The organism is Caballeronia ptereochthonis, assembly GCF_001545075.1.
Taxonomy (GTDB): Bacteria; Pseudomonadota; Gammaproteobacteria; order Burkholderiales; family Burkholderiaceae; genus Caballeronia; species Caballeronia ptereochthonis.
In genome coordinates this window covers 113,135-164,335 of sequence record NZ_FCOB02000019.1, presented here as the reverse complement: position 1 = coordinate 164,335, position 51,201 = coordinate 113,135, and the positions used below count along the sequence as shown (strand labels likewise).

Below are 51,201 nucleotides of genomic sequence, written 5' to 3'. Positions count from 1 at the left end.
GCGCTAGTTGGGCGTCGATTCCATTTGCGGTTCGCGCAGCGGGAAGAGGGGGCAACTATACAGACAAGCGCAATTCCACTCAGGGATTTCGCCTTGCTGTCGGTCTTTGAAATAGTTACACCGGAAAGCGACTCAGTGGATGTCTGACTGCTACGAAAATGGCGGCAAGTTATTTGCCTACTTGCCACCAGTACCCGAGAGGAAATGTCGTGGCCACGATCTAAGAGTCGGCGGTTGGCCTTCCATTCCTATTGGAATTCATGCCGCTGATAGCACGGGAAGTTATACGAACCAGCGAAACTCCGCTCATGGTTTCGTCTTGCAGTTGATTCTTGATTGAATAAATTAGGAAAACAACATTTTTTGACAACGAAGGAGGATGGGTGAAGAAACCGTATCGGCGAGGCATTGCTGACCACGCAGACCGCATTAGCCAACGCAAAGCAGCAGCGGATTCAGGCGTTTGCAGACTGGAACGATGCGCGGGTAGACCTCGCATCGAAATTGGGCGCGCTTGGACGGAACGACATCTGATGAAACAGGCTCCCACTTTCATCAATCATCACGGAGCAGAGATGATCAACTCATATCGAAGAGGGCATTTCGTATGCCTCGCCTTATTGGCTGTATTGACCGGACCGTCAGTTTCAGCAAAGACAAGTGCGCCACCGACCACGTTCAAAGACTGCGACTACTGCTCGGAAATGGTCGTACTTCCAGCCGGTCAGTACATGATGGGTGCGACGAAGGACGATTTCGAAGGCGATTTCAAAAAGTATCAGTTGGAACTCACCGTAGAAGGTCCGCCACGTTCCATGCGCGTGAAGTCATTCGCGCTCGGTCGCTTTCATGTCACCAGGAAACAGTTCGCCGTTTTTGCAAAGGAGACGGGTTTTAACGGCAAAGGCTGTATGACATTCAAGCGGACGGACTGGGATTTCGTTTCAGACGCAGACTGGCAGAACCCCGGCTTCCCTCAGACCGATGATGATCCGGTCGTGTGCGTCTCATGGAACGACGTACAGCAATATATCGAATGGCTGAATAAGAAACTCGCTGGCAAGACCGTACATCGCTACCGGTTGCCGACTCAGAAGGAATGGGAGTATGCCGCGCGTGCCGGCACGACTACGCCGACGTATTGGGGGAGCAGCAGACAGGAGCAGTGCCGCTATGAGAACGCTCGCGATGAAACAGCAAAGGCGCTAGGCCCGGATTACCCAGTTGCGCCTTGCGATGATCATTTTCTTTGGACCTCGCCAGTGGGTTCCTTTCTGCCGAATCGGTGGGGGCTGTATGACATGCTGGGCAATGCAACGCAGTGGATGGCTGACTGCTCCGAAAATAGCGGAAAGCTGTTTGCCTACTTGCCACCTGTCCCCGAGAGTAAATGTCGCGGCCACGATCTGCGGGGCGGCAGTTGGGCTTCCATTCCGATTGGAGTTCGCGCCGCCAATGGCACGGGAAGTTATACGAATCTGCGAAATTCCGCTCATGGTTTTCGTCTTGCGGTTGATCTTTGATTTTAATAACTTATGAGAACCCGTATGTCCGGTATTACCACTATTCAAACTTCATCGAATATCGCAACGGCGTTTGGCGCTTGGAGCAGCTTCACACAGACGCTTAACGACTACCGAAAAGGCAAAGCGGAGCAAGATGCCGTAGTACAGGCGGGTGCAAATCTAGCTGCCGCTGCATCGGCTCTGGGGTCATCGCAATTCGCCCAAACCTTCTCGGGGATTGCCGGATTCGCAACCAGCGCCGCTAACTTCAAAGCCGATCTTCGAACCTATAAGGAGGCGGCGCAATTCGGCGATTCCCGCGCCCGCAACGCGGCCTTCGTTTCCTTGGTTGGCGATGCGGCCGGCCTGGCCCAGGCGGTCGCTTCTGGAATGGGCGCCATCGCCGTACAGGCGGGTGAAGTGGCTCTTGTGACGGCTGCCGCTTCGATGGGTACTGCCGCTGGAGCCGTCGGCGCTGCCTCAGCCATAGTGGGCTTCGGCATGTCGACGATCTACGGAATCCAAGACTACTTCCAGGAACTCGATAACCAACTGATGCGAGCGAAGGAATGGAACGACTTCACGCTGGATCTCGGAGCCTCGAATATAAACGGGCAATCGGTTATCGTCATGGCTGGACGAGCAACTGATTACTTCACGTCGAGCCGGCTCAATGGAAGCGCGTTCGTGTACGACGAGTTTAATACTGCCGGAGCCTGGAACAGCGGCGTGGTGCTGGCAATGAACGGCGGCACGGGTTACGAGGAACTGTATGGACGGGATGTCATCTCCGATGTATCGGCATTCAAGATCAATCTGGCCGCTGGAGCCAGCGCGACGATTCGGGGGAACGACAACTCGATCTATGGCGGCTCCAGTTCCTATACCAGGCTTTATGGCTACGGAAACGTCGTGAGCCTGGCTTCCAATTCGGGTGCGGGACTCGATCTCTTCAGCCCGCACGCGAATACCACCGTCTACGGCGTCGGCAACACGATCGGTCTCTATGCATCGAACAATGTCGTCCAGACCTATGGCAACACTGTCTGGTCCGCGAATGCCGGATATAGCAGCGGCATCCACGGCAACGACAATTCGATCCATACGGGCGCACATTCCTATACCGAACTTTACGGCTATGGAAACCGCGTAGGCATGGTTGACTATTCGGGTTCGAGACTCAACCTCTATAGCGAATGGGCCTATACCGAAATCTACGGCCTCGGCAACACGATCGGCATTGGCGCGTCGAAAAATGGTGTCAAGTCGAACGGAAATACCTTCACTTTCTCAGCTACCGGCCTTAACACCGACATCTACGGTGATTGGAATGTCATCAATGCGGCAGGCTGGTCAAAGACAACCCTTTTCGGCTGGAACAATACCTTCAATGCCGCCAGTAATTCCGGTGCCCAGTGCGATTTTGCGAGCCACTCTAGCGGAACGGTAAACGGCTATGGCAACACGGTAGGTATCTGTGGCTCGGACATCTACGTCAATTCAAGCCGGAATTACATCAATGCTATGGCGGGCACTTCATTCGCTCTCACTGGCTACGGCAACGTTGTGTACTCGGCGTCCTGGTCGAGTTCCATGGTCGCCCTCGTCAACGAGTACGCCAGCGCAACGGTCCACGGAGAGGGCAACAAGATTTACGTCACCGCGTCACATACCGATGTAACGACGGACGGCAACACGATCAATTTCTCGGCAGGCGGATTCACTTCGGACATCCACGGCAACTGGAATGTGATCAATGCCGGAGGCTGGTCCGCAACGACCGTCAGCGGCAGGAACAACACCATCAACACCCCCGACAACTGCGGCGTCACCGTCAATTTCACGAGCAACTCGGAGGCGACGGTAACCGGTCACGGCAACACCATAGGTATCTGCGGAACGGGCATTTCGGTCAATTCGAGCGGAAATAACCTCAGTACTGTGAACGGCGCGTCCGTCTCGGTGGGCGGAGACGGCAACAACGTGTATTTTGGTGCGGGCTCTTCGATCAGCAACGTTGGAAATTCGAACACGCTCGTGGGTTCGAATGGCCATATCGAAATTGCGGTGACTGGAAGGCCGCAAGTCGTCTCAATCTACGGGGACGACAACTATATAACCTTCAATTCAGCAGATTCCAGCAACGTGACTGTTTATGTTTATGGCTCACGCAACGTAGCCGATGTCATGTCGAGACCGCGTGTTACGTTCAATGGTGGGGACAATACATGGCTGAATGCGGGCGGCAGGGACGGCGGCGGTGCGGGTGCGGACAGAGGGGGCAGCGACAGAACGGGGAACGTCCATGTCGGAGATATCGGAGACGTTGGTCCGCTTCGCGGCACGCGAGATCCCGCTTATGCAACGGACTCCACCGATTCGCAGAGCCGGAATCTCATCGCCGCGATGGCTTCCTACGGGGCTGACACTTCGGCATCCTCTGTGTTCGTCTCGCCTGCACAAAATGATCCGCAAATGCTGCTCGCGGCAAGTGCTGACTGATTGATCTGCCAGCCAACATCGCTGGACTCAGCTGATGAATGGAGCCCCGCTCTTTGCGAGCCTTACTTCAGGACTGCTCCGCGACCGCCGCATCATAAGCAGTCGAAGCCTGCGATCAACCCGACGCATTCGCACTCGTGACAGGCGCCGCGCCACAACTCTCCCGCAGCTCGAACCATGTCGGCAGGCTGACGGTTTCCGGCTCGCCCGGCGCTTCGATATGCGCCAAAAGCAGTTGCGCCGCCCGCGCGCCCAGCAGCGAGGCATCACGCATCACGGTCGCAATGGCGGGCTGGTGGAAACGGCATAGCGGAACGTCGTCGCAACTGACGAGCGACAGATCCACCCCGAGCTTCAATCCCCGGCGATGCACCGCGCTCAGCGCACCCTCCAGCAATTGATTGCCGCCCAGCACGATAGCGCTCGGCGGCCGCTTTTGGGCAAGCATCTCTTCGAGCGCGGCCTTCCCGTGCTCCGGCGAAAGCGTTCCGCGATGCACGATCAGATCCCGCTTCAACCCGAGCGAATCGAATGCGTCCTGCATTGCGCGGATGCGCTCGCGCGTCGGCCGCACATCGCGCCCGACCACCAGACCGAGGCGTCGATGCCCGCTCTCCAGCAGATGCCGCGCAGCCGCGCCGATGCCCTGGTAATGATCGGAGAGCACGTAATGCGCGGGAATATCGTCCGGAAAGCTGCGGTCGATGACCACGATCGGCGACTTCACATTGCGTAGCGCCGCGAGCGTGGCCGCATCGTCCTCGAGCGCGGGCAGAAGAATGAGCCCGTCCACCTGCCGCTGCATGAGCACTTCGATGCGCTCGGCATCGATGCTCGGCACCCCGCCGGAATTGGTCAGCAGCACCGAAAACCCCGCGACCGACAGCACGCTCTCCGCGCCGCCGACGATCGATGCGATGAGCGGATTCGTGATGTCCGACACGACGAAGCCGATCGAACGCGTCGCGCGTCTCCTCAAGCCCTGCGCGAGCGCATTGGGCGTATAGCCGAGCGCGCGCGCGGCGTCGAGCACGCGCTGTGTGAGCTGCGGGCTCGAACCGGGCTGACCCGACAGCACGCGCGACACCGACGCGATTCCCACCCCGGCCAACGCCGCCACCGCCTTGATTCCGGGCCTTCCCTTCGGATCGCCCGGCGCATTCTCACTCATCGATCCAATCTCCGCTTGACGCGCTAGTCTACAACGATTATCTTCTGGAAACGTTTCCGGGAAACGTTTCCAAGCTGCAGAATCAAGGCGCCGCCGTTTTCGGGCGGCGATCGTCATGGAGCGAGACGAGCGCACCGCCGCGAGCCGTGCGCATAACAAAGAGGGTGATACGTGGAGAGCGCAGCACGTATGACGCCGGAAATCCGGCGAGCGGTACGCAACGCGATATTGAGCGCGATCGTGGGAACGGCGATGGAGTGGTACGACTACTACCTCTACGCCACTGCCGCCGCGACGCTGTTCAATCATCTGTTCTTCCCGTCCTACGACCATCTGACCGGCACGCTGCTCGCGTATGCGAGCTTCGCGATCGGTTTCATCGTGCGTCCGGCGGGCAGCGTGATATTCGGAAGACTAGGCGACAGGATCGGGCGCAAGGCGGTGCTCATCATCACGCTCTTGCTGATGGGCGGTTCCACCACACTGATGGGTTTCTTGCCGACCTATGCATCGATCGGCGTATGGGCGCCGTTGCTGTTGTGCGTGCTGCGTGCGGCGCAAGGTCTCGGCTCGGGCGCGGAATACGCGGGCGCGGTGCTGATGGTGATCGAATATGCGCCCGCGAAGCGTCGTGGCCTGTACGGTTCGCTGCCCTATACGGGTGTCGCGCTCGGCCTTCTGATGTCGCTCGCGACGTTCCATCTGTCCTCGTCGATGTCGAAGGAAGGCTTCGAGGCGTGGGGCTGGCGCATTCCGTTCCTGCTGAGCGCGGTGGTCGTCGCATTGGGCGTACTGTTGCGCAGCCGGCTGAAGGAGACGCCGGTCTTCGAGGAACTCCGCCGCAAGAAAGGCGTGGTGCGCGAGCCGATCACCGAAGTGTTCCAGACCTCGCTGCGCCCGATGCTCTGCGCGTGGGGTGCGCGTCTCGGCGACAACTCGCTCGCGTACATCTACGAATCGTTCGTGATCGTCTACGTGACGCAGCAACTGCACATGTCGCGCGACATCATCGTGACCGCATTGATGTGGAGCACGGCGCTGCAGTTCATCACCGTGCCGTTCTTCGGCTTCGTGTCGGACGTGATCGGCCGCAAGCCTGTTTATATGGCTGGCGCGCTGCTGTCCGGCCTCGCCATCTTCCCGTTCTTTTCGATGCTGCAAAGCGGTCAGCTCGTTTGGATCTACACGGGGCTGTTCCTCGTGTCGTCGATCGCCAAGACGATGATGACCTCCGCACAGAGCCCCTGGCTCGCGGAGATGTTCCCCTCGCGCATTCGCTACACCGGCTTCTCGCTCGCACGCGAAGTGACCTCGCCGATCTCGGGCGGCATCGCGCCGATGATCGCCGTCGCATTGCTGGCGGCGGGGCAGGGCTCGCCGCATCTGGTCGCGTGGTACGTGGTGGCGCTCGGCGTCATCACGGCGGTCTCGGTGCTGCTCGGGCCGGAAACACGCGGCCGCGCACTCGACGATCCCGCGCGCGGGGAAGACGCCACGCTGCGTCACGCCGTCGCCATGCCGAACGACGCGCATTGAATTCACGCAGCAAATGGAAATCACTGAAGGAGCAAAGATGAAGATCACGAAGGTCGAGCCGCTGCATATCGGTCAGTTCATGTTCGTTCGCATCGATACCGACGAAGGCATCACCGGCTACGGCGAAGCGGGCATCTGGGGGCACATCGAAGCGGCGGGCACCGCGATCAGACGCTTCGCGGAATATCTCGTCGGCAAGCGCGCATTCGATATCGAGCATCACTGGAACGTGATGCATCGCTTCAGCTATTTCCAGGGCCTCGCGATCAACGCGGCGATTTCGGCCATCGACATCGCGTTGTGGGACATCAAGGGCCGCGCACTCAATGTGCCGATCCATGAACTGCTCGGCGGACCGGCGCGCAAGAAGGCGCGCATCTACGGTCACATCTATGAAAGCAGCATCGAGAAAGTGCTGGAGGAATGCCAGCGCAAGATGGAGGCGGGCTTCAACGCGTTCGGCCATATCAACCCGTTCCTCGACGAAGGCAACGACAAGGTCTACTTCAAGACGCATATCCGCAAGATGCGCGATGCGATCGACAACGTGCACAGGATGCGCGAAGTCGTCGGTGATCGCGTGGATCTGCTGATCGAGCTGCATCGGCGTCTGACGCCCGCGGAGGCGGTGACGTTCACGAACGGCATCGAGCAGGACATGCCGATGTTCGTCGAAGACCCGATCCGCCCGGAGAACGCCGATGCGATGGCGCGCGTGGCCGATCGCATTCGCGTGCCGATCGCGACCGGCGAGCGCTTCTGCACGATCTACGAGTTCCAGGCGCTACTCGCGCGCAACGCGGTGGAGTATGCGCGCGTGGACGTGGCGGTGTGCGGCGGCATCACGGGCGCGAAGAAAGTCGCGGCGATGGCCGAGGCGCATCACGTGCAAGTGGTGCCGCACAATCCGTTGTCGCCGATCGGGCTCGCCGCGTGTCTGCAAGTGGCCGCCGCGATTCCCAACTTCGCGGTGCAGGAGTACGCGACGGGCTTCGAAGCGGGCGTGTTCGAATCGACCGGCACGCATCTGGGCAGCGATATCGTCGACAAGGTGCCGTTGCCGCGCGAGGGCTTCGTCGATATTCCCGATGGCCCGGGGCTCGGCATGTCGCTGTTGCCCGACGCACAGAAGATTCGCCCGCCGCTCGTCAAGCCCATTTCGATGCGGCCGCACTTCGATGGCTTCGTCATCGATCAGTGATGGCGGCGATGCGTGCAGGTCGCAAGCGATGCGGCCTGCACGCCCGGCGGATCACTCAATCGACAACGGCAGGCCCGACATAATGCGCCCTTGGCCGCAACAGACTTCCCTCCGTGATCTGTTCGATCGAATGAGCCATCCAGCCGACGCTGCGTGCGATGGAAAACAAGGCAAACGCCGAACCCTCCGGAAGACGACAATGCTCGACGAGCGCGGCGAGCGCGATATCGATCGCGGGCAACTTGCCTGTCAATCGTTCGACACAGGCGATCAGCTCGCGCGCGGCGTCCGGCACCTCGAAGGCGGACAGAAGCTGGGCCGCGCGCGGATCGCCCTGCGGATACAATTCGTGCCCGAATCCGGGCAACGAATCGCTATCCGACATCCGGCGCCGAACCACGGTCTCGGTTCCCGAGCGTTTTGCATCGTCCATGAACTCACGAACGCGCACGATGGCATTGCCGTGCATCGGCCCGGAGAACGCGGCGAGTCCCGCGATCATGCTCGCTCCGAGCGACGCTCCCGTCGATGCGGCGACGCGCGCTGCGAATGACGAGCTCGTCAGTTCCTGATCGGCAAGCAGTACCAGCACGCGGCGAAGTAAATCTGCATGATGCGGGACGCCCCATGCATCAGCGATCCGCAGATGCAACGGGCTGTCATCCGATCGCAGCTCCACGAAATTGCTGGCGAGGCAGCCGACCAGTCCGGCGGCTTGATCCACCATGCCCGCGAAGTCGCCTGACCACACTGCTCGATCATTCGCCGCGGCGATAGCCATGGCAGCGTAGACCCGCGCCCCGATCGGACCATCGAACGAGTCTGGCTCGAACGACGGAAAGTGCGGCAGTTCGGCCATCCCCCAAAGCAGCCGCGCGGCTTCCTCCAGCGTGGCCGATGCGGCCAGTTGCACGGCATCCCTGCCGCGATAGTAGAGCCTGCCGTGAACAATCGTGGAGATACTGGTATCGATGATCGGCTCGCCCCAGGCCATCGTGCTTGCCGCAATGTTCTTCCGGGCCCGCCCGAGGCTGCGCTTCTTCAGAAGTGTCGAGATATCCGCTGCGCGATAGAGATTGCGGTTCGCATGCTGCGGGTCGCCCCGGACCTCGATCTGACCGCGGCTGACATAGGCGTATAGCGTCTGCCTGCGCACGCCCAGGGCTTCGCAGGCCTCTTCCTGTGTCATCCAGTTCTTCACGTTGATCGATTCAATCAAGATTGACGGTCATCCATCGCATCGGTTTAATGCAAGACATAAACCACCCTGAGAAAAGCGCGACCGACAGGTCGAAAGGCCATCGCGCCATGCGTTGCGAGCCGTTCAGGGACATGAAAGAGGAGATATCAGTGGCTATAGAGCGAACGACTCAGTATATAGCGGGCACGGCGGCTCGCACGACCCGCACCCGTTACTCGATCCTCGCGATGATCCTGCTCCTGGCGACGGTGGCCTATGCGGACCGCGCCATTCTGTCGATTGCGGGCCCCGGCATATCGAAGGAATTCGGCCTGGATCACGTGCAATTGGGCTACGTGCTGTCCGCCTTCAGCTGGGCTTATGTGGTCGGCCAGATACCCGGCGGTCTGCTGCTCGATCGCTTCGGCACCAAGACGATGTACGGCGCAACGCTGATCCTGTGGTCCATCGCGACCATGATGGTCGGCTTCATCGGCAACTTCACCTCGGATCTGTCGATTGCGCTGGGACTGCTGTTCTCGCTGCGCTTCGCGCTCGGACTGATCGAAGCACCGAGCTTTCCAGCCAACGGCCGTGTCGCGGTCATGTGGTTTCCGAAGGAGGAACGCGGCCTTGCCACGTCGCTCTTCGCATCGGCATCATATTTCGCCGTGGCCATTTTCTCGCCGTTCGCGGGATGGCTCACGTCGCGATTCGGCTGGCCCGCTCCATTCATCGCGCTGGGTTTGATCGGCATCGCGGCGGCGGGCGTGTGGGCCGTCGTCATGTACGAGCCGCGCAAACATCCGCGTGTGTCCGGCAGCGAGCTCGATCACATCATCGCAGGCGGGGCGATGATCGACATCGATTCGAAGCACGCGCTCGAATCACGCCCCGCGCTTTCGGCCGGCGTGCTGCGCGTGCTGCTCGGCAATCGCATGCTGTGGTGCTCGTATATCGGCCAGTATTGCACCATCGCGCTGAGCTACTTTTTCATCACCTGGTTTCCGATCTACCTCGTTCAGGCGCGCGGCATGAACGTGATGCAGGCAGGCTTCGCGACCATGGTTCCGGCCGTTGCGGGCTTTGTGGGCGGCATTGCGGGCGGAACCATTTCCGACTGGCTCATTCGTCGCGGCTGGAGCGTGTCATGGGCCCGCAAAACGCCGTATATCATCGGCATGGCGATGGGTTGCAGCATCGTTTTGTCGGCCGTCACCGAAAGCAATATCGTGATCGTTCTGCTCATGACGCTGGCCTTCTTCGGCAAGGGCGCGGCTGCAGGCGCGGGAACCTGGGCCATCGTCAGCGATACGGCTCCGCGCGAGGCGGTCGGACTCGCCGGCGCGATCTTCAATTGCGTAGGCAATATCGGCGGTATCGTGACGCCGATCGTCTTCGGCTATCTCGTGCAGGCGACCGGCGGCTATACGGTCGGACTGTACTTCGTCGCCGCGCACTGCCTGGTCGCGGCCGTCGTCTACCTGTTTTTCATGGGCAAGATCGAACGCGTCAAGATGAGTTGAATCGCCGCTTCAGACTTCGCCCTGCGTCACTTGCACACAAGCCCGGAGCGAAAAATACGCGCCGGGCGTTCATCATCAAATCCGAACCATGACCAAGCCCGTTATCCTCAATGCGGCAGAATTGCCCGAGTGGACCCACGCGGAACTGAGCGCGCTTTTCGCCGTGCTCGATCTGCCGAAAGATCCCGCAGCCGCAAGTGCGTTTCTGAAAGAGCACGGCAGCGAGGTTCGCGGCATTGCGCTGCGTAAAGCGAGGATCGATGCGGCATTCCTCGATGCGCTTCCTGCTCTGGAAATCATCTCGAGCTATAGCGCGGGACTGGACAACGTGGATATCGAGGCGACACGCTCGCGCGGCATCCGCATCGAGAATACCTCGCATATTCTTGCCGAAGACGTGGCGAATGCGGCGGTTGGCCTTGCACTGGCGCTCACGCGCGACTTCGTGAATGCGGATGCCTACGTTCGCTCGGGCCAATGGCCGGTGCGGGGTCATTATCGGCTGGGCCGATCGATCTCGCGCATGAAGGTCGGCGTCGTCGGACTGGGGAGCATCGGTTCGGCCATCGCGAAACGGTTACAGGCTTTTGGTTCGAAGATCGCCTATTTCGGTCCCAGCCGCAAGGCCGTCGATATTCCTTACTACGACGACGTGTCCCGCCTCGCACGCGACAGCGACATGATCATTCTCACGTGTCCGCTTTCGCCCGCGACGCATCATCTGATCGATGCAGCCGTCATCGAGGCGCTCGGTCCGAACGGATTTCTCGTGAACATTGCTCGCGGTCCGGTGGTCGATGAAAGCGCCCTCATCGAGGCGCTTGCCGCAGACAAGCTCGCGGGCGCCGCGCTCGATGTGTTCGAGCATGAACCGGCCGTTCCCGAGGCGCTCCTGCGCGATCATCGGCTGGTGCTGACGCCTCATATCGGGTCAGGAACCGAAGAAACGCGGCGCGCCATGGCGGAAAATGTCGTCGATACACTGGCGAAGCATTTCGGCATCGAGGGGCCGCGTGATCGGGCGGCAAGCATGAAGGAACTCGAGACCATCGACTGAGCCAGCCTGCGCGACGCGCCATCGTCAGGATCTAATCGACGCCCTCCAGCGTCTCCCCACGCCCCGCGATGATTCTCCCCAGTTCGCGCGTGGACGGCACCCGTCGCCGCGGATTCGTCGAACCCGCCTCGTCCTCGGCGAGGTTCTCGATGATCGCGAGCAGCACCTTGCGCGCAGTCTTGATGTCGCGCTCGCTCAGACCGGTCACGCTTATTTCGTTGACTTCCTCCGCGAGCGGCACGAGCTTGTCCTTCAGCGCACGGCCATGCGGCGTCAGATACACGTGCGTGTTCTTCTTGTTCTCGGGCCGCTGCTGACGCTCGACCAGCCCGAGCTTTTCCATTGCAGTGACGGCCGCGAACGTGGTGGGCGCCATCACGCCCGCCTGCTCGCTCAGCTCGCGCTGCGTCAGACCGTCCGTTTCCCACAGGATGCGCAGGAAGGTCCAGTGTCCGAACGACACGGAATGCTCCGCGAGCCGCATCTGCAGCGCGCGCACCATCGAGCGCGTGGCGTCCTTCACCAGGTGGGCGAGGCGGTCGTTCGGCACGAATTCGTGCCAGTGGCGCAGCATCTCCGCGGTTTCGCGCGGCGCGCCTTCCACAGTTTTCTTTCGTGTCATGGCGGTGTCTTTTTCCAGTGCGGTTCTTTCCCGATTCACATGATAGCCGCTGGAAGCGCCGCCATGCGCGTCCGGCATGCGCCCGACGGCCCTCGGTGCAAACCCGAACTTGTTCGCGCGCGCCCGTCTCCTTACCATAATGATTAGATATCGAATAAAAGTGTCCGATGTCCGGAGCGGTGCGCTCCGGCGCATCATCCTCATGAGCAAGCGCAACGGAGACGTCTGGTGGCCAAATCCACTGTCACGCAATTCATGTCGGAATCAGACGCGACGGCAGCGCGCGTCGAAGCCACCTATCACAAGGTCACCTGGCGGCTGATGTCGTTCATCTTCGTGTGCTGGGTGCTGAACTATCTGGACCGCGTGAACGTGAGCTTCGCGCAACTGCATTTGAAGCAGGACCTCGGGTTGTCCGATGCCGCCTACGGCCTCGGCGTGAGCCTGTTCTTCATCGGCTATATCTCACTGGAAGTGCCGAGCACGCTGTGGCTCAAGAAGATCGGCGCGCGCCTCACGATCTCGCGCATCATGATTCTGTGGGGCGGGATATCGACAGCGATGGCCTTCATGACCACGCCGACGCAGTTCTATGTCGCGCGCATCCTGCTCGGCGCGGCGGAGGCGGGGTTCTGGCCGGGGATCATTCTGTACCTGACCTACTGGTATCCGGGCGCGCGCCGCGCGCGCATCACCTCGCGCTTTCTGCTGGCGATCGCGGCGGCGGGGATCATCGGCGGGCCGCTGTCGGGATGGATCCTGCACAACTTCGTCGATGTGCTCGGCTACAAGAACTGGCAATGGCTGTTCTTTCTCGAAGGCCTGCCCGCCTTGCTGATGGGCGTCGTCGCGTTCTTCTATCTCGTCGACCGGCCGCAGGACGCGCGCTGGCTCGACGACGACCAGAAGCGGATCATCCTCGATGCGCTCGCCGCCGATCGCGCCGAGAAGAAGCCGGCGAAGCACACGCGTCATCAACTGCTGGTCGCGCTGAAAGACCCGCGCGTCTATATCCTCGCGGCCGGCTGGGGCACGGTGCCGCTGTGCGGGACCATCCTCAATTACTGGACGCCGACCATCATCCGTCAGGCGGGCGTCTCGGATGTGCTCAACGTCGGCCTGCTGTCCGCGCTACCGTACATCATCGGCGCGCTCGGGATGTTCGCGGTCGCGCGCAGCTCCGACGTGACGCTCGAACGGCGCTGGCACTTCTTTGCGTGCACGGCGGTGGGCGCGCTGGGCGGCTTTCTGCTGCCGGTGCTGTCCGGCAACACCGCGGCGGCCATCGTCTGTCTCGGCATGATCTCCATTTCGTACTTCGGCGCGGCCGCGATCATCTGGTCGATTCCGCCCGCGTATCTCTCCGACGAAGCGGCGGCGGCCGGCATCGGCGCGATCAGCAGCCTGGGGCAGGTGGGCGCGTTCTGCGGGCCGATCGCGCTCGGCTGGATCAAGACGATGACGGGCAGTCTCGCGATCGGCCTTTCCGCGATCGCCGCGATCGTGATACTCGGCGGACTCGCCGTGCTGATCGGCGTGCCGGCGAACACCTTGCGCGAGCACGCGGAAAAGCGCGCCTGAAAAAGACTTCTCGCAGCACCGGCGGCGCCTTCGGGCGCCGTTTTTACTTGCTGCCGCGACGACGCGTTTCAGGGAAAACCCGCTTGCTTCCAAATGATTAGATATCTAATATAAACACATGGAGTGATGTTGCAGCGGGGACGTCATGGGTGATGAACGACGCAGGAGAGCAGGCGAAATGAGCGAAACGGCGAGCAACGAACTGTCATTCAGGACGCTCGTGGTGACGAAGAAGGAGCAGGTGGCGGAGGGCATCGTGAGCTTCGAGTTGCGCGATCCGGAAGGCGGCGCCCTCGAGCCCTTCACCGCGGGCTCGCACGTGACGGTGCGCGTGCCGAGCGGCGCGAATCGCAACTACTCGCTGTGCAACGATCCGGACGAAACCGCCCGCTACGTGATCGCCGTGAAGCGCGATGCGGCGGGGCGCGGCGGCTCGATCAGCATGACGGACGACGTGCACGCGGGCGATCGCATCGAGGTATCGGCGCCGCGCAACGAGTTCGAACTGAGCGAGCGCGCGCGGAGCTTCGTATTCGTCGCGGGCGGCATCGGCATCACGCCGATTCTCTCGATGATGCGCCATCTCAAGGCCACGGGCGGCCCGCGCTTCAAGCTGTACTACCTCACGCGCAGCCCCGAGATGACGGCGTTCATCGACGAGTTGTCGGGCGCCGAATGGAAGCCGCATGTCGTCGTTCATCACGACCGGGGCGATGCCGCGAACGCGTTCGACTTCTGGCCCGTCTTCGAGAAGCCCGGCAGCGGCACGCACGTGTACTGCTGCGGCCCGCGCGCGCTGATGGACGGCGTACGCGACATGACCGGCCACTGGCCGCAAGGCAGCGTGCACTTCGAGAGCTTCGGCGTGGATCAGTCGCGCGCGGCGGAGAATACGCCGTTCAGCGTGAAGCTGGAGCGCACGGGCCGCTGCTTCGAGATTCCGAAGGACCGCTCGATCCTCGAAATCCTGCGTGACAACGGCATCCGCGCGCCGAGCTCGTGCGAGAGCGGCACGTGCGGATCGTGCCGCACGACGCTGTGCGCAGGCGTTGCGGACCATCGCGACATGGTGCTCGGCGACGACGAGAAGCACGATCACATCATGATCTGCGTCTCGCGCGCGAAGAGCGAGGAACTGGTGCTGGATCTCTAACGAATTGTCCCCATTGAATCCGTTGGTCAGGAGAAGCGTAAATGCTCACGCATGAAGAGAACATGTTGCTGTGCCGTGTCGAAGGCGATGCCCCGATGGGTCAGCTGATGCGGCGTCACTGGACGCCTGTGTGCCTCATCGAGGAAGTCAGCGAGCCGGACGGCGCGCCCGTGAAGGCGCGTGTATTCGGCGAGGATCTCGTCGTGTTCCGCGACACCGACGGCAACGTCGGCGTGATGGACGAATACTGCCCGCATCGTCGTGTGTCGCTCGTTTATGGACGCAACGAGGATTGCGGCCTGCGTTGTCTGTATCACGGCTGGAAGATGGACGTGAAGGGCAACGTGATTGAAATGGTCTCCGAGCCTTCGTGCAGCGACATGACGAAGAAGGTCAAGCACAAGGCCTATGAAACGAAGGAATGGGGCGGCTTCGTGTGGGCATACATGGGCCCGCAGGACGCGATTCCCGAATTCGTGCCGCCCGCCTGGGCGCCGACGGAAGACACGCGCGTGAGCATCGCGAAGGCGATTCTGCCGTGCAACTGGGCGCAGATTCTCGAAGGCGCGATCGATTCCGCGCACAGCTCCAGCCTGCACTCGTCGGACTTCGTGCCGGCGCGTGTCGGCGGCGCGGAAGCGACCTCGAAGAACTGGCTGCGGCCGTCGACCGACAAGGCGCCGCGCATGCAGGTGCATCGCACGAGCTACGGCTTCCGCTATGCGGCGCTGCGCCGTCCGATCCAGAACGCCGCCACGCACGACTATGTGCGCTCGACGGTGTTCGTCGCGCCGGCCACGGCGCTGATTCCGCCGAACAACCTCTACAACGTCGCCAACATCAACGTGCCGTGCGACGACGGCAGCACCGCGTTCTATTTCATGGCGTGGGGCCATCCCGACAAGACGCCGGAAACGGAGACGTGGCGCAAGTTCCTCGGCCAGCGCGTGGGCATCGATCTCGACGAATACTACCGGCCGCTGCGCAACACCGACAACCGCTTCTGGCAAGACCGCGAAGCGATGAAGGCGGGCAACTTCACGGGCATCAAGGGCTTTCCGAATCAGGACATCGCGATGTGGGTGACGATGGGCCCGATCGCCGACCGCACGGAGGAGCGCCTCGGCGCGAGCGATGTCGCCGTGGTCGAGTTCCGCCGCCGCATGCTCGATGCGTTGAAGGAGTTCCAGGCTGGGGAAGCGGCCATCGGCACCGGCGACAAGGCGATTCCGCGCAGCGTGTGCTCGTTCCAGGCGATGGTGCCGAAGGACACCGACTGGAAGCAGTACGCCGCGCAGCCCGTCTGGGTCGAGATCGAGGAGCAGGGCGAAGTCGAGCCGAACTATCAGGTTCAGGCGTGATGCAGACGCTCAAGCTCGGCATCGCTGGACTGGGGCGCGCGTTCTCGCTGATGCTGCCGACGTTTCTCGCGGATACGCGCGTGAAGCTCGTCGGCGCATGCGATCCGCGCGAAACGGCGCGTGCGCAATTCGAAGCCGACTTCGATGCGCCGACCTTCGACGACATCGAAGCGCTCGCGCGCATGCCCGACATCGACGCAATCTACATCGCGAGCCCGCATCAGTTTCACGCGGCGCACACGCGCATCGCGGCGCGGCACGGCAGGCATGTGCTCGTCGAGAAGCCGATGGCGCTGTCTCTCGCCGAATGTGACGACATGATCGCCGCGTGCCGTGAGGCCGGCGTGCATCTGATCGTCGGGCACTGTCACAGCTTCGATACGCCGTATCTGCGCACGCGCGAGCTGATCGCGTCGGGCGCGTTCGGCGGCGTGAAGATGATTCAGGCGCTCAACTACACCGACTATCTGTTCCGGCCGCGCAGGCCGGAGGAACTGAAGACGGAAGAGGGCGGCGGCGCGGTGTTCAGCCAGGCGGCACACCAGGTCGACGTCGTGCGCCTGCTCGCGGGCAGCCGCGCGACGCGCATCCGCGCGGCGGTCGGCAACTGGGATGCGTCGCGCCCGACCGAAGGCGCGTACGCCGCGACGCTCTGGTTCGACAACGGCGCGTTCGCGACGCTCTCGTACAGCGGCTACGCGCATTTCGATTCGGACGAGTGGACCGGCTGGATCGGCGAAATGGGCCAGGCGAAGCATGCCGACGGTTACGGCGCCGCGCGGCGCAAGCTCGCGCTTGTGCAATCGCGCGACGAGGAAGCGCGTCTGAAGGCGGCGGGCACATACGGCGGCGCGGCTTACACGTCACCGTCGCGCTCGCAGCCGGAGCCGCGTCTGCATCAGCACTTCGGGCCGCTCATCGTGTCGTGCGAGCGGGGCGATCTGCGGCCGCTGCCGGATGGGGTCATCGTCTATGGCGACGAGCGTTGCGAACGCATCGCGCTCGATGCGCCGCGCGTGCCGCGCAGCGAAGTCATCGATGAGCTGATCGCCGCCGTGCATGGCGATATCGCGCCGCTTCACGACGGCGTGTGGGCGCGCGGGACGCTCGAAATCTGCCTCGCGATGCTGCGCTCCAGCGCGGAACAGCGCGACGTGCTCATCGGTGCGTGAAGAACTTCAGATACGAACAAGGGAACAGAACCATGGGCAAGCTCAACCTCTCGGTTGCGGTGGGTAACTACGACCGCATGCGTCCTCTCGTGGACGGCGAAGTGCAGATCGATGGCGTCGATCCTGTCTTCATGCTGCAGGACCCCGAGGAGATTTTTTTCCGCGCGTTTCGTCACGCGGACTACGACGTCTGCGAACTGTCGCTGTCGAGCTATAGCGTGAAGACGGCGGCGGGCACGAGCCCTTATATCGGCGTGCCGGTGTTTCCGTCGCGGGCGTTCCGGCACACGTCGATCTACGTGCGCAACGATCGCGGCATCGATTCGCCCGCGGATCTGAAGGGCAAGCGCATCGGCGTGCCCGAATACCAGCTGACGGCCAATGTCTGGGCGCGGCTCTTTCTGGAAGAGGATCACGGCGTCAAGGCCTCCGACGTCACCTGGGTGCGCGGCGGCTACGAGGAAACCGGCCGCGAGGAGAAGATCAAACTGAACCTGCCCGCCGATGTGCGCCTCGAGAACGCGCCGTCCAACGCGACCATCACGGGCCTGCTCGCCTCGGGCGAGATCGACGCGGTGATCGGGCCGCGCGCGCCGTCGTGCTTCACGAACGGCCATCCGAACGTGAAGTATCTGTACGACGATCCGCAGAAGGCCGCTGCCGACTGGTACACGCGCACGAAGCTGTTCCCGATCATGCATCTGCTCGGCGTGAGGCGCACTCTCGCGGAGCAGCATCCGTGGCTGCCGGGCGCGCTCGCGAAGGCGTTCGAGAAGAGCAAGGCGGTCGCGCTCGCGAAGCTGAGCGACACGTCCGCGACGAAGGTGACGCTGCCGTTCGTGGAAGAGCAGTTGCGCGCCGCGCGCCAGCTGCTCGGCCATGACTTCTGGTCGTACGGTTTCGAGCCGAACCGGCATGTGCTGTCGCGCTTTCTGAAGCGTCATCACGAAGAAGGGCTGTCGAGCCGTTTGCTGCAGCCCGAGGAGCTGTTCCACCCCGCCACGCTGGAGAGCTTCAAGATCTGACGAGCGGCGGCGTGCGAATCTTTGGTTGGGCTGCCGAACTGCCGGGTCGATTCCACTCGCTGTCAGGCGGCTCGATTCAATCGTCGTACCATCAGTTGTTCGACGGCGCCGTGCGCGCAGCATCATAGTATTAACCACTAGGGCATTCCGAGCATATCGCAATTACTCATGTCGTGATGTATGTCGGAACCGCTTATTGGACTAAATTGTCCATATAAGCGCTTGCCCTTATTGGGGAATCGAAATGGCTGCCACTCAACGAGGGGCCATGCCCCTTTCCGACGAAGACTATCGGCGCCAGTTACGCCGTGCCGTCATTGCCAGCACGATCGGTACGACGATCGAATGGTACGACTTCTTTCTCTACAGCACCGTCACCGGCCTCGTCTTCGCCAAGCTGTATTTCCCGGAATCGGACCCGCTCGTCGGCACATTGCAGGCCTTTCTGATCTACGCCGTCGGTTTTGTCGCGAGGCCGATCGGCGCGGCCATCTTCGGCCACTTCGGGGACCGCATCGGACGCAAGGCCACGCTGATCGTCACGCTGTTGCTGATGGGGCTCGCCACCTTCGCCGTCGCATTCGTGCCGACTTACGCGACGATCGGCATCTGGGGCGCCGTCGTGCTGACCGTGTTGCGCTTCATCCAGGGCGTGGGCGTAGGCGGCGAATGGGGCGGCTCCGTATTGATGTCGATGGAGTGGGCACGCACGAACTCGCATCGCGGCTTCGTCGCTTCATGGCCGCAATTCGGCGTGCCTGCGGGACTGTTCATCGCCAATCTTGCCGTGCTGGCAATGAGTCAGATTTCCGGCAATGCCTTTCTCACGTGGGGCTGGCGCGTGCCGTTCGTCCTCAGTATCGTGCTGGTCGCGATCGGCCTCTATATCCGCCTGAATATTCTCGAGACGCCGATCTTCTCCAGGCTCCTGGCCGAGCAGAAGATCGAAAAGACGCCGATGCTCGAAGTCATACGCCGGCAGCCAAGGGACATTCTTCTCTCCGCCCTTGTACGAATGGCCGAACAGGCGCCTTTCTATATCTTCACGGCCTTCGTCTTCACTTATGGCGTGCGGACCCTCGGCGCGTCACGCGATCTGTTGCTCGCGGCTGTCCTGGCCGCGTCCGTGCTGGAGTTTTTCACGATTCCACTGTTCGGTCACGTATCGGACCTCATCGGGCGCCGGCGGATGTATATGATCGGCGCGGCCCTCGCGGGCATATTCGGCTTTATCTATTTCGCCATGGTCGACAGCAGGGACCCAGCCTGGATCTTCGCGGCCATCGTGCTGTCACTGGTTCCGCATTCGATGATGTACGGTCCGCAGGCGGCTTTGATCGCGGAGTCCTTCACGGGGCGGCTGCGGTACAGCGGCGCGTCACTGGGCTATCAACTGGCCTCGGTGATTGCAGGCGGACCCGCGCCGTTGATCGCGACCGCGCTTTTCGCGTATTACCACTCGGGCTATGCGATCGCAGGCTATATCTTCGTGTGCGCGTTGTTCAGTCTCGCCGCCGCATGGCGGATGGGCGACTACACGAACAAGGACATCTCGCGCGAATATGACGAGAGTCATCCGCTGGGCGAGCACGCCCACGCGAAACCGGCTCATTGATCGACGTCATGCGACGGTTGGCCGCTTTTCAATCACAGCCGCGGCATCCCGATCGTGCACGATCCAGTCGCTGAAGAGCCTGACCTTCGGCTGATTCGCAACGCAGTCCGGATAGACGAAGTAGTAGCGTGAGCCCGTCTCGAGCACGGTGTCGAACGGCATGACGAGTCGCCGGGCCGCCACGTCTTCGCTGACCAGCGTGCGGTCGCTGATTGCGACACCGAACCCCTGCATGGCGGCGTTCGTCGCCAGATCGAGCGTTTCGAATGTCGGCCCGAGGGTGGCGTCGATCTCGCTCGCACCCGCACGGTCCAGCCACAGCTTCCAATCGCGGTGATCCCGCGTCGGATGCAGCAGGGCATGATGCGCGAGATCCGCCGCGGCGGCCAGGGGCCTTTCATCGAGCAGATCCGGCGAGCAAACCGGCGTGAGCTGCTCGTCGAAGAGCGCTACGGCGTGCACGTCCGCGCCGGGCGACGATCCATAGATGATCGCGGCGTCGAACGATTCCACCTGAAAATCGACGTCGTGCTGCCAGGTCGTCGTGATTTGCAGCTGCAATTCGGGATGCTCGCTCTGGAAACGCATGATCCTCGGCAGCATCCATCGCATCACGCAGGTCGGCACTTTCAGCGCGAGATCGGTGCGCTGACGCGTAAGGCGCAGCGATACCTCCTCGATGCGCGCGAAGCCTTCCCGGACGACGGGCAGCAGCACGTCGCCTTCCGCCGTCAACGTCAGTCCCCTTGCGCCCCGTTTGAAAAGGGGAAACCCGAAGTACTCCTCCAGCGCGAGAATCTGCCTGCTGATCGCCCCTTGTGTGAGGCACAGATGTTCCGCCGCGCGCGTGAAACTGCGGTGACGCGCGACCGTCTCGAAGATCTGGAGTGCATTGAGCGGAGGAAGTCGTCGCATGGGGCGTGTCTCCGATCATGGGAACGATGTCGGCCGGGCATATGCCCGGCCGGGCAGCAACGTGACATGACGGTCATGCATATAGTAGCAAGTCGGACGCACGGTGCTAGTGGAGTATCTTGCCCAGGAATTCCCTTGCGCGGTCCGACCGTGGATGCGCAAAGAACGCGTCCTTGCTGTCGTCCTCGACGATGCGCCCATGATCCATGAAGATCACCCGGTGCGCGACCTTTCTGGCAAACCCCATTTCGTGGGTGACGCACATCATCGTCATGCCTTCCTGGGCCAGCTCGACCATCACATCCAGCACTTCGTTGATCATCTCCGGATCGAGCGCGGAAGTCGGTTCGTCGAACAGCATCGCGACCGGATCCATCGACAGCGCTCTCGCGATCGCCACGCGTTGCTGCTGGCCGCCGGAAAGCTGCCCGGGATATTTGTCCGCGTGCGCGCGCAGGCCGACCCGCCGAAGCAGGCGCAGCGCCTTGTCGGCGGCTTCGTCTTTCGAGCGCCCCAGGACTTTCGTCTGTGCGAGCGTGAGATTTTCCGTGATCGACATGTGCGGAAACAGCTCGAAGTGCTGAAACACCATCCCGACCTTCGCGCGCAGTTTCGACAGACTGGTGCGCTTGTCGCGGACGGACTCGCCGTTGATCGTGATGGTCCCGCTCTGGAACGGCTCGAGCCCATTGACTGTCTTGATGAGCGTCGACTTGCCGGATCCGGAAGGCCCGCAGACCACGACCACTTCGCCTTTGCTGACTTCGGTGGTGCAGTCGGTCAGTACCTGAAACTGCCCATACCACTTCGATACATTACCGATGGAAATCATGCGCAAACCCGTTTTGACATGGTTGAACGAGGACGCCTGCCACGGCGGCGAGCTTCACCGATGCCGGCCGACCTGATACCGGCGCTCAAGCGCGCGCGCATACCAGGTCAACGGAAAGCACATGGCGAAGTACAGCAACGCAACGAGGGCGTAGATCGGGAAGGGACGAAACGCTGCGTTCGTGATCATGGTCCCGGTCTTGGTCAGCTCCGTGAGCCCGATGATCGACGTGAGCGCGGTGCTCTTCACGACCTGCACGAGAAATCCCACGGTAGGCGGCACGGCGATCTTCCATGCCTGCGGCCAGACGACATAACGCAGCTGCTGCGTCCACGTCATGCCGAGGCTCGCCGCCGCGCTCCATTGGCCGCGCGGCACCGCCTCCACACAGCCTCGCCAGATGTCGGCGAGATAGGCGCCCGTGTAAAGCGTGAGCGTGACCGTCGCGGCGGCCCAGGGCGACACCTCGACGCCCAGCAGCGGCAAGCCGAAGAACCCGAGGAAGAGCTGCATCAGAAGCGGCGTGCCCTGGAACAGCTCGACGTACAGCACCACCATCCGGCGCAGCCACGGCAGCGGCGACACCCGCATGGCGAGCAGCACGAGCCCCGTCAGGCCGCCCCCGAGGAACGCGATCAACGACAGCAACACGGTCCAGCGCGCGGCGAGCAGCAGGTTGCGCGCGATATCCCATAGCGTGAATTCGATCATCGTGAACGCTCCTTGGGAAGGCCGGGCTCCGCGCCGCCGAGACGCACGGAGAACAGGCTACGCAAGCCGCGACGAGGCGCGATCATCACGCCACGGGCGGCCCGTCCCGCGAACAGCCGCTTGCCGAGCCGGTTGATCAGCATGCGCAACACGATCGACAGCGCCAGATAGATCGCGGTGACGATCACATAGCATTCGAACGAACGGAAATTGCGCGACTGAATGAAGCTGGCGGCATGGGTCAGGTCCGGCACCGAAATCTGCGATACGACCGCGGAACCGAGCATCACGATCAGCACCTGCCCGAGCAACGCCGGAAACACGTTTGCGAGCGCCTGCGGCAACACGACGTGGCGGAAGACCTGCGGGCCCCGCAAGCCGAGCGCCATCGCAGCCTGAGTCTGCCCGCGCGGAATCGAGTCGATCCCCGCCCGGACGATTTCGATGGCATAGGCGCCAAGGTTTACCGTCATCGCCAGCACGGCGGCCTCGATTTCGTCGACGTGCACGCCGAGACTGGGCAGTCCGAAGAACACGAAGAAGAGCTGCACGAGAAACGGCGTATTGCGGATGAGCTCGACATACGCGGCCACGAGGGCGCGAGCCCACTTCGAGCCCGCCACGGCGATGCACGCTCCCACGATGCCTACCATGCCGCCCAGCACGGTCGACGCGGCGGTCAGGCCGAGCGTGACCGCGACGCCATGCGCGAGTACGTCTGCGTAGAGGCCGAAGTCGCTGAAATCGAACGTGTAGGTCATCGCGGCGCCCTCCTGCGTGCGAGCGAGTGGAAAGCGAAGCGCATCACAGATCGGCCGGCAGCGGTGCCCGCAGCCACTTCTGGGAGATGGCGTTCATCGTGCCGTCCTTCTTCGCCGCCGCGATGGCCTCGTCCACCTTCTGCTTGAGGCGCGGCTCGTTCTTGTTCAGGCCCACGTGATCGGGCGAACTGAAGAGCGAAAACTTCTGCTCGGGATCGTTCGCGGGATGACGCGCGATGATCGTCGCGCCCACGTCGTTGCCCACCACGAGCAATTGCGCCTGACCGGACAGGAACGCGGAGATTGCGCCGTTCGGGTCGTCGAAACGCTTGATGACCGCGGACGGCGGCGCGACCTTGCTCACGCTCAGGTCTTCGAGGGTGCCGCGCGCGACGGCAACGGACTTGCCGGCCAGGTCGCCTGCGTTCTTCACCGCAAGCGATTTCGAACCGAACACGGCCAGGTTGTACGGCGCATACGGTTGCGAGAAGTCGATCACCTTTTCGCGCTCCGGCGTCTTGCCGACCGAGAGCAGCATGTCGGCTTTATGGTCGGCAAGGTACGCCATGCGGTTGTCACCCGTGACCTGAACCAGTTCGACCTTCACGTTGAGCGTCTTGCCGATCAGGCTCGACACGTCGATGTCATAGCCTTGCGGCTTCATGTCCGGCCCGATGGAGCCGAACGGCGGATAGTCCTCGAAGACGCCGATCCGCACGACACCGGACTTGTTGATCGTGTCGAGCGCATCGGCCTGCGCCAGCGGCGCAAATGCGCCAAGGCCGACGATGCACGAGAAGGAGAGGAGGGCGGACGTGCGCACGAGGAAGCGCTTCGCGGGATTCGTGGTGTTCATGAGGATGTCTCCTGTGATTAGGCTTGGGACGGCGTGAATTCAGTGCGCGGTGCGTGCCGCGATGAGCTTGCAGGCGTGCGGCGGTAATTCCGCGAAGATGGGCATGCCCACCTGGAGGTCCGGCGTCTCGCGTGGTGTCGTGGCCGCGGTCAGCGTGAAGCCGGCGCAATCGATGGTGGCTTCGAGCGACGCGCCGACATCCCGGATGAACGTCACCTTTCCGGCCAGCACATTGGGTCCGGGACTGGCTACGGCAGCCCGCATGGACACGTCTTCGGGGCGAATCAGCAGGCGGACCTCGCCTGCCGCGCCATTTGCGCGCGGCGCGGCATCGACGATGATCTGCTGGCCGCCCGGAAGCCCGATCCGGTCGCCGCCGTCGTGCGTGACGGGCAGGATGTTGCCGAGGCCGATGAAATCGGCGACGAATTCGCTGACGGGATTGCGATAGATGTCGAGTGGCTTGCCAACCTGGGCGATGCGTCCTTTTTCCATCACGACGATCTCGTCGGCCATCGTCATGGCTTCGCGCTGGTCATGCGTCACCATGATCGTCGTGATGCCCAGGCGCTGCTGCAGCAGACGGATTTCGACCTGCATCGCTTCGCGCAGCTTCGCGTCGAGCGCGGAGAGCGGTTCGTCGAGCAGCAACAGCTTCGGTGACGACGCGATGGCGCGCGCAATCGCCACGCGCTGACGCTGGCCGCCCGAAAGCTGGGAGACCGGCCGGTCCGCCATGTGCGGCAACTGGATCAGTTCGAGCAGCTCGGCGACCCGCCTGGCTTGCGCGCTTCTCTCGACCCGGCGCAGCCGCAGCGGATAGGCGACGTTCTGCGCGACCGTCATATGCGGGAAGAGGGCGAGCGACTGGAACACCATGCCGAAATCGCGCTGGTTTGCCGGCACGTGCGTAAGGTCGCGACCTGCAAATGCGACGGCACCGGACGATGGCGTTTCGAGCCCCGCGATGATCCGCAGCAGTGTCGTCTTCCCGCAGCCGGACGGTCCGAGAAAGCACACCAGCTTGCCGTCGGGCACGGCGAGGTCGACGTGATCGACGGCGAACGCGGTGTGAAAGCGCTTCGTCACCGCCTGAAGTGTCAAATGAGTCATGAGAGTTCCCTGTGCACGCGAAGGCCAAAGCGGCGACGGTTAAAGCACAACGCCTTCATCGCCGACCAGCTTCTCGAGCAGCCAGATCAATGCAAAGTCGACGAGCACGATGAAGACCGCAAACGAAAACACGGTTGGATCGAGCGACGACACGGTGCGGCTGTACAGCCAGATGGGCAGCGTCATCGTATCGATGCCGTACAGAAAGAACGTCACCGTGAATTCGTTGAACGAGATGATGAAGGCGAACAGCATGCCGGCGAGAATGCCCGGCCGCATCAGCGGCAACACCACGTCGACGATCGCGCGGCGCGGGCTCGCGCCCATCAGGCACGCGGCTTCCTCGAACTCGGGGCCGATCGACGCGACGGATGCGGCGCAGTTCTTCACCGTGAACGGCAAGGCGAGAATCACGTGCGCGATGATGAGCCGCAACAGGCCGAGCTCGACGGGCAGCACGTTGAACACGAGCAGCAGCGAGAGGCCGAGCATCACGAGCGGATAGACGAGCGGCAGCGCGACGAGCTGTTCGATCAGGGCCTTGCCGCGGAAGCGGTAGCGCGAGAGCGCGTAGGCCGCGGGCACTGAAACCGCGGTGGCGATGATCATCGTCGAGATCGCGACGATGAGGCTCGTCGTCAGGGCGGTTCCCATCGAGAGCACATCGCCGGCATCGGGCGACAGGAACGTGTGCCACGCGGCCTGATACCAGCGCAGCCCGAAGCTCTGCGGCGGAAACTCGAGCGTGTCCGAATTGCCGAATGACATCGTGATCATGGTCAGGATCGGCAATGCCGCGAGAAAGAGCACGATGGTCGCGAGCAGGCTGGCTGCACGGCTCAGACGTCCGGGCATGATCGCGGGAAGGCGCAAGGTGTTCATGAACGGGATTCCTCCATGCGTTGCATGCTGCGTACAAGCCGTTGCGAGACCGCCATGACCACGAGCGTCGCCACCATCAGCACCACGCCGGATGCCGACGCGGCCGGCCAGTTCAGGAGCGGCGCCACCTGGTCATGCACGAGCACGGCGAGCATGGGCACGCGACGCCCGCCAAGCAGCAGGGGGACGGCAAACGCGCTTGCGTTGTAGGCGAATACGAGCAATGCACCGGAGACGAGGCCTGGCATCGCGAGCGGCAGGATGATGTGGCGCAGCGTCTGCCAGCGGGTCGCGCCCAGCGTTGCGGCTGCTTCCTCGTAAGAGCGCGATACGGCGCGCATCGCGCTCGCGAGCGGCAGCACGGCGAGCGGGAAGGCGGTCTGGATCAGGCCGAGCAGCACGCCATTCTCGCGATAGAGCCACTGCAGCGGACGCCGGATGACGCCTGCGGCGAGCAGCGCATGATTCAGCAGGCCGGCCGGCCCCAGCATCACGAGCCATCCGTAGCCTTGCAACAGCAGGTTGACGAGCAGCGGCAGCAGCACGCCCGCGAGGAGAAGCCGGCGGGCGATCCGCGACTCGGTGCGCGCCATGGCAAGCGCCACGGGAATCGCGAGGAGCACCGCGCAGATCATGCTTTGAAATGCGAGCCGCAGTGTGAGCCAGAGCGAACGCAGGAAGTACGAATCGACGAGGTCGGTGTAATTGCGCAGCGTGAACGCATGCCACTCGTTCCCCGACACGCCGAAGCTCATGCGCAGCACCGCGAGCGCGGCCGCGACGAGCACGGCGAGAAATGCCAGGATGGGCGCGAGCAGCACCCATGGGGGCACCCTGGGCAGCGCCGGCGGCGCCGACCGCTCAAGGGCAACGCCCGCCATCGCTGCCGTCCTGCGGCGGAATGAAAGTGCGGACATGGATGTCAGGCCGAGAAGATTTCCGTATAGCGCTTGATCCAGGCCGGCTGTACCGCCGCCAGCGCCTTGTCGTCGTGCAGCACGGCGTTCTCCGCGATCTGCTGAGGGGACGGCACGAACGCGCGGCTTTCGGCCGGGATCACCGCCTTCGAGTTCACCGGACCGTTCAGCACGTCGGCGGCCATGCGGCCTTGCACGCCGGCGTCGAGCGAATGGTTGATGAACGCGTGGATCAGGTCGATGTCGCCCGGATGCGCCTTCGGAATGACCGTGAACATCAGCTGGGTCGCGAAGCCTTCCTTCATTCCGTACGTGACGGCCATCTTGTACTCGGGCTTGCGCAACTGATTGGGGAAGAATGCCGGCGAATAGATGCCGCCGATATCCAGCGACCCGGTGCGAAACAGGTCGGCGACCTGATTCGGATTCTCTCCGAGCGTGAGCACCCGGTCCTTCAGTTGAGCGAGCTTCACGAAGCCGGGCTCGATGTTCTGCTGCGAACCGCCGGCCATCTTGGCGGCAATGATCGCGAGATCGACCGCTTCGGCCCATTCCGGCGGCGGCAGGAAGAGACGGCCCGCATACTTCGGATCCCACAGCGCCTCGTAGGTCGAGGGCGGCGTCTTCACGGACGACGTGCTGTAGACGAGGCCGTCCGACCACAGCAGGTAGCCGATGCCGAAGCCGTTGGCGCCGGTCCGGTACTGCGGGGCGACATCCTTCAGATTGGGCAGCCGGTTCAGATCAGGCTTCATCAGGAGGCCGGCATCCGCGAGCCCCGAGGCCCCCACTCCCGCAAGCGTGATCACGTCGTAGGTCGGCCGGTCTCCCGCCGCCTTGACTTTCGCCACCATGCCGGACGTGCCGTCAGCCCGGTCGGCGATGACCTGTGCGCCGGTCTTCTGGCTGAAGGTCATGGCGATGTTGCGCAGTGCCGCGGCGCCAGTGTCGTCGGACCAGGTGAGCAGGCGCAGCGTCTTGCCAGCAAAGCGCTTCTCCTGTGCCTTCGCCGTGCTGATGAACGGCATCGGCAGGCTCGATGCAGCCAGCGCCATGCCGATGGTCTTGATGGCCTGCCTTCTGCCTCGTTTGATGTCTTGCATGGTTATCTCCTCGCTGAGCGATGCAGCAGTAGGTCAATGCGGTAGGTGATCGACAACGGCGCTGGTGAGAACACTCTAGGGATGCAAAATTTCGGAAACAAACGAAATCTCGGCATGGTTGCCATGAGCCGGGCGCATGGCTCGGGATTCGAAAAAGCCGTTCAGCCGGGGCCGGTCGCGGTCAATACCTGTTTGATTTCCTGGAAAGCCGCGAGTCCGAACGGCCCGAGCTCGCGGCCGAGGCTGCTTTTCTTGTAGCCGCCCCAGGAGGTCTGCGGAAAGATCAGTTGTGGTGCATTGATCCACACGACGCCCGCCTGCAGTGCACCGGCCACACGCTGGCCGCGCGCCGGGTCGCTCGTGACGACGGTTGCGACCAGCCCGAACTCGGTGTCGTTGGCCGTGGCGATCGCTTCGTCTTCCGTATCGAAGCTGCGCACGCACAACACCGGCCCGAAGATTTCTTCGCGCCACACCGCGCTGCCGGTGGGCACATCGACGAACATCGTGGGCTGCACGAAATATCCGCGGCCTTCCGGCGCGCCGCCCTGGACCACCAGGCTCGCGCCGTCCGCCTTGCCGCGCGCGATGTAACGCTGCACGCGTTCGTACTGCGCGCGGGTCGTGAGCGGCCCCATCTGCACGCCGGACGCAAACGGATCAGCGACGACGGTGCGCGCCACCCGGTCGGCGAGGCGAGCGATCAGCGCTTGCGCGAGCGGTCGCTCGACGAGCACGCGCGAAGTGGCCGAGCACATCTGCCCGGCATTGAAGAGCGCGCCGCCCGCCACGAGATCGACAGCGAGATCGAGGTCGGCGTCCGCGAAAACGATGATGGACGACTTGCCGCCCAGTTCGAGGCTCACGCCCTTGATGGTTTGAGCGGCCGCTTTCATGACCTGCTCGCCGACCGCCGTGCTGCCGGTGAACGAGACCTTTGACACCAGCGGATGTGTCGTGAGCGCTGCGCCGACTTCCGTTCCGGTGCCCGTCACGACGTTGGACACGCCCGGCGGCAGACCGGCCTGCTCGACGATCGCGGCCAGCTCCAGTTCCGGCAGCGGGGTGAATTCGGAGGGCTTCAGCACGACGGTGCATCCCGCGGCGAGCGCAGGGGCGAGCTTCCACGCCGTCGTGACCATCGGGAAGTTCCACGGCACGATCAATCCGACGACGCCCGCCGGCTCACGACGGATCACCGCGCGATGATCGCCGTTGGGGATGGCGACTTCTTCTTCGGCGGCATCCAGCCCTTCGGCCAGCTCCGCGTAATAGTCGAAGGTGGCGACCACGTCGCCGACGTCGATCCGGGATTCGGCGATCGGCTTGCCGTTGTTGAGCGACTGAAGGGCGGCGAGATGCTCGCGGCGCGCCTCCACGCCGCGGGCAATCGCTCGCAGAAGGGCCGCGCGCTCCGCGCCCGAAGTCTGCTTCCAGGCGCGAAAGGCATGTGCCGCCGCGCGCACCGCGCGATCTACATCGGCGGGGCCGCCGGCCTCCACTTCGACGATCGTCTCTTCAGTCGATGGATTGACGACGGGCAGCCGCTGTCTCGTCTCGGGCGCGCACCAGCGGCCGTCGATGAAGAGCTGAGTACGCAGCGGGAATTCGAAAAGGGGGCGTGCCTGCGCGCTCATGACGGCACCCGTGCGAACCAGTCGGCTTCGCGAACCTCGATCACGGTCGGGACCTCGCGCGATACCGCTCGCCGCAATTCGAGGTCGAGGGCCTGCGGGCCGTCGACGCTTGCCGCCTCGCATCCGAAAGCTCTTGCCAGCGCCGCGAAGTCAGGCGTGTAGATATCGACACCAACGGGCGAGATATCGCGCTCGGCCATATATTTCCGGATTTCGCCGTAACCGAAGTTGTTCCACAGCAGCACGATCACGGGCACGCGCGCTTCGACCGCGCTCGCCAGCTCCGGCAGCGTGAACTGAAGGCCGCCGTCTCCGATCAGGCATACGACCGGCCGTCCGCATGCGGCGAGCTTCGCGCCGATCGCGGCGGGCAGGCCATAGCCCAGGGTGCCGTAGCCGGTCGACGAGTTGAACCAGGAGCGCGGTGTCGGCGCATCGTAGAGGAAGTTGCCTGCGTAGACCGGGCTCGTCGAATCGCCTGCAATGATGACGTCGGGCAACGCACCGACGATCGTGTCGATCAGGCGCTTCTGCGATCGCATCGCGGCGTCGCAGCTGGCCATGATGGCGTCGCGCACTGCCGTCACGCGCGCGGCGCCCCAGTCGGACGAGGGAGGCCGAACAGGTCGCTCGTGCAGTCTTGTCGACAGGGCGCTCAACGCCTCCCGCGAGTCGCCGACGATGGCCACGTCCGGATGAACGTTGCGCATCAGCTGCTGCGCGTCGATATCGATGCGGATGAGCTGCCCGGCGATCGCGAACCCGCCGTCGAATACGACGTCATAGTCGGTCTCACCCAGTTCGGTTCCGACCGCGAGCACCACGTCGGCTTCGCGAATCATCGCGCGGGTTTGCGGAAGCGACTGCGTGGAGCCGATGAGAAGCGGCTGCCCGCACGGCAGGAGACCTTTCGCGTTGGTCGTGAGCGCGACGGGCGCCTGCAGCCGTTCGGCGATTTCGCGCAGTTCGACTGCGGCGCGTGCCGCACCGCCGCCTGCGAGGATCAGCGGGCGCCGCGCCTCGGCAAGCAGCTCCGCCGCGGAGGCGAGCGCGGCGGGGTGTGCGGTGGGCCTCGCGGGGCGCACTACGGGTGCCGCCTTGATGACGTTCGCCGGGGCAACGATCACGTCGAGCGGGATTTCGATATGCACAGGCCGGGGCCGGGCGCTCTCGAATACCGCGAACGCGCGCGCCAGCACCTGGGGCAATTCGGCGGCGTCCAGCAGTGTGTGGGAGAAGGCGGCGAGTCCGTTGAATACTTCGCGCTGCGAAGGCAATTCGTGCAGGCGCCCGTCTCCACTTCCCAGATCGCGCCGCGCATTGACACTCGATATCACGAGCATCGGTATGGAGTCGGCATAGGCCTGTGCCATCGCGGTCGCGATGTTGGTCATGCCCGGCCCGGTGATGATGAAGCACACGCCAGGCTTGCCTGTGACTCGCGCGTAGCCGTCGGCCATGAAGCCCGCGCCCTGTTCGTGGCGGGGCGTCACGTGCCGGATCGGCGAGCTCGCAAGACCGCGATAGAGTTCCACGGTGTGCACGCCCGGGATGCCGAACACGTACTGAACGCCATATTCCTCGAGCAATGTGACGAGCGCTTCGCCACAGGTTCGATGGCATGGAGCCACCTGCCGGTTTGCCGCTCTGACATTGCGTTCATCGAAGTGCTTGATGGATTCGCGAAGGTTCATCGGTCGTCGCATTCCTGGTTGGGTTGTCCGTGGACGCGGCAGGAAAGACGAGTCGGCATCGCGTGCTGAACGGCGGCACGAACTTGCAGTGATCTCGATTCGACTTGTCTTGTGCCTGGGCGCTGGCGGCTGTGTTGCAATCATTCTCGACGCGGTGCCGCGGCGGCAACAATCGAAAAGATTTCATGAGGCGCATGACTTTCCCGCATGAGCCAAGGAAAACCCGCATGCATTCACGGCGAACGCTGTCGGTGCAGCGCAGCCGAATGATGGACGTTGGTCAGGTGAGGCGAGGGCGGTTAACTCGGCGATTCGACGGGAGGCTTCGGGGGCATGAAGGAATTGCGATGCGACTCGCGTTTCATCGGCTGCGGCGCGCGTTCGGCCGCCCACCGCGCGATACGGGCATCGGGCAGCACCTCACGGCGCGAACTCTCGCGAACGCTTGGGGTTCGCTTCTTCACGCCGCGCGCTTTCCTCATACGAGTCGTGCAGCAGGCGCAACTGCCCGAGCGTGGCGCGGTCCTGTTACCGTCGCGAGCGCGCGGTCCGCATTCATTCCTTCGTGGTTTTCGGCCGTTGGGGCTGCTGTGACTGATCCGGGCGGCCGCGTTGCGTCGGCGCTCTCGTACATGCGTCCGGGGGCGTGACAAAAGGCACGTCGTCGCAGCAGCACGCATACACCGGAAATCCGTACGCATTCGTGCGGATGATGGTCGTTGGCCCGTGCAGCGGGCACACCGCTTTCATGGCGCCTCCCGAAACTCGTTGGTCGACTCTTTCCATCGTACACGCGATCGGGCAGTTCAACTGTCGCGCGCGAGCATGCACATGACGAGCGGTATGAGCGCGAGCGCGGCGCCGGCAAAGAACGTCGTCGAAGCGCCGCTGCGATCCCATAGCCAGCCCGCGATCGAACTTGCCAGCACCATGCACAGGCCACTCGCGAGATTGAACACGCCGAACGCGGTGCCGCGCAGCGAAGCGGGCGCCGCCTCGGCGATCATCGCCGCAAGAATGCCTTGCGTGAAGCCCATGTGCAGCCCCCACAAGGCGACGCCCGTGAACAGCGTCATCATCGACGCACCGGCGCCAAGCAGCACGTCGGCCGCGATCAGCAGCACGAGGCCGCAGGCGAGCAGCGCACGCGGGTTCCAGCGATCGGACAAGGCGCCGGCCGGATACGCGGAGAGCGAATACGCGAGGCTCATCACCACCATCACGCCGGGAATCCATGCGATGTCGAGCCCGGTCTGCTGCGCGCGCAGCACGAGAAACGCCTCGCTGAAACGCGCCAGCGTGAACGTGGCGCCGATGCCGACGACATACCAGTAACGGCCGGAAAATTCACGTAACGACTGCCAGTGCAGCGGCGACCGGAATCGACCTTGCACCGGCGGATGTTCAGGTTCGCGAACACCAAGGACGATGACGGCGACCGCCACGAATGCCGGCACCGTCGCGAACCAGAGCACCGCGCGGATGTGATCGGACAGCGCGAGCATCAGCGCGATGGCGAGCAGGGGGCCGGCAAACGCGCCGATCGTGTCCATCGACTGCCGCAAGCCGAAGCAGGCGCCGCGGATCTCGGGCGGCGCGATGTCCGCGACGAGCGCGTCGCGGGGCGCTCCGCGGATGCCCTTGCCGAAGCGGTCGAGCAGGCGCGCGGTCGCGACCAGCGCCGGCGTGTCCGCAAGCGGAAACAGCGGCTTCGTCAACGCGGCGAGGCCATAGCCGAGCAACAGCAGACCCTTGCGACGGCCGAGCCAGTCGCTCAAGGACCCGGAAAAGACTTTCACGATCATCGAAGTCGCTTCGGCGGCGCCTTCGAGCGCGCCGAGCGCGGTGACGCTCATGCCCATCGTCGTGACGAGATAGATGGGCAGCAGCGCGTGCACCAGCTCGGACGACAGGTCCATGAACAGACTGACGATGCCGAGTGCCCATACGGTGCGGGGAATCGAGGCTCGCCGGGTTGCATCGAGGTTGGAGGTCATCGGTTTGACGCGTTCGGACGGGTTCGGTCAGTGCGAAAGATGCGCGGTTTCTGCGGCACACATCGTGATCGTAGAACGGTTCTACGATTCGAGCGGCACCGCGCTCACGCACTTGAGTTCGTCGAGACACACGCTCGACTTGACACCGCTTACGCCCGGAATGCGCATCAGCGTATCGAGCAGGAATTCCGACAAGCCTTTAAGATCCCGCGCGATGACCTTCAGCATGTAATCGATATCGCCGGTGACGGCGAAGCACTCCTGGATCTCCGCGAGCCTGCCGACGACGCCCTTGAACTTCGCCAGGTCGCGCACGTGGCCGCGCTCCATCGTCACCTGGATGAACGCGACCACACCGAAGCCGAGCACTTGCGCATCGAGCCGGGTTTCATAGCCCTTGATCACGCCCAGTTCCTCCAGCCGCCGATGACGCCGCAACGTCTGTGCCGGCGACAGATTGATGGCCTCCGCGAGTTCGAGATTGGAGATGCGTCCGCGGGATTGCAGAATCCCGAGCAAACGCAGGTCGATACGATCGATCTCGATGGTCTGCAATTTTATTTCTCCGATGGGCGACTTGAGGAAATCCAGATTCGCAAACTAGGGTTTGTATGCGGCTCTTAGGAAATCATATTGTGCCGCAAGAAACTTACACTGATTCCCCTAATCGAGCGGGGCACGCTTGAAGTCGGAAGCGTCCGGAATCAACCGCAGCACAAAAGGAGAGAGACACGTGGCACATGAGGGACACGGCACGCTCAAGCGCGGCCTGAAGAACCGTCACATTCAGCTGATCGCGCTCGGCGGCGCGATCGGGACAGGGCTGTTTCTCGGTATCGCCCAGACGATCAAATCAGCGGGGCCGTCGGTCCTGCTCGGCTACGCGATCGCCGGCATCGTCGCGTTTTTCATCATGCGGCAACTCGGCGAGATGGTCGTCGACGAGCCCGTCGCGGGTTCCTTCAGCCATTTCGCGGACAAGTACTGCGGGCAATACGCGGGCTTTCTGTCGGGCTGGAACTACTGGGTGCTCTACATTCTCGTGTCGATGGCCGAGCTTTCGGCGGTCGGCATCTACGTGCAGTACTGGTGGCCGGGCGTCCCGACATGGGTCTCCGCGCTCGTATGCTTCTGCGTCATCAACGCGATCAACCTCACGAGCGTCAAATCGTACGGCGAGCTGGAGTTCTGGTTCGCGATCGTCAAGGTCGTGGCGATCGTCGGCATGATCGGCTTCGGCGGCTATCTGCTCTTCTCGGGCAGCGCCGGGCCGGAAGCGAGCGTGACGAACCTCTGGCGTCATGGCGGCTTCTTTCCGAACGGCATCTCGGGTCTCGTGATGGCCATGGCCGTCATCATGTTCTCGTTCGGCGGGCTCGAGCTCGTCGGCATCACCGCGGCCGAGGCGGATGATCCTTCGCGCACGATCCCGCGCGCGACCAATCAGGTGATCTACCGCATCCTGATCTTCTATGTGGGCGCGCTTGGCGTGCTGCTTTCGCTGTATCCGTGGGAGAAGGTAGTCTCCGGCGGCAGCCCGTTCGTGCTGATCTTCCACGCGATGAACAGCAACTTCGTGGCCCACGTGCTGAATGCGGTGGTGCTCACGGCGGCGCTCTCGGTCTACAACAGCGGCGTGTACTGCAACAGCCGCATGCTGTACGGCCTCGCGCAGCAGGGCAACGCGCCGCGCGCGCTGCTCAAGGTCAACGCGCGCGGCATTCCGCTCGTCGCGCTCGGCGTCTCCGCGCTCGCGACTGCCGCGTGCGTGCTGATCAACTACCTGATGCCGGGCAAGGCGTTCGAGCTGCTGATGGGGCTCGTCGTGTCGGCGCTCATCATCAACTGGGCGATGATCAGTCTCATTCACCTGCAATTCCGCCGCGCGAAGGCCCGTGCCGGTGAAACGACCACGTTCCGCAGCCTCGGCTATCCGCTCACCAACTACCTGTGCCTCGCCTTCCTCGGCGGCATTCTGGTGGTGATGTGCCTGATTCCCGATCTGCGCATCTCGGTCTATCTCATCCCGGTCTGGCTCGCCGTGCTGGGCGTGGGCTATGTCGTTCGCAACCGGCGCGCGGGCGCGTCGATGCCGTCGCGCGTGCCGCTGCGCTGAGCGTGTGGCCCGGTCGCGGGACGGCGCGCAGGGCCGTCCCGTTCGATCTCATCCGTTTGCCTTGCACTGGAGCTGTCATGTTCGAACACATCGATGCCTATCCCGGCGATCCGATCCTCACGCTGAACGAGAACTTCGCAAGGGATCCGCGCGAGCACAAGGTCAACCTGAGCATCGGCATCTACTACGACGACGAAGGCCGCCTGCCTGTCATGGGCGCCGTGCGCGAGGCCGAGGCGCAGTTGCTGGCGGAACCCGCCGCGAAGCCATATCTGCCGATGGCGGGCATGGCGGACTATCGCGATGCCGTTCAGTCGCTCGTGTTCGGCGACGATTCGCCGGCGCGCGCGGAACGCCGCATCGCGACCGTGCAGACGCTCGGCGGCTCGGGTGCGCTCAAGGTCGGCGCTGACTTCATCAGGCGTTATTTCCCCGATGCGCAGGTCTGGGTGAGCGATCCGACGTGGGACAACCATCGCTTCATCTTCGAGCGCGCGGGATTCACGGTCGGCACGTATCCGTACTACGACGAAGCGACGGGCGGCCTCAAGTTCGAGGCGATGCTCTCGGCCATCCGTGATCTGCCCGCGAAGAGCGTCGTGCTGCTGCACGCGTGCTGTCACAATCCGACCGGCGTGGACCTGAGCGATGCGCAATGGGTGAAGCTGATCGGAGCGATCAAACAGCGCGAACTGCTGCCGTTCATCGACATGGCTTACCAGGGTTTCGGCGCCGGGATCGATGCCGACGCATTTGCGATTCGCGAGATGGTTCGCCAGAACGTGCCGGCGTTCGTCGCCAATTCGTTCTCGAAGAACTTCTCGCTATACGGCGAGCGCTGCGGCGCGCTGTCGGTGATCTGCGAGTCGCCGGACTCGGCGGCACGCGTGCTGGGCCAGCTGACGAGCGCCGTGCGCGCGAACTACAGCAACCCGCCGACGCACGGCGCGAAGATCGTCGCGCGCGTACTCGCGACGCCGTCGCTGCGGCAATCCTGGGAAGACGAGCTGGCATCGATGTGCCGGCGCATCGCGCGCATGCGTGGCGAGATCCACGCGCGCCTGCGCGGCAATGTGCCGGAACCCATGCTCGCGCGTTATCTGGATCAGCGCGGAATGTTCACCTACACGGGGCTTTCCGCCGGGCAGGTCGACGTGCTGCGCGAGCGGCACGGCGTGTATCTGATTCGGTCCGGACGCATGTGCGTTGCGGCTTTGAATGATCGCAATGTTGGAGCGGCCGCTGCGGCTATCGGGGAAGTGCTCTCGAACGGCGATCTGATCGGCGCCGAGCCGCGTTCACTCGCGGCGTCGTTCGACGTCAGCAGCAAACCCGGAAGAAGGGTCGGAAGCTGACCGGGGCTGAAGGCGCTATCCGTTGCTCGCGCGCGAATGACATGTCGGCACTGAAGCGGCGGGAACGTTTGCTTGCGCGATCGCATGACAGGAAAAGCATCTTCCAGGTGAAGTCATGCATCGGGCGACCCAGGAGGGCCGCGTCTCGCTGATCGCGGCCGCTCTCCTGCTCGGCGTGCTTTACGCGGGCAGCACGCTCGTCACGCCGCTCTATCCTCTTTATCAGCGCGAATTCGGCCTCTCCGACCTCACGGTCACCCTCGTCTACGCCACCTACGTGATCGGCAATCTTGCGGCGCTGCTCGCGTTCGGCCGCATTTCCGATCAGGCGGGCCGCCGTTTCGTCAGTCTGGTCGTGCTCGCCGTCGCGGTGGCGAGCACGCTGCTCTTTCTCTTCGCCGTGCATCCCGCGCTGCTGTTCGTCGCGCGGGGCGCGAGCGGCCTTGCGATCGGCGTCGGCGCCGCGACCGCGTGGATCGCGGAGCTGCATCGCGCCGCCGACAAGGCGCCCGCGAGCCGCCTGGCCGCGGCGGTCAATCTCGCGGGCCTCGCCGCGGGCGTGCTGATCGCCGGCCTGCTCGCGCAGTTCGCGCCGTGGCCGCTGCGTACGGTGTTCGTCGCGTATCTGGCGGTGCTCGTCGTCACGGCGGCGCTCGCGGGGCGCACCCGCGAAACCGTCGATGCGCCCGTGCGCTCGCGCGCGGCATTGTCGTTCGCGCCGCGCATCGGCATTCCTGCGGATCTGCGCGTCGCGTTCGTCGCGCCCGCCGTCACCGCGTTCGCCACGTTCGCGCTTCTCGGCTTCTATGCGGCGCTGCTGCCCAATCTGCTCGCCAACAGCATGAACATCCGCAGCCCGGCGTTGAGCGGCGCGATCGTCGCGGAGCTGTTCGTCGCGAGCACGATCACCGTCATCGCGACGCCGATGCTCGCCGCGCGCACCGCCATGTTCGCCGGTTTGTCGCTGCTGCCGCCGAGCCTCGCGTTGCTCCTGTGGGCGCAGGCGGACGGTTCGATCGCGCTGCTGATATCGACGACGGCACTGTGCGGCCTTGCATCGGCGCTGGGGTTTCGCGGCAGCCTGCAGGAGATCGATCGCATCGCGCCCGATGATCAGCGCGCCGAACTGTTGTCCGCGTATCTGCTTTGCTGCTACAGCGGCAATTCGCTGCCCGCGGTGGGCATTGCGGTGCTCTCGCGTCGCATCCATCGGACACCTCTGGGCCGATGTGGCTTTCGGGGCCGTTTCCGTGACGCTTGCGTTCATCGCGCTGGCATGTGCGCCGGATGAGCTGACGGACCGGACACCGCGTTACGGCACGTGTGGAACGGAGCGTGATTTTCGGAGACGTGTCACGCCCCGGTTGTTCTCTTTGTGTGCTGGAGCGCACTGGCGCGTGCGGCGCAGTCTTTCTGAAACCGTCTCTTGGCGAAAACCCTCACGAGAATTTGTCAGAAAACAGTCAACCAAATGGTCTCCTGAGCCGTTAGCGCGCCATGCCATACGGCCGCATGGCCGGGCCGCGGTAATCGACCTTTGAGCGAAGGTCGCCGGCACGCGTCGAGTCCTGCCCGCAGCGCACTTTCATAATGCTTGCAAGCCAGGTCTCCATCCCTTGAGCCTCGTTCGAGGCCAAAAGATTTCCTTAATGTTTTATTACGATTCGCATACGACAGAAAGCTAAACTAAATATTACCAAATATTTCCGGCAGCTTCGCTGCCGGTTTTTGGAGACCAGGGGTTTGAAGATATTACATAGCGAGTCATCGAAAGGTTGGGGCGGTCAGGAAATCCGTACATTGAAGGAGATGGTGGCGATGCGCGAATGCGGGCACACCGTCGAACTGATCTGCCCGCGGGACGCGCGTATCGGGGAACGTTGCGCCGATCACGGATTCACGGTCCACCACGCGCGCATGCGAGGCGGCGGCGACGTGCGCTCGATGCTCCGCATCGAGGCGCTTCTGCGCCATCGCGCATTCGACGTGCTCAATACGCATAGTGGCCACGACAGCCTCGTCGCCGGCACGGCGGCGAGGCTCGCGCGCACGCCGCTCATCGTGCGCACGCGGCATCTCGCGCTGCCCATCAGCTCGCTCGCGACGTACACGTGGATTCCGCACCGCGTGATCGCGGTGAGTCATTTCGTGCGCCGTTCCCTCATCTCCGCGGGCGTCGCGGAGAAGCGCGTGCAGACGATCTACGACGGCATCGCCAGGCCCGAGGCAGTCGCGCATTCGACCCTGCGCGCGGAGCTCGGTCTCGAACCGGATGCGCTCATCGCCTGCATGGTCGCGATCATGCGCGACGAGAAAGGCCACGAAGATCTCATTGCGGCTGTGCGTCCGCTTCTCGAGACGCATCCGAACCTCCACGTCGTGATGGCGGGCGACGGCCCTGCGTTCGAGCGCATCAAGGGCATCGTGGCAGGCTTCGGCATCGCGCATCGCATTCACATGCTGGGCTTTCGCACCGACGTGCCGAATATCTTTCGTGGCTGCGATTTGTTCGTGTTGCCCACGCATCAGGAAGCGCTGGGGCAGGCCTTCATCGAAGCGATGGCGGCCGGCTTGCCCGTGATCGGCACGCACGTCGACGGCGTGCCCGAGCTCATCGAGCACGACGTCAACGGCTTGCTCGTGCCGCCTCGCGATCCGGCGGCGCTGCGCGCGGCGATCGTGCGCATGATCGACGAGCCGGAATTGCGGCAGCGTTTGCGCCGCGAGAGTCTGCGCATCATGGAGCGAGGCTTTACGGTCGGCGACATGGCTTATGAAACCTCGCTCTTTTACCGGCGCGCATTGCACGAGCGAGGTCATCGTCGATGAGCCGGCCTAATGCGCGCGCCGTACCGGTGCTGATGTATCACCACGTCAGCACGTCGCCCGGCATGATTACCGTGAAGCCCGAGCACTTCGCGGCGCAGATGGACTATCTCGCAGAAGCCGGATATCGCACCATCGGTTCGGCGCAACTCGCCGCCTTCCTGCGCGGCGACGACGTGCCGGCCAAGTCGATCGTCATCACTTTCGACGATGGCTATCTCGACAACTGGGTGCATGCGCATCCGATACTGGAACGGCACGGCTTCACTGCGTTGTGCTTTCTCGTGAGCAATTGGCCCGGCGAGGGCAGCGTGCGTCCGAATGCTTCGCGCGCGAGTGCCGAGCTTCCGCGCCTCCTGGATCATCGCGCGGGCGAACTCGCGATCGAAAACGGGCGCGCCGACGACGTCATTCTGCGCTGGTCCGAAATCGACGCGATGCGCGAGGCGGGCACGTTCGAGTTTCATAGTCACACGCATACGCATGTGCGCTGGGACCAGGTCGCGGGATCGGCTGCCGAAAAGCGCACGCGCCTGCAAGACGATCTGAGCACGGCGCGCAAGGTCTTGCGAACGCGCCTGGGCGAAGCGTCGGATCATCTGTGCTGGCCGCAAGGCTATTACGACGATGACTATCGCGAGGTCGCGCTGGCCGCGGGCTTTCGTCACTTCTACACGTGTCATGCGGGCACGAATGTCGGAGCGAAACCGCTTGATCGAGAGTCGTCCGCCGATGCGGAGCGCACCATCAAGCGGCTCGAAGTGCGGGATCGTCCGGCGTCGTGGCTCGCGTCGCGTCTCTGGGTGCATACCCGGCCCGCAATCAGCCGGGCTTATCTGAGCATCAAGCGTTAGTCGCGATACGTCGCGACGAATGCGCGCGCGGCCTCGTTTTCACCGCATGCGTCGGCTTCCCGAGCGTCGACGGTCATGGCGGTCCAGGCGCCGGCGATCGGTCTCTCACGTTGCATTCGGCCCACTCGCGAACTGCAGTCGCGAAGAGTCGCAGTGCCGTCGGCGGATGGCGATTGGCAGGGTAATAAAGGCAGAGCCCGGGAGACGATGGACTCCAGTCGGCAAGCAAATGGGTAGATCCAGCGATCGTCAAGTGGATGAGCGAGAGGACGTTGGACTTGTAGCGCCTGCGCCCGATGCGGGCTCGTCGAGGTCCGCGCCCTCATGAAAGCAGCCGTTGTCCGGATGACAGCCGTTGCCACCATCGCGCATTTCGCGAAGGAAGGGCTCTTCGATTTTTCGCTTGCGCCGGTCGGACTGACCCCGGATGAGTACAACGATCCTGCTCTATGGTGAGTGATTCAGCTTCGTCAAGCTACCCGTAAACTCGCGCTGTTAGGATGGCGCCTCCATCATTTTCAAGTCAACGAACTCATGAAAAAGGCTCTTCTCGCCATCCTGGCCGCGGGCACGACATTGTTTGCGGTCGCTCCGGTTTTCGCAGCAACGCATCACCATCCTGTTTGCCACAAGGTGCACGTGCATCATCATTGGGAACGTCACTGCAAATAAGGCGTTGCTGCTGCAAGCCGAAAGCCCCGTCCGGACCATGGTCCGGACGGGGCTTTTTTTCTTCCGATGGCGATGTCGGAGTGTCATTTGGTGCCCAGGGCGGGACTCGAACCCGCACGCCTCTCGGCGCTACCCCCTCAAGATAGTGCGTCTACCAATTCCGCCACCTGGGCAAGAGGGGTGCCATTCTAGCGGGCGAGCGCCCGTTTGTGAACTGGCTTTGCTCGCGCATTCCGCTCACGGTCACCAATTCGACGCGCGAGCGTTCGTCCGACCCCTGAATCCCTAAAGTTTTCTTTTAGCTGACCGATACAGCAGCGGGGACCATGCGCCGCGCAACGATGCGGCGAGGCCCGCCGGAGCTGGGGTCGAGACGGAAGAGAAAGCAGTCGCAACAGACTGACACGAACGAGAGAGGCCCGATGACTGGTGTTTATAACCCGCTGCTGGTCTGCCTGTCGCTGGTGGTCGCATTCCTGGCGTCCTACACGGCGATGGAGCTGTCCGGCGGCCTGAACGCGCTCGCGAGCGCGAAAAGGCGGCCGGCATGGCTCGCCGGCGGCGCCGTTTCGATGGGCGTCGGCATCTGGTCGATGCACTTCATCGGCATGCTCGCGTTCTCCCTGCCGATCGCGGTCGGCTACGATTTCGTCATCACTGGGGCGTCGCTATTCCTCGCGATCAGCGTATCGTTCATCGCGCTCGCCACCGCGAGCCAGGGCGCGCTGTCGCGCAGGCGGCTCATGGTCGCCGGGACGATCATGGGCGTCGGCGTGGCCGCGATGCACTTCACCGGCATGCACGCGATGCAGATGTCGCCGGGCATCGAATACACGCTCTGGAAGCTCGTGCTCTCGGTGGCCGTGGCGATCGTCGCGTCGATGGCGGCGCTCTGGCTCGCCTTCACGCTGCGCGCCGCGGATGTGGAGAACCTCGTCGTCAAGCGGCTCGGCGCGGCCTTCATCATGGCGCTCGCGATCACCGGCATGCACTATCTCGGGATGAGCGCGGCCAACTTCGCCGCCGGCAGCCTGTGCCTCGCCGAAGCAAAGCTCGACGCCGACTGGCTCGCGCTCGCCGTCACGGCGATGTCGTTCATCGTCCTGGTCGGCACGCTGGCGCTGGTCGGCTTCCATACGAGCAGCCTCTCGATCTCGCTCAAGCGCGCGAACCGGCAACTGCATTATCTCGGCACGCACGACGCGTTGACGAAGCTGCCGAACCGCCAGCAGCTTTCGTTGCGCATCGCGCAGGCGGTCGCCGAATGCGAGCGCGATGAATCGGCGTTCGCCGTGCTGTTCATCGACCTCGACGGCTTCAAGTCGATCAACGATTCGCTCGGTCACGGCGTCGGCGACGAACTGCTGCAGGTGTGCGCCGAACGTCTGCGCCAGGACCTGCGTCATACCGACATGGTCGCGCGCCTGGGCGGCGATGAGTTCGTGATCGTGGTCGAGAACGTGGCGGATGCGTCGTCCGCCGTGGCGGTCGCCAATGGCGTGCTGCGGCGGCTTTCCCAGGAGATCGTTGTCAACGGATTGCCGTTGCGGGTCAGCGCGAGCATCGGCATCGCGTTTCATCCGCGCGACGGCCGCAACGCCGACGAACTGCTCCATAGCGCCGACGCCGCGATGTACGCCGCCAAGCAAAGCGGGCGCAACACGTCCCGCGTGTTCGAGCCGCAGATGAATCACACCGCGCACAAGGCGCTGATCCTGCAGCGCGATCTGCATCGCGCGTTGAGCGACGCGCAGTTCAGCGTGTCGTTCCAGCCGAAATTCAGCGTGGCCTCGCAATCGGTGACGGGCGTCGAGGCGCTGATCCGCTGGCGTCACCCGGAGCTCGGGGAGGTTCCGCCGCTCGAATTCATCCCGATCGCGGAACGCTCGGGCCTCATCGTCGAGATCGGCGACTGGGTGCTGCGCGAGGTCTGCCGCAACATCGCGCTATGGGACGCGCGGGGGCTGCCCGTGCCTTGTGTGTCGGTGAATCTGTCGCCGATCCAGTTCAACGTGCCGGATCTGGTGGAGCGCATCGATTCGCTGATCGCTGCGGCCGGCGTCGATCCATGCCGGCTCATGTTCGAGATCACGGAAACGGCAGCGATGCAGAACGTCGAGAAGACGAGCCTCACGATCGAAGCGTTGCAGTCGCGCGGCTATGCGGTCGCCGTCGACGATTTCGGCACGGGCTATTCGAGCCTCGGCTACCTGCAGCGCTTCAGATTCGATCAGATCAAGATCGACGGCTCGTTCGTGCGCGATCTCGATTCCGACGGACAGCGCGGCGGCGCGTTGCTCTCCGCCGTCGTGACGCTCGCGCGGGCCTTGCAGATCGAGGTCGTCGCGGAAGGCGTCGAGACGGAATCGCAGATGCGCACGCTCGGCGCGCTCGCCTGCGATCAGATGCAGGGCTATCTGTTGAGTGAGCCGATGCCGGCCGCCGAATTCGTGGCGTTTCTGCGCGGCGCGGCGGACCGGATCGTCGTGGCCGGCAGCGTGTGCGCCGCGCCCGCGGGGTGAGGGCGGCGTTCCCGGCAAAGAGCGGGCATCAGACCGCGCTCGCCCGTCGCGCCAGCGCGAGGTACGCGCCCAGTCCCAGCATGACCAAGCCCGAGGTGCGCGTGAGCAGCCGGGCGCGCGCCGCGCGTGCGGCGCCGGATCTGAGCAGGCGCGCAGCCGCGAACACCGCGATCACGTCGACGAGCGTGTTCAAGCCCACGCAGATGCCTCCGAGCAGCGCCAGCTGAGGCACCAGCGGCTCGCCGGGCGAGGCGAACTGCGGCAGAAAGGCCAGGAAAAAGAGCGCGGTCTTGACGTTGAGCGCCTCGACGACGATGCCCTCTCGCCAGGCCCGGCGCGCACCTTGCGATGCGACGGGCGCCATGTCGAGCGTCTCCTGCCTGCGCAACAGCATGCGCACGCCCAGATAGACGAGGTAAGCCGCGCCGACGTACTTCACCAGGCCGAAGAGCATTGCGGATTCCGCAATCAGCAGGGACAGGCCGAGCGCTGCCGCGAGCACGTGAATCAGGCCGCCCATTGCCGTGCCGAAACACGAGGCCAGCCCCTCGCAACGGCCGCCCGCGACCGTGCGCGCGACGACGTACGCGATGCCCGGACCGGGCGTGATGGCGAGGACGATGGCGGCGATCAGAAAGGAAACGAGCGACATGTCGTGAAGATCCCGTGGGTCGTTGAAGAGAAGGGCGCGCTTACGCCTGGCCGGCCCGGTGCATCGACTGCGCGAGCTCATCGTGATGGCGCTTCGCCAGCTCGTCGGCGGCATTGTTCCGATCGCGCGCGTCCTTGTTCTGACTGAGCTTCGACTTGCCGACCAGCGACGTCACCGCGATCTCGATGCCCACGATGCTGCGCAACATGCCGTCGATGAAGTCGGGCGGCGCGTCGCCCATTTTCCAGGGCCTGGGCTCGAACTCCTCGTGCCGCCGCGTCAGGCGGGCGACGAGGCCGCGCACGAAGCGTTCGTCGTCGCGAATCGTGAGCGTGCCGTGCGCATGGACCACCTCGTAGTTCCACGTCGGCACCTGCCGATGCGTCTCGTGCTTGCTCGGATACCAGTTCGGCGAAATGTAGGCTTGCGCGCCGCGGAAGATGACCATGACGGGCGTGCCGGTCGGGCAGCGCTGCCACACGTCGTTCGCTCGGGCGACGTGGGCCGTGAGCAGGCCGTGCTCTCCCACATCCGGATCGAACTCGAACGGAATGTGATTCGCGTCCAGCCCGGCGTCTCCGTGCGTGACGAGTATGCCCAGCGGATGCGCGCCGATGATGCGATGCAGTTCCTCGGGGCGCGTTTCGGCGAAGTGCGGCGGAATGTACATCGTGAATCCCCAAATTGGCGGTGTGACGCGAAAGCTCACACTGTCGCGCGAAACAGGCACAATGAGAAGATCCAGTTTTCTCGATTCTTCATGGACCAGTTTCGCAAGCCGCCTGCGGGCGCGAGCGCCGGGACCGGACGCCGCATCTATGACATGCTGCGCGCGCAGATCGCCGACGGCACGCTCCCCACGGGCGCCCGATTGCCGTCGACACGGGCGCTCGCGGCCGATCTGGGCGTGTCGCGCACGACCGTCACCGCCGCCTACGAGCAGCTCGCGGCCGAGGGCTTCCTCGTCACCGCCGCGGGGCGAGCCGCGCGGGTCGCGAGCCCGCCGGTCGCGCCCGCGGCGTCGAGCGCGCGTCCTGCGGCAGGGCGTGCGCCGTCGCTTTCCGGGTTCGGTCGCCGCGTGGCGGAAATCACGGCGCCGCCGCTGCCTTCCGTCGCCCGGGGCCGCATCGACTTTCTCTATGGCGCGGTGGCCGCGCGCGACTTTCCCGCGCTGATCTGGCGGCGCGCGTATCAGGCGGAACTGCTGCGTCAGCAGGACAGCCTCTACTACGTCGCGCCCGAAGGCGACGCGTTCCTGCGCCGCGTGCTCCAGGCTTACCTGCGGCGCGCGCGCGGGCTCGTCTGCGATGCGGAACGGATTCTCGTCGTGAGCGGCACACAGCAGGCCATCGACCTGTGCGCACGCCTGCTGCTCGATCCCGGCGATGCGTTCGTCTTCGAGGATCCCGGTTATCTGATCGCGCGCCACAGCTTCGAAGCCGCGGGAGGCCGCCTCGTATCCGTTCCCGTCGACGAGCACGGTCTCGATACGCGCAGCCTGCCCGTCGATAGCGCCGCTCGTCTGGTCTACGTGACGCCCTCGCACCAGTTTCCGCTGGGCGGCGTATTGCCCATCGGCCGGCGTCTCGAACTGCTCGAGTGGGCGCAGCGGCACGATGCATGGGTCATCGAGGACGATTACGACGGGGAGTTCCGCTATGGCCAGCGCCCGATCGATGCGCTTCAGTCGATCGATGCCAATGGCCGCGTGATCTATGTCGGCACGTTTTCCAAGGCGCTGTCGCCGCATCTTCGGCTTGGCTATCTGGTTCTGCCCGACGAGCTCGTGCCGGTGTTTCGGCAGGCAAAGCGATTGAGCGATCGTCACGCGCCGGTGCTCGAGCAGCGCGTGCTGGCATCCATGATCGAGAGCGGCGCTTACGAACGCCATGTGCGGCGCGTGCGGCGCGAGTACGAGCGCCGCCGTGCGGCGTTGCTCGATGCGATCGCGCAGTTCCTGCCCGCGGGCGCGCGGGCCGCGGGGACGGCGGCAGGGCTGCATGTTCTGCTGTGGCTGCCGTCGCTGAGTTCGAAGGACGAGCCTGCGCTCGTGGCGGCGGCCAACCGCGAAGGTGTGGGCGCGTATCCTGTCTCGCCGCTCTTCGCCGCGCGGGGACGCACCGCGCAGCCTCGCGCCGCCGGGTTGATCCTGGGCTATGCCAGTCTGACCGTCGACGAGATCCGGCGAGGGATAAGCATTCTGGCCACGGTGATTTCAGCGTTCGCGCCGCAGCCGCTCACTGCGCCTCGCCGCCCGCCATCGTCTCGATGATGCTTTCGAGTTGAGCGCTCATCGGCATGTCGAGGCTGGTGCCGGACGGCAGGCGACGCAGGAACCAGCGCTTGTATTGACGCTCGATCTCGCCATCCGCGGCGAGTTCCTGGAACGTATCCCTCACCACTTGCGCGAGCTGCGGATCGTTCTTGCGGAACATGATGCCGTATGGGTCATACGACAGATAATCGCCGACCACCTGATAGGCGCCGCCTTTCGCAGCGTTTTCGGCGATGAGGCCATATAGCAGCACGTCGTCGGTGGCGAACGCGTCGGCGCGGCCGTCGGCCACGCGCGCGAAGCCTTCCGCATGGTCCGGCACCACTTGCAGCTGAAGCCCGAGATCGAACTTCTTGTCGAGATCGCGCAAGGCCTTTTCATTCGTCGTGCCTGCCGTCACCGCGACCTGCTTGCCTGCCAGATCGCGAAACGAGCTGATCGGCGAGCCTTTCCTGACCATCACCTTGGTGCCGGCCACGAAGATGATCGGCGAAAAGGCCACGCGTTTCTGGCGCTCCAGATTGCTGGTGGTCGAACCGCATTCGAGGTCCACGCGGCCACTCGTCACGGCATCGATGCGGTTCTCCGGCGTGACGGGCACCCACTGAATGTTGAGGCTCTTGTGGACCGCATTCCCGATTGCGGAGACCAGCGACTTGCACAGTTCGATGGAATAGCCGCTCGGTTCCTTGCGCGCGTTGAGATAGGAGAACGGCACCGAAGCCTCGCGATAGCCGAGCGCGATCGTGCCCGTGTCGCGCACCTTGGCCAATGTGCCGGTCAGTGTCGCCGGTGCGAACGTGTCGATGGCGGGGACCGGCGTCTGCACGTCCTCGGCTGCCCGCGCCGGCGAGACGGCCACGACGCTGGCCAGCGCCAGCGCCGCCCAGAAGCGCTGCGTCTTCATGGCTCGGTCTCCGTCAGACTTGCGCCGGGTGCGCGAGCGAGGCGTCCTGTTCGGCCTCGATGCGCGCTTCGTTCGCCGCGGCGTCCGATTCCGACAGCAGCTCGCCTTCCCACTTGGCGACCACCGCGCTCGCGATCGAATTGCCCACCGCGTTCGTGGCGGAACGTCCCATGTCGAGGAAAGTGTCCACGCCGAGAATCAGCAGCAAGCCGGCCTCGGGAATGTTGAACTGGTTGAGCGTGGCCGCGATGACGACCAGCGACGCGCGCGGCACCCCGGCCATGCCCTTGGAGGTCAGCATCAGGATCAGCAGCATGGTGATCTGCGTGCCGAGCGACAGGTGAATGTTGTACGCCTGCGCGATGAAGAGCGACGCGAACGTGCAGTACATCATGGAGCCGTCGAGGTTGAACGAGTAGCCCATCGGCATCACGAAGCTCGAGATCTTGCGCTTCACGCCGAACCGGTCGAGCGCGTCGAGGATCTTCGGATACGCGGCTTCGGAACTGGCGGTCGCGAAGGAGAGCATGAACGCTTCCTTGATGAGCGACAGCAGCTTGAGGACGCGTCGCCCGAGGAACACGAAGCCGGCGAGCGTGAGCAATCCCCACAGGAGAAACAGGCTGATATAGAAGTCGGCCATGAAGACGGCGAACTTCAGCAGGATCGTCAGCCCGTTGACCGCGACCGTGGCGGCCATCGCGGCGAGCACGGCCAGCGGCGCGAGCTTCATGACGTAGCCGGTGATCTTGAGCATCACGTGCGAGAGCTGGTCGATCGCGGCCAGCAGGACCTTGCCCTTGTCGCCGAGCGCGGCGAGCGCGACGCCGAAAAACATGGAGAACACGACGATCTGCAGAATCTCGTTGTTGGCCATCGACTCGGCGAAGGATCTCGGCACCATGTGGCTGACGAAGTCCTTCAGCGTGAACTTCGACGTTGCGAGATTCGCCGACGCGCCGATGTCGGGCAGCGGCAGCCCGAGGTTATCGCCGGGCCTGAGCAGATTCGACATCAGGAGACCCAGCAGCAGCGAGACGAGAGAAGCGGTGACGAACCAGGCGAGAGCCTTGGCGAACACGCGTCCGACCGAGGCCGCGTCGCCCATGTGCGCGATGCCGACCACCAGCGTGGAAAAAACGAGCGGGCCGATCAGCATCTTGATGAGGCGCAGGAAGATGTCCGATATGAGCGAGATGTAACCCGCGACCTCCGTGGCGACCTTCTTGTCGGGAAAGCTGGTGAAGATCATGTATCCGATCACGATGCCCAGGATCATCGCGCCCAGAATCCAGACGGCTGCGGAACTCTTCTTCATCTCCAGGCCTCCATTTTCTGCATGTCGAATGATTACATGTCAAATTTCGGATGGAACGGGCGATGCAGGTCGGGTCGGCTTGGTCTTCAGGTTTCGTTTCGGCCGTCCCGGTGGACTTCTGAGCAGCGTATGTCGGCAATTATTCAGATGGTAGCGTGGTTCCCTGAAGAAATGTTGCAGGATCGATTTTACGAATTTCGGCGCTTCCGGAACTGTACGCCGCTCCGCCCCAACGGCAAACGGCATTTACGATCAGACCTCGGGCATTGGAACCTCGCCCGCTGACGAAGCAAACTTGCCTTTCATGTATGAACTCGCCGACTAGAATTGTTCGAGACGTACCTTCGCGCAATGGCGCATCCATCGAAGCCTCAACACGGGAGCACGCAATGAACATGATCAATTCGCTCAAGCTGGCAGGTGTTGCATTAGTGGCCGCTGCATCGCTCAACGCGTGGTCGCAAACCAGCGACGCGACCGCGACGACTGACCAGTCCGCCACGCCATCGGCGAGTACGGGAAGTTCCAAGGCGGCGGCACGCAAGGCCAATCGGGCGCTCAGCAAGAAGGTGGCTCAGGCGTTGCAGAAGGGCGGCATCGATGTGGTCGGAATCAACGTGATCGCCAAGAACGGCGCCATCACGCTTGCAGGGCACGCCGCGGATGGGACCCAGATCGACAAGGCCGCCGCGATCGCCAACGGCGTGAGTGGCGTCACTTCGGTCAAGAATGTTCTGACGATTCAGGAAGGCGGCCAGTGATGGCGTGAGTCTTCGCGCAGGGGGATGCACGACATGAGGTTTTTCGTCGCTGCCTTCGATCCGGAGCGGCAGGTGCTGCCGTTCCGCGAATCGCTGCTTGCGATGCTCGGCATCGCATTCGTCACGATGCTGGTCGCGCTCGACCAGACGATCGTTGGCACCGCTTTGCCGCGCATCGTCGCCGATCTGAAGGGCTTCGATCTCTACGCGTGGGTCGCGACTTCGTACATGCTCGCATCCGTCATCACGATTCCGATCTTCGGGCGCCTGGGCGATCTCTTCGGCCGCAAGCCGTTCATTCTCGCGGCGATCGTCCTCTTCACGCTGGCCTCCGTGCTTTGCGGGCTCGCCGGCAGCATGCTGTTTCTCGTGATCGCGCGCGGCCTGCAAGGCATCGGCGGCGGCATATTGCTCGGGACGGTGTTCGCGACGGTCGCCGACCTCTTTCCAGATCCGAAGCTGCGTCTGCGCTGGCTCGTGCTGGTCACGTCGACGTTCGGCGTCGCCAACGTCATTGGCCCGACCCTCGGCGGCATGCTTACGCAGATGCGTGGCTGGCGGCTCGTCTTCTTCGTCAATGTGCCCGTCGGCATCGTCGCGTTGATGCTGGTTCAGATGTTCGTGCCGAACCTTCGCCATGTCAAAACGCGCGAGCGCATTCAACTGGACTGGCTCGGCGCGTGCGTCGTTGCGGTGACGTTCGGCGCGCTGCAACTGCTGATCGAAGTGCTGCCCAGAGAAGGCATGAGCGGCACGGCGATCCTGCTCTTGCTGATCACGCTGGTTTTCGGCGCGACGCTGTACTTCTGGGAGAAGCGCATGGGCTATCCCGTCGTGCCCGTCGATGTATTGCTCGACCGCAAGCTCGTCGCGCTGTTCGCGATTTCGGTGCTCGGCGGTTTCGCGCTCTTCTCGATGGCGTTCTATATACCGCTGCTGTTCCAGGGCGGTTACGGCATGTCGCCGCACGATTCGGGCATGCTGATCACGCCGCTTCTGCTCGGCACGACCGTAGGCAGCATGCTCAACAATCGCATCGTCACGCGCATCCGTCGCGCGAACGACCTCATGTATGTCGGTTTCGCATTATGCGTGGCCGGGTGCCTTGCGCTCGTGTCGCTCAGCGGCAAGGAGCCGCATTTCGTGTGGATGGCGTGCATGGGCGCGAGCGGGCTTGGACTCGGCCTCGTCGCAACGAACCTGACGATCTGCTCGCAGCAGATCGTCGCGCGCGATCAGATCGGTGCGGTAACGGCGCTGCTTCAATCGCTGCGCATTTTCGGCGGCATGCTGGGCACGGCGATAACGGGCGCGTTGC

General features: G+C 63.6%; 40 protein-coding genes, 1 tRNA gene and 2 pseudogenes (1 of these 43 running past the window's edge). 21 read left to right on the top strand and 22 right to left on the bottom strand.

Annotated features, from left to right (window positions below):
• The first annotated feature begins 533 nt into the window (after positions 1–533).
• Together AWB83_RS20945 and AWB83_RS20940 are read left to right on the top strand one after the other, a co-directional pair.
• Positions 534–1,523 carry a formylglycine-generating enzyme family protein gene (locus AWB83_RS20945; RefSeq protein WP_087047522.1) on the top strand — a complete coding sequence of 330 codons (990 nt, stop codon included), beginning with the start codon at positions 534–536 and terminating at the stop codon, positions 1,521–1,523.
• Between the two features lie 24 nt (positions 1,524–1,547).
• Positions 1,548–4,007: a hypothetical protein gene (locus AWB83_RS20940; RefSeq protein ID WP_087047521.1), complete on the top strand. Its 2,460-nt coding sequence runs from the start codon at positions 1,548–1,550 to the stop codon at positions 4,005–4,007.
• 115 nt (positions 4,008–4,122) lie between these two features.
• Here AWB83_RS20940 and AWB83_RS36160 read toward each other — a convergent pair whose 3' ends face one another.
• Complete coding sequence (locus tag AWB83_RS36160) at positions 4,123–5,178, bottom strand: LacI family DNA-binding transcriptional regulator (RefSeq protein ID WP_159463068.1); 1,056 nt, start codon at positions 5,176–5,178, stop codon at positions 4,123–4,125.
• A 240-nt stretch (positions 5,179–5,418) separates the two neighbouring features.
• On the opposite strand from AWB83_RS36160, the gene AWB83_RS20920 reads away from it, so the two are divergent.
• Together AWB83_RS20920 and AWB83_RS20915 are read left to right on the top strand one after the other, a co-directional pair.
• Positions 5,419–6,714 (top strand): MFS transporter, encoded by a 1,296-nt coding sequence (locus tag AWB83_RS20920; RefSeq protein ID WP_159463067.1) that lies wholly within the window; start codon positions 5,419–5,421, stop codon positions 6,712–6,714.
• 37 nt (positions 6,715–6,751) lie between these two features.
• A complete protein-coding gene (locus tag AWB83_RS20915) occupies positions 6,752–7,915 on the top strand; it encodes a mandelate racemase/muconate lactonizing enzyme family protein (protein WP_087047517.1) in 1,164 nt (387 codons plus the stop codon).
• 55 nt (positions 7,916–7,970) lie between these two features.
• On the opposite strand, the gene AWB83_RS20910 is transcribed toward AWB83_RS20915, so the two are convergent.
• Complete coding sequence (locus AWB83_RS20910) at positions 7,971–9,134, bottom strand: citrate synthase family protein (protein WP_244197822.1); 1,164 nt, start codon at positions 9,132–9,134, stop codon at positions 7,971–7,973.
• Positions 9,135–9,265: 131 nt separating this feature from the next.
• Between AWB83_RS20910 and AWB83_RS20905 the strand changes: the two genes are divergently transcribed.
• On the top strand, positions 9,266–10,621 hold the full coding sequence (locus AWB83_RS20905) for an MFS transporter (protein ID WP_087047540.1): 1,356 nt from the start codon (positions 9,266–9,268) through the stop codon (positions 10,619–10,621).
• Positions 10,622–10,709: 88 nt separating this feature from the next.
• On the top strand, positions 10,710–11,678 hold the full coding sequence (locus AWB83_RS20900; RefSeq protein ID WP_087047516.1) for a 2-hydroxyacid dehydrogenase: 969 nt from the start codon (positions 10,710–10,712) through the stop codon (positions 11,676–11,678).
• A 31-nt stretch (positions 11,679–11,709) separates the two neighbouring features.
• Here the strand turns inward: AWB83_RS20900 and AWB83_RS20895 are convergent, their stop codons facing one another.
• On the bottom strand, positions 11,710–12,300 hold the full coding sequence (locus AWB83_RS20895) for a MarR family winged helix-turn-helix transcriptional regulator (protein WP_087047539.1): 591 nt from the start codon (positions 12,298–12,300) through the stop codon (positions 11,710–11,712).
• Positions 12,301–12,555: 255 nt separating this feature from the next.
• Between AWB83_RS20895 and AWB83_RS20890 the strand changes: the two genes are divergently transcribed.
• The 6 genes from AWB83_RS20890 to AWB83_RS20865 all read left to right on the top strand — a co-directional run bounded on the left by AWB83_RS20890 (position 12,556) and on the right by AWB83_RS20865 (position 20,207).
• Positions 12,556–13,881 (top strand): MFS transporter, encoded by a 1,326-nt coding sequence (locus tag AWB83_RS20890; protein ID WP_087047515.1) that lies wholly within the window; start codon positions 12,556–12,558, stop codon positions 13,879–13,881.
• 178 nt (positions 13,882–14,059) lie between these two features.
• Positions 14,060–15,034 (top strand): PDR/VanB family oxidoreductase, encoded by a 975-nt coding sequence (locus tag AWB83_RS20885; RefSeq protein WP_087047514.1) that lies wholly within the window; start codon positions 14,060–14,062, stop codon positions 15,032–15,034.
• Positions 15,035–15,075: 41 nt separating this feature from the next.
• On the top strand, positions 15,076–16,395 hold the full coding sequence (locus tag AWB83_RS20880) for a Rieske 2Fe-2S domain-containing protein (protein WP_087047513.1): 1,320 nt from the start codon (positions 15,076–15,078) through the stop codon (positions 16,393–16,395).
• On the top strand, positions 16,395–17,567 hold the full coding sequence (locus AWB83_RS20875; RefSeq protein WP_087047512.1) for a Gfo/Idh/MocA family protein: 1,173 nt from the start codon (positions 16,395–16,397) through the stop codon (positions 17,565–17,567). Before AWB83_RS20880 ends, AWB83_RS20875 begins: the two co-directional genes overlap by 1 nt.
• A 32-nt stretch (positions 17,568–17,599) precedes the next feature.
• Positions 17,600–18,592: an ABC transporter substrate-binding protein gene (locus AWB83_RS20870; RefSeq protein ID WP_087047511.1), complete on the top strand. Its 993-nt coding sequence runs from the start codon at positions 17,600–17,602 to the stop codon at positions 18,590–18,592.
• 244 nt (positions 18,593–18,836) lie between these two features.
• Positions 18,837–20,207, top strand: coding sequence for an MFS transporter (locus AWB83_RS20865; RefSeq protein WP_087047510.1), 1,371 nt, complete (start codon positions 18,837–18,839; stop codon positions 20,205–20,207).
• A 6-nt stretch (positions 20,208–20,213) separates the two neighbouring features.
• On the opposite strand, the gene AWB83_RS20860 is transcribed toward AWB83_RS20865, so the two are convergent.
• The 13 genes from AWB83_RS20860 to AWB83_RS20795 form a co-directional block, all read right to left on the bottom strand.
• Positions 20,214–21,122 (bottom strand): LysR substrate-binding domain-containing protein, encoded by a 909-nt coding sequence (locus AWB83_RS20860; protein WP_087047509.1) that lies wholly within the window; start codon positions 21,120–21,122, stop codon positions 20,214–20,216.
• Positions 21,123–21,228: 106 nt separating this feature from the next.
• Positions 21,229–21,954 (bottom strand): amino acid ABC transporter ATP-binding protein, encoded by a 726-nt coding sequence (locus AWB83_RS20855; RefSeq protein WP_087047508.1) that lies wholly within the window; start codon positions 21,952–21,954, stop codon positions 21,229–21,231.
• A gap of 54 nt (positions 21,955–22,008) precedes the next feature.
• Positions 22,009–22,665: an amino acid ABC transporter permease gene (locus AWB83_RS20850; RefSeq protein WP_087047507.1), complete on the bottom strand. Its 657-nt coding sequence runs from the start codon at positions 22,663–22,665 to the stop codon at positions 22,009–22,011.
• A complete protein-coding gene (locus AWB83_RS20845; RefSeq protein WP_087047506.1) occupies positions 22,662–23,426 on the bottom strand; it encodes an amino acid ABC transporter permease in 765 nt (254 codons plus the stop codon). Before AWB83_RS20845 ends, AWB83_RS20850 begins: the two co-directional genes overlap by 4 nt.
• 43 nt (positions 23,427–23,469) lie before the next feature.
• On the bottom strand, positions 23,470–24,282 hold the full coding sequence (locus tag AWB83_RS20840; protein WP_087047505.1) for a transporter substrate-binding domain-containing protein: 813 nt from the start codon (positions 24,280–24,282) through the stop codon (positions 23,470–23,472).
• A gap of 39 nt (positions 24,283–24,321) precedes the next feature.
• A complete protein-coding gene (locus AWB83_RS20835) occupies positions 24,322–25,395 on the bottom strand; it encodes an ABC transporter ATP-binding protein (protein ID WP_087047504.1) in 1,074 nt (357 codons plus the stop codon).
• Positions 25,396–25,434: 39 nt separating this feature from the next.
• Positions 25,435–26,277, bottom strand: a complete 843-nt coding sequence (locus AWB83_RS20830) for an ABC transporter permease (protein ID WP_087047503.1) — start codon at positions 26,275–26,277, stop codon at positions 25,435–25,437.
• Positions 26,274–27,158 carry an ABC transporter permease gene (locus AWB83_RS20825; RefSeq protein ID WP_244197821.1) on the bottom strand — a complete coding sequence of 295 codons (885 nt, stop codon included), beginning with the start codon at positions 27,156–27,158 and terminating at the stop codon, positions 26,274–26,276. The genes AWB83_RS20830 and AWB83_RS20825 overlap by 4 nt, the downstream gene beginning before the upstream one ends.
• Positions 27,159–27,199: 41 nt before the next feature.
• Positions 27,200–28,297: an ABC transporter substrate-binding protein gene (locus AWB83_RS20820; protein ID WP_087047502.1), complete on the bottom strand. Its 1,098-nt coding sequence runs from the start codon at positions 28,295–28,297 to the stop codon at positions 27,200–27,202.
• A gap of 161 nt (positions 28,298–28,458) precedes the next feature.
• The gene (locus AWB83_RS20815; RefSeq protein ID WP_087047501.1) at positions 28,459–29,934 is read right to left on the bottom strand and encodes an aldehyde dehydrogenase family protein; all 1,476 of its coding nucleotides are present in this window, start codon (positions 29,932–29,934) and stop codon (positions 28,459–28,461) included.
• Entirely contained in the window at positions 29,931–31,628 is a 1,698-nt protein-coding gene (locus tag AWB83_RS20810) for a 5-guanidino-2-oxopentanoate decarboxylase (RefSeq protein WP_087047500.1), read from the bottom strand. Before AWB83_RS20810 ends, AWB83_RS20815 begins: the two co-directional genes overlap by 4 nt.
• An 806-nt stretch (positions 31,629–32,434) precedes the next feature.
• Positions 32,435–33,625, bottom strand: coding sequence for an MFS transporter (locus AWB83_RS20800; protein WP_087047498.1), 1,191 nt, complete (start codon positions 33,623–33,625; stop codon positions 32,435–32,437).
• 81 nt (positions 33,626–33,706) lie between these two features.
• Complete coding sequence (locus tag AWB83_RS20795) at positions 33,707–34,180, bottom strand: Lrp/AsnC family transcriptional regulator (protein ID WP_087047497.1); 474 nt, start codon at positions 34,178–34,180, stop codon at positions 33,707–33,709.
• Between the two features lie 178 nt (positions 34,181–34,358).
• Here AWB83_RS20795 and AWB83_RS20790 point away from each other — a divergent pair, with 178 nt between their 5' ends.
• The 5 genes and pseudogenes from AWB83_RS20790 to AWB83_RS20770 all read left to right on the top strand — a co-directional run bounded on the left by AWB83_RS20790 (position 34,359) and on the right by AWB83_RS20770 (position 40,776).
• Positions 34,359–35,741, top strand: coding sequence for an amino acid permease (locus tag AWB83_RS20790; RefSeq protein WP_087047496.1), 1,383 nt, complete (start codon positions 34,359–34,361; stop codon positions 35,739–35,741).
• Positions 35,742–35,818: 77 nt separating this feature from the next.
• Positions 35,819–37,015: pseudogene (locus AWB83_RS20785) on the top strand (amino acid aminotransferase); the annotation flags it as partial.
• Between the two features lie 196 nt (positions 37,016–37,211).
• Positions 37,212–38,387, top strand: coding sequence for an MFS transporter (locus AWB83_RS20780; protein ID WP_244197820.1), 1,176 nt, complete (start codon positions 37,212–37,214; stop codon positions 38,385–38,387).
• Positions 38,388–38,839: 452 nt separating this feature from the next.
• Positions 38,840–39,925, top strand: coding sequence for a glycosyltransferase (locus AWB83_RS20775; RefSeq protein WP_087047494.1), 1,086 nt, complete (start codon positions 38,840–38,842; stop codon positions 39,923–39,925).
• The gene (locus AWB83_RS20770; RefSeq protein ID WP_087047493.1) at positions 39,922–40,776 is read left to right on the top strand and encodes a polysaccharide deacetylase family protein; all 855 of its coding nucleotides are present in this window, start codon (positions 39,922–39,924) and stop codon (positions 40,774–40,776) included. The genes AWB83_RS20775 and AWB83_RS20770 overlap by 4 nt, the downstream gene beginning before the upstream one ends.
• A 73-nt stretch (positions 40,777–40,849) precedes the next feature.
• Here the strand turns inward: AWB83_RS20770 and AWB83_RS37310 are convergent.
• Both AWB83_RS37310 and AWB83_RS20760 read right to left on the bottom strand, forming a co-directional pair.
• Positions 40,850–41,011 (bottom strand): annotated as a pseudogene (locus AWB83_RS37310) (LysR family transcriptional regulator); the annotation flags it as partial.
• Positions 41,012–41,536: 525 nt separating this feature from the next.
• A tRNA-Leu gene (locus AWB83_RS20760) sits at positions 41,537–41,621 on the bottom strand.
• Between the two features lie 249 nt (positions 41,622–41,870).
• Here AWB83_RS20760 and AWB83_RS20755 point away from each other — a divergent pair.
• Complete coding sequence (locus AWB83_RS20755) at positions 41,871–43,970, top strand: putative bifunctional diguanylate cyclase/phosphodiesterase (protein ID WP_087047491.1); 2,100 nt, start codon at positions 41,871–41,873, stop codon at positions 43,968–43,970.
• Positions 43,971–43,998: 28 nt separating this feature from the next.
• Here AWB83_RS20755 and AWB83_RS20750 read toward each other — a convergent pair whose 3' ends face one another.
• Together AWB83_RS20750 and AWB83_RS20745 are read right to left on the bottom strand one after the other, a co-directional pair.
• A complete protein-coding gene (locus AWB83_RS20750; protein WP_087047490.1) occupies positions 43,999–44,622 on the bottom strand; it encodes a LysE family translocator in 624 nt (207 codons plus the stop codon).
• A gap of 40 nt (positions 44,623–44,662) precedes the next feature.
• On the bottom strand, positions 44,663–45,292 hold the full coding sequence (locus AWB83_RS20745; RefSeq protein ID WP_087047489.1) for an FMN-binding negative transcriptional regulator: 630 nt from the start codon (positions 45,290–45,292) through the stop codon (positions 44,663–44,665).
• Between the two features lie 90 nt (positions 45,293–45,382).
• Between AWB83_RS20745 and pdxR the strand changes: the two genes are divergently transcribed.
• Positions 45,383–46,894: a MocR-like pyridoxine biosynthesis transcription factor PdxR gene (gene pdxR / locus AWB83_RS20740; RefSeq protein ID WP_087047488.1), complete on the top strand. Its 1,512-nt coding sequence runs from the start codon at positions 45,383–45,385 to the stop codon at positions 46,892–46,894.
• On the opposite strand, the gene AWB83_RS20735 is transcribed toward pdxR, so the two are convergent.
• Both AWB83_RS20735 and AWB83_RS20730 read right to left on the bottom strand, forming a co-directional pair.
• On the bottom strand, positions 46,860–47,804 hold the full coding sequence (locus AWB83_RS20735; protein WP_087047487.1) for an amino acid ABC transporter substrate-binding protein: 945 nt from the start codon (positions 47,802–47,804) through the stop codon (positions 46,860–46,862). The genes pdxR and AWB83_RS20735 overlap by 35 nt on opposite strands.
• Positions 47,805–47,817: 13 nt before the next feature.
• Positions 47,818–49,122 carry a dicarboxylate/amino acid:cation symporter gene (locus AWB83_RS20730; protein ID WP_087047486.1) on the bottom strand — a complete coding sequence of 435 codons (1,305 nt, stop codon included), beginning with the start codon at positions 49,120–49,122 and terminating at the stop codon, positions 47,818–47,820.
• Between the two features lie 389 nt (positions 49,123–49,511).
• Between AWB83_RS20730 and AWB83_RS20720 the strand changes: the two genes are divergently transcribed.
• Positions 49,512–49,883: a BON domain-containing protein gene (locus AWB83_RS20720; RefSeq protein WP_087047484.1), complete on the top strand. Its 372-nt coding sequence runs from the start codon at positions 49,512–49,514 to the stop codon at positions 49,881–49,883.
• A 33-nt stretch (positions 49,884–49,916) separates the two neighbouring features.
• Positions 49,917–51,201: the 5' portion of an MFS transporter gene (locus tag AWB83_RS20715; RefSeq protein WP_087047537.1), read on the top strand. It continues 308 nt past the right edge of the window; the window shows 1,285 of its 1,593 coding nt (coding positions 1–1,285); it begins with the start codon at positions 49,917–49,919; the stop codon falls past the right edge of the window.

Coding starts and splice junctions, on each gene's coding strand:
- AWB83_RS20945 (WP_087047522.1), top strand. CDS start 534: ATGAAACAGGCTCCCACTTTCATCAATCATCACGGAGCAGAGATGATC.
- AWB83_RS20865 (WP_087047510.1), top strand. CDS start 18,837: ATGGCTGCCACTCAACGAGGGGCCATGCCCCTTTCCGACGAAGACTAT.
- AWB83_RS20900 (WP_087047516.1), top strand. CDS start 10,710: ATGACCAAGCCCGTTATCCTCAATGCGGCAGAATTGCCCGAGTGGACC.
- AWB83_RS20845 (WP_087047506.1), bottom strand. CDS start 23,426: ATGACCTACACGTTCGATTTCAGCGACTTCGGCCTCTACGCAGACGTA.
- AWB83_RS20720 (WP_087047484.1), top strand. CDS start 49,512: ATGAACATGATCAATTCGCTCAAGCTGGCAGGTGTTGCATTAGTGGCC.
- AWB83_RS20870 (WP_087047511.1), top strand. CDS start 17,600: ATGGGCAAGCTCAACCTCTCGGTTGCGGTGGGTAACTACGACCGCATG.
- AWB83_RS20880 (WP_087047513.1), top strand. CDS start 15,076: ATGCTCACGCATGAAGAGAACATGTTGCTGTGCCGTGTCGAAGGCGAT.
- AWB83_RS20815 (WP_087047501.1), bottom strand. CDS start 29,934: ATGAGCGCGCAGGCACGCCCCCTTTTCGAATTCCCGCTGCGTACTCAG.
- AWB83_RS20825 (WP_244197821.1), bottom strand. CDS start 27,158: ATGGCGGGCGTTGCCCTTGAGCGGTCGGCGCCGCCGGCGCTGCCCAGG.
- AWB83_RS20730 (WP_087047486.1), bottom strand. CDS start 49,122: ATGAAGAAGAGTTCCGCAGCCGTCTGGATTCTGGGCGCGATGATCCTG.
- AWB83_RS20820 (WP_087047502.1), bottom strand. CDS start 28,297: ATGCAAGACATCAAACGAGGCAGAAGGCAGGCCATCAAGACCATCGGC.
- AWB83_RS20885 (WP_087047514.1), top strand. CDS start 14,060: ATGAGCGAAACGGCGAGCAACGAACTGTCATTCAGGACGCTCGTGGTG.
- AWB83_RS20895 (WP_087047539.1), bottom strand. CDS start 12,300: ATGACACGAAAGAAAACTGTGGAAGGCGCGCCGCGCGAAACCGCGGAG.
- AWB83_RS20750 (WP_087047490.1), bottom strand. CDS start 44,622: ATGTCGCTCGTTTCCTTTCTGATCGCCGCCATCGTCCTCGCCATCACG.
- AWB83_RS20830 (WP_087047503.1), bottom strand. CDS start 26,277: ATGAACACCTTGCGCCTTCCCGCGATCATGCCCGGACGTCTGAGCCGT.
- AWB83_RS20840 (WP_087047505.1), bottom strand. CDS start 24,282: ATGAACACCACGAATCCCGCGAAGCGCTTCCTCGTGCGCACGTCCGCC.
- pdxR (WP_087047488.1), top strand. CDS start 45,383: ATGGACCAGTTTCGCAAGCCGCCTGCGGGCGCGAGCGCCGGGACCGGA.
- AWB83_RS20745 (WP_087047489.1), bottom strand. CDS start 45,292: ATGTACATTCCGCCGCACTTCGCCGAAACGCGCCCCGAGGAACTGCAT.
- AWB83_RS20940 (WP_087047521.1), top strand. CDS start 1,548: ATGTCCGGTATTACCACTATTCAAACTTCATCGAATATCGCAACGGCG.
- AWB83_RS20835 (WP_087047504.1), bottom strand. CDS start 25,395: ATGACTCATTTGACACTTCAGGCGGTGACGAAGCGCTTTCACACCGCG.
- AWB83_RS20770 (WP_087047493.1), top strand. CDS start 39,922: ATGAGCCGGCCTAATGCGCGCGCCGTACCGGTGCTGATGTATCACCAC.
- AWB83_RS20810 (WP_087047500.1), bottom strand. CDS start 31,628: ATGAACCTTCGCGAATCCATCAAGCACTTCGATGAACGCAATGTCAGA.
- AWB83_RS20855 (WP_087047508.1), bottom strand. CDS start 21,954: ATGATTTCCATCGGTAATGTATCGAAGTGGTATGGGCAGTTTCAGGTA.
- AWB83_RS20780 (WP_244197820.1), top strand. CDS start 37,212: ATGCATCGGGCGACCCAGGAGGGCCGCGTCTCGCTGATCGCGGCCGCT.
- AWB83_RS20735 (WP_087047487.1), bottom strand. CDS start 47,804: ATGAAGACGCAGCGCTTCTGGGCGGCGCTGGCGCTGGCCAGCGTCGTG.
- AWB83_RS20850 (WP_087047507.1), bottom strand. CDS start 22,665: ATGATCGAATTCACGCTATGGGATATCGCGCGCAACCTGCTGCTCGCC.
- AWB83_RS20890 (WP_087047515.1), top strand. CDS start 12,556: ATGTCGGAATCAGACGCGACGGCAGCGCGCGTCGAAGCCACCTATCAC.
- AWB83_RS36160 (WP_159463068.1), bottom strand. CDS start 5,178: ATGAGTGAGAATGCGCCGGGCGATCCGAAGGGAAGGCCCGGAATCAAG.
- AWB83_RS20800 (WP_087047498.1), bottom strand. CDS start 33,625: ATGACCTCCAACCTCGATGCAACCCGGCGAGCCTCGATTCCCCGCACC.
- AWB83_RS20860 (WP_087047509.1), bottom strand. CDS start 21,122: ATGCGACGACTTCCTCCGCTCAATGCACTCCAGATCTTCGAGACGGTC.
- AWB83_RS20875 (WP_087047512.1), top strand. CDS start 16,395: ATGCAGACGCTCAAGCTCGGCATCGCTGGACTGGGGCGCGCGTTCTCG.
- AWB83_RS20755 (WP_087047491.1), top strand. CDS start 41,871: ATGACTGGTGTTTATAACCCGCTGCTGGTCTGCCTGTCGCTGGTGGTC.
- AWB83_RS20915 (WP_087047517.1), top strand. CDS start 6,752: ATGAAGATCACGAAGGTCGAGCCGCTGCATATCGGTCAGTTCATGTTC.